The 57,671-nt window shown below is 45.8% G+C and carries 55 protein-coding genes and 2 tRNA genes (2 of these 57 cut by a window edge); 40 read left to right on the top strand and 17 right to left on the bottom strand.

The features are described from left to right. From rtcA to H8K55_RS03490, 6 genes are all read right to left on the bottom strand, one after another. Nucleotides 1-990: the 5' portion of an RNA 3'-terminal phosphate cyclase gene (gene rtcA, locus H8K55_RS03515; protein ID WP_186940623.1), read on the bottom strand. Its footprint begins 45 nt before the window's first position; 990 of the gene's 1,035 nt are visible here — the first part of the coding sequence; the start codon lies at nt 988-990; the stop codon falls past the left edge of the window. Then, entirely contained in the window at nt 987-2,453 is a 1,467-nt protein-coding gene (locus H8K55_RS03510) for a hypothetical protein (RefSeq protein WP_186940622.1), read from the bottom strand. Before H8K55_RS03510 ends, rtcA begins: the two co-directional genes overlap by 4 nt. A gap of 18 nt (nt 2,454-2,471) precedes the next feature. After that, the gene (locus H8K55_RS03505; RefSeq protein ID WP_186940621.1) at nt 2,472-3,701 is read right to left on the bottom strand and encodes an RtcB family protein; all 1,230 of its coding nucleotides are present in this window, start codon (nt 3,699-3,701) and stop codon (nt 2,472-2,474) included. A 111-nt stretch (nt 3,702-3,812) separates the two neighbouring features. Then, complete coding sequence (locus tag H8K55_RS03500) at nt 3,813-4,286, bottom strand: phosphatase domain-containing protein (RefSeq protein WP_186940620.1); 474 nt, start codon at nt 4,284-4,286, stop codon at nt 3,813-3,815. A 110-nt stretch (nt 4,287-4,396) separates the two neighbouring features. After that, on the bottom strand, nt 4,397-5,527 hold the full coding sequence (locus tag H8K55_RS03495; RefSeq protein WP_186940619.1) for a slipin family protein: 1,131 nt from the start codon (nt 5,525-5,527) through the stop codon (nt 4,397-4,399). Between the two features lie 271 nt (nt 5,528-5,798). Continuing rightward, nucleotides 5,799-5,864, bottom strand: a tRNA-Leu gene (locus H8K55_RS03490). Nucleotides 5,865-6,209: 345 nt separating this feature from the next. Here H8K55_RS03490 and rtcR point away from each other — a divergent pair. The 26 genes from rtcR to tatC all read left to right on the top strand — a co-directional run bounded on the left by rtcR (nt 6,210) and on the right by tatC (nt 26,968). Next, a complete protein-coding gene (gene rtcR, locus H8K55_RS03485; RefSeq protein WP_186940618.1) occupies nt 6,210-7,808 on the top strand; it encodes an RNA repair transcriptional activator RtcR in 1,599 nt (532 codons plus the stop codon). A 138-nt stretch (nt 7,809-7,946) separates the two neighbouring features. Next, the gene (locus H8K55_RS03480; protein ID WP_186940617.1) at nt 7,947-8,246 is read left to right on the top strand and encodes a helix-hairpin-helix domain-containing protein; all 300 of its coding nucleotides are present in this window, start codon (nt 7,947-7,949) and stop codon (nt 8,244-8,246) included. An 807-nt stretch (nt 8,247-9,053) separates the two neighbouring features. Beyond that, nucleotides 9,054-9,869, top strand: coding sequence for an ABC transporter ATP-binding protein (locus H8K55_RS03475; protein ID WP_186940616.1), 816 nt, complete (start codon nt 9,054-9,056; stop codon nt 9,867-9,869). Continuing rightward, the gene (mlaE, locus tag H8K55_RS03470; RefSeq protein ID WP_186940615.1) at nt 9,866-10,645 is read left to right on the top strand and encodes a lipid asymmetry maintenance ABC transporter permease subunit MlaE; all 780 of its coding nucleotides are present in this window, start codon (nt 9,866-9,868) and stop codon (nt 10,643-10,645) included. The genes H8K55_RS03475 and mlaE overlap by 4 nt, the downstream gene beginning before the upstream one ends. Before the next feature lie 76 nt (nt 10,646-10,721). Beyond that, nucleotides 10,722-11,195, top strand: a complete 474-nt coding sequence (gene mlaD / locus H8K55_RS03465; protein ID WP_186940614.1) for an outer membrane lipid asymmetry maintenance protein MlaD — start codon at nt 10,722-10,724, stop codon at nt 11,193-11,195. Continuing rightward, entirely contained in the window at nt 11,192-11,980 is a 789-nt protein-coding gene (locus tag H8K55_RS03460; RefSeq protein ID WP_230408467.1) for an MlaA family lipoprotein, read from the top strand. The genes mlaD and H8K55_RS03460 overlap by 4 nt, the downstream gene beginning before the upstream one ends. Before the next feature lie 218 nt (nt 11,981-12,198). Beyond that, nucleotides 12,199-12,825, top strand: a complete 627-nt coding sequence (locus H8K55_RS03455; RefSeq protein WP_186940613.1) for an MlaC/ttg2D family ABC transporter substrate-binding protein — start codon at nt 12,199-12,201, stop codon at nt 12,823-12,825. A 45-nt stretch (nt 12,826-12,870) separates the two neighbouring features. Next, on the top strand, nt 12,871-13,155 hold the full coding sequence (locus tag H8K55_RS03450; protein ID WP_186940612.1) for an STAS domain-containing protein: 285 nt from the start codon (nt 12,871-12,873) through the stop codon (nt 13,153-13,155). A gap of 261 nt (nt 13,156-13,416) precedes the next feature. Beyond that, complete coding sequence (locus H8K55_RS03445; protein ID WP_186940611.1) at nt 13,417-14,358, top strand: ABC transporter ATP-binding protein; 942 nt, start codon at nt 13,417-13,419, stop codon at nt 14,356-14,358. After that, nucleotides 14,355-15,107, top strand: coding sequence for an ABC transporter permease (locus tag H8K55_RS03440; RefSeq protein ID WP_186940610.1), 753 nt, complete (start codon nt 14,355-14,357; stop codon nt 15,105-15,107). The genes H8K55_RS03445 and H8K55_RS03440 overlap by 4 nt, the downstream gene beginning before the upstream one ends. Before the next feature lie 68 nt (nt 15,108-15,175). Next, entirely contained in the window at nt 15,176-15,409 is a 234-nt protein-coding gene (locus H8K55_RS21690; protein WP_186940609.1) for a BolA family protein, read from the top strand. A gap of 2 nt (nt 15,410-15,411) precedes the next feature. Next, nucleotides 15,412-16,662 carry a UDP-N-acetylglucosamine 1-carboxyvinyltransferase gene (gene murA, locus H8K55_RS03430; protein ID WP_186940608.1) on the top strand — a complete coding sequence of 417 codons (1,251 nt, stop codon included), beginning with the start codon at nt 15,412-15,414 and terminating at the stop codon, nt 16,660-16,662. A 153-nt stretch (nt 16,663-16,815) separates the two neighbouring features. Beyond that, nucleotides 16,816-17,469, top strand: coding sequence for an ATP phosphoribosyltransferase (gene hisG / locus H8K55_RS03425; RefSeq protein ID WP_186891071.1), 654 nt, complete (start codon nt 16,816-16,818; stop codon nt 17,467-17,469). Next, nucleotides 17,469-18,812: a histidinol dehydrogenase gene (hisD, locus tag H8K55_RS03420; protein ID WP_230408466.1), complete on the top strand. Its 1,344-nt coding sequence runs from the start codon at nt 17,469-17,471 to the stop codon at nt 18,810-18,812. Before hisG ends, hisD begins: the two co-directional genes overlap by 1 nt. Nucleotides 18,813-18,958: 146 nt before the next feature. After that, nucleotides 18,959-19,909: a DNA-methyltransferase gene (locus H8K55_RS03415; protein WP_186940607.1), complete on the top strand. Its 951-nt coding sequence runs from the start codon at nt 18,959-18,961 to the stop codon at nt 19,907-19,909. 71 nt (nt 19,910-19,980) lie between these two features. After that, nucleotides 19,981-21,075 (top strand): histidinol-phosphate transaminase, encoded by a 1,095-nt coding sequence (gene hisC, locus H8K55_RS03410; protein WP_186940606.1) that lies wholly within the window; start codon nt 19,981-19,983, stop codon nt 21,073-21,075. A gap of 78 nt (nt 21,076-21,153) precedes the next feature. Then, a complete protein-coding gene (gene hisB / locus H8K55_RS03405; protein ID WP_186891067.1) occupies nt 21,154-21,744 on the top strand; it encodes an imidazoleglycerol-phosphate dehydratase HisB in 591 nt (196 codons plus the stop codon). 77 nt (nt 21,745-21,821) lie between these two features. Then, complete coding sequence (hisH, locus tag H8K55_RS03400; RefSeq protein ID WP_186940605.1) at nt 21,822-22,460, top strand: imidazole glycerol phosphate synthase subunit HisH; 639 nt, start codon at nt 21,822-21,824, stop codon at nt 22,458-22,460. 207 nt (nt 22,461-22,667) lie between these two features. Continuing rightward, nucleotides 22,668-23,459: a 1-(5-phosphoribosyl)-5-[(5-phosphoribosylamino)methylideneamino]imidazole-4-carboxamide isomerase gene (gene hisA / locus H8K55_RS03395; RefSeq protein WP_186940604.1), complete on the top strand. Its 792-nt coding sequence runs from the start codon at nt 22,668-22,670 to the stop codon at nt 23,457-23,459. Further along, on the top strand, nt 23,456-24,220 hold the full coding sequence (hisF, locus tag H8K55_RS03390) for an imidazole glycerol phosphate synthase subunit HisF (RefSeq protein WP_186921823.1): 765 nt from the start codon (nt 23,456-23,458) through the stop codon (nt 24,218-24,220). Before hisA ends, hisF begins: the two co-directional genes overlap by 4 nt. Next, nucleotides 24,217-24,615 (top strand): phosphoribosyl-AMP cyclohydrolase, encoded by a 399-nt coding sequence (gene hisI, locus H8K55_RS03385; protein ID WP_186940603.1) that lies wholly within the window; start codon nt 24,217-24,219, stop codon nt 24,613-24,615. Before hisF ends, hisI begins: the two co-directional genes overlap by 4 nt. A gap of 14 nt (nt 24,616-24,629) precedes the next feature. Next, entirely contained in the window at nt 24,630-24,977 is a 348-nt protein-coding gene (locus H8K55_RS03380) for a phosphoribosyl-ATP diphosphatase (RefSeq protein WP_186940602.1), read from the top strand. Between the two features lie 45 nt (nt 24,978-25,022). Further along, nucleotides 25,023-25,379 carry a histidine triad nucleotide-binding protein gene (locus H8K55_RS03375; RefSeq protein WP_186940601.1) on the top strand — a complete coding sequence of 119 codons (357 nt, stop codon included), beginning with the start codon at nt 25,023-25,025 and terminating at the stop codon, nt 25,377-25,379. 48 nt (nt 25,380-25,427) lie between these two features. Then, a complete protein-coding gene (gene tatA / locus H8K55_RS03370; RefSeq protein WP_186940600.1) occupies nt 25,428-25,637 on the top strand; it encodes a Sec-independent protein translocase subunit TatA in 210 nt (69 codons plus the stop codon). A gap of 26 nt (nt 25,638-25,663) precedes the next feature. Further along, nucleotides 25,664-26,167 (top strand): Sec-independent protein translocase protein TatB, encoded by a 504-nt coding sequence (tatB, locus tag H8K55_RS03365; protein WP_186940599.1) that lies wholly within the window; start codon nt 25,664-25,666, stop codon nt 26,165-26,167. A 42-nt stretch (nt 26,168-26,209) separates the two neighbouring features. Continuing rightward, a complete protein-coding gene (gene tatC / locus H8K55_RS03360; protein WP_230408465.1) occupies nt 26,210-26,968 on the top strand; it encodes a twin-arginine translocase subunit TatC in 759 nt (252 codons plus the stop codon). A 5-nt stretch (nt 26,969-26,973) separates the two neighbouring features. Here tatC and H8K55_RS03355 read toward each other — a convergent pair whose 3' ends face one another. Beyond that, entirely contained in the window at nt 26,974-27,651 is a 678-nt protein-coding gene (locus tag H8K55_RS03355; protein WP_186940598.1) for a DUF2461 domain-containing protein, read from the bottom strand. Nucleotide 27,652: 1 nt separating this feature from the next. Next, nucleotides 27,653-28,819 (bottom strand): S1C family serine protease, encoded by a 1,167-nt coding sequence (locus tag H8K55_RS03350; RefSeq protein WP_186940597.1) that lies wholly within the window; start codon nt 28,817-28,819, stop codon nt 27,653-27,655. A 9-nt stretch (nt 28,820-28,828) separates the two neighbouring features. On the opposite strand from H8K55_RS03350, the gene H8K55_RS03345 reads away from it, so the two are divergent. Further along, nucleotides 28,829-29,596, top strand: a complete 768-nt coding sequence (locus tag H8K55_RS03345; RefSeq protein WP_186940596.1) for a Nif3-like dinuclear metal center hexameric protein — start codon at nt 28,829-28,831, stop codon at nt 29,594-29,596. 237 nt (nt 29,597-29,833) lie between these two features. Here the strand turns inward: H8K55_RS03345 and mscL are convergent, their stop codons facing one another. Then, nucleotides 29,834-30,265, bottom strand: coding sequence for a large conductance mechanosensitive channel protein MscL (gene mscL, locus H8K55_RS03340; RefSeq protein ID WP_186940595.1), 432 nt, complete (start codon nt 30,263-30,265; stop codon nt 29,834-29,836). 374 nt (nt 30,266-30,639) lie between these two features. On the opposite strand from mscL, the gene petA reads away from it, so the two are divergent. The 6 genes from petA to H8K55_RS03310 all read left to right on the top strand — a co-directional run bounded on the left by petA (nt 30,640) and on the right by H8K55_RS03310 (nt 34,883). Continuing rightward, nucleotides 30,640-31,254, top strand: a complete 615-nt coding sequence (gene petA, locus H8K55_RS03335; RefSeq protein ID WP_186940594.1) for a ubiquinol-cytochrome c reductase iron-sulfur subunit — start codon at nt 30,640-30,642, stop codon at nt 31,252-31,254. Continuing rightward, nucleotides 31,254-32,666 carry a cytochrome b gene (locus tag H8K55_RS03330; protein WP_186940660.1) on the top strand — a complete coding sequence of 471 codons (1,413 nt, stop codon included), beginning with the start codon at nt 31,254-31,256 and terminating at the stop codon, nt 32,664-32,666. The genes petA and H8K55_RS03330 overlap by 1 nt, the downstream gene beginning before the upstream one ends. A 25-nt stretch (nt 32,667-32,691) precedes the next feature. After that, nucleotides 32,692-33,456, top strand: coding sequence for a cytochrome c1 (locus tag H8K55_RS03325; RefSeq protein WP_186940593.1), 765 nt, complete (start codon nt 32,692-32,694; stop codon nt 33,454-33,456). Between the two features lie 103 nt (nt 33,457-33,559). Next, complete coding sequence (locus H8K55_RS03320; protein ID WP_186921835.1) at nt 33,560-34,171, top strand: glutathione S-transferase N-terminal domain-containing protein; 612 nt, start codon at nt 33,560-33,562, stop codon at nt 34,169-34,171. 84 nt (nt 34,172-34,255) lie between these two features. Further along, complete coding sequence (locus H8K55_RS03315; protein ID WP_186940592.1) at nt 34,256-34,738, top strand: ClpXP protease specificity-enhancing factor; 483 nt, start codon at nt 34,256-34,258, stop codon at nt 34,736-34,738. Nucleotides 34,739-34,807: 69 nt separating this feature from the next. Continuing rightward, nucleotides 34,808-34,883 (top strand) — tRNA-Thr (locus H8K55_RS03310). Nucleotides 34,884-35,162: 279 nt separating this feature from the next. Here H8K55_RS03310 and H8K55_RS03305 read toward each other — a convergent pair. The 4 genes from H8K55_RS03305 to grxD form a co-directional block, all read right to left on the bottom strand. Beyond that, nucleotides 35,163-36,950, bottom strand: a complete 1,788-nt coding sequence (locus tag H8K55_RS03305) for an FAD-binding oxidoreductase (RefSeq protein WP_186940591.1) — start codon at nt 36,948-36,950, stop codon at nt 35,163-35,165. 154 nt (nt 36,951-37,104) lie between these two features. Next, entirely contained in the window at nt 37,105-40,353 is a 3,249-nt protein-coding gene (locus H8K55_RS03300; RefSeq protein ID WP_186940590.1) for a cyclic nucleotide-binding domain-containing protein, read from the bottom strand. Nucleotides 40,354-40,689: 336 nt separating this feature from the next. Further along, a complete protein-coding gene (locus tag H8K55_RS03295; RefSeq protein ID WP_186940589.1) occupies nt 40,690-41,310 on the bottom strand; it encodes a UbiX family flavin prenyltransferase in 621 nt (206 codons plus the stop codon). Nucleotides 41,311-41,335: 25 nt separating this feature from the next. After that, nucleotides 41,336-41,647 carry a Grx4 family monothiol glutaredoxin gene (grxD, locus tag H8K55_RS03290; RefSeq protein ID WP_186940588.1) on the bottom strand — a complete coding sequence of 104 codons (312 nt, stop codon included), beginning with the start codon at nt 41,645-41,647 and terminating at the stop codon, nt 41,336-41,338. A gap of 262 nt (nt 41,648-41,909) precedes the next feature. On the opposite strand from grxD, the gene H8K55_RS03285 reads away from it, so the two are divergent. After that, nucleotides 41,910-42,344, top strand: coding sequence for a DUF2141 domain-containing protein (locus H8K55_RS03285; RefSeq protein ID WP_186940587.1), 435 nt, complete (start codon nt 41,910-41,912; stop codon nt 42,342-42,344). Nucleotides 42,345-42,367: 23 nt separating this feature from the next. Further along, the gene (locus H8K55_RS03280) at nt 42,368-43,870 is read left to right on the top strand and encodes a carotenoid oxygenase family protein (RefSeq protein WP_186940586.1); all 1,503 of its coding nucleotides are present in this window, start codon (nt 42,368-42,370) and stop codon (nt 43,868-43,870) included. A gap of 171 nt (nt 43,871-44,041) precedes the next feature. Here H8K55_RS03280 and H8K55_RS03275 read toward each other — a convergent pair whose 3' ends face one another. The 4 genes from H8K55_RS03275 to H8K55_RS03260 form a co-directional block, all read right to left on the bottom strand. Further along, entirely contained in the window at nt 44,042-46,399 is a 2,358-nt protein-coding gene (locus tag H8K55_RS03275; RefSeq protein ID WP_186940585.1) for a Tex family protein, read from the bottom strand. Between the two features lie 219 nt (nt 46,400-46,618). After that, on the bottom strand, nt 46,619-47,038 hold the full coding sequence (locus H8K55_RS03270) for a GNAT family N-acetyltransferase (protein ID WP_186940584.1): 420 nt from the start codon (nt 47,036-47,038) through the stop codon (nt 46,619-46,621). Nucleotide 47,039: 1 nt separating this feature from the next. Further along, the gene (gene prmC / locus H8K55_RS03265; protein ID WP_186940583.1) at nt 47,040-47,945 is read right to left on the bottom strand and encodes a peptide chain release factor N(5)-glutamine methyltransferase; all 906 of its coding nucleotides are present in this window, start codon (nt 47,943-47,945) and stop codon (nt 47,040-47,042) included. Next, the gene (locus H8K55_RS03260) at nt 47,945-48,445 is read right to left on the bottom strand and encodes a disulfide bond formation protein B (protein WP_186940582.1); all 501 of its coding nucleotides are present in this window, start codon (nt 48,443-48,445) and stop codon (nt 47,945-47,947) included. Before H8K55_RS03260 ends, prmC begins: the two co-directional genes overlap by 1 nt. Before the next feature lie 352 nt (nt 48,446-48,797). On the opposite strand from H8K55_RS03260, the gene H8K55_RS03255 reads away from it, so the two are divergent. The 5 genes from H8K55_RS03255 to H8K55_RS03235 form a co-directional block, all read left to right on the top strand. Continuing rightward, entirely contained in the window at nt 48,798-50,876 is a 2,079-nt protein-coding gene (locus H8K55_RS03255; RefSeq protein WP_186940581.1) for a molybdopterin-containing oxidoreductase family protein, read from the top strand. Nucleotides 50,877-51,245: 369 nt separating this feature from the next. Continuing rightward, the gene (locus tag H8K55_RS03250) at nt 51,246-52,964 is read left to right on the top strand and encodes a long-chain-fatty-acid--CoA ligase (RefSeq protein ID WP_186940580.1); all 1,719 of its coding nucleotides are present in this window, start codon (nt 51,246-51,248) and stop codon (nt 52,962-52,964) included. Nucleotides 52,965-53,187: 223 nt separating this feature from the next. Next, nucleotides 53,188-55,770, top strand: a complete 2,583-nt coding sequence (locus tag H8K55_RS03245; RefSeq protein WP_186940579.1) for a CHASE domain-containing protein — start codon at nt 53,188-53,190, stop codon at nt 55,768-55,770. Between the two features lie 30 nt (nt 55,771-55,800). After that, nucleotides 55,801-56,106 (top strand): hypothetical protein, encoded by a 306-nt coding sequence (locus H8K55_RS03240; RefSeq protein WP_186940578.1) that lies wholly within the window; start codon nt 55,801-55,803, stop codon nt 56,104-56,106. A gap of 462 nt (nt 56,107-56,568) precedes the next feature. Continuing rightward, nucleotides 56,569-57,671: the start of a TonB-dependent receptor gene (locus H8K55_RS03235; RefSeq protein WP_186940577.1), read on the top strand. Its footprint extends 1,840 nt past the window's final position; only the first 1,103 of its 2,943 coding nucleotides appear in the window; the start codon lies at nt 56,569-56,571; its stop codon lies off the right edge, out of view.

The following is a 57,671-nucleotide window of genomic DNA, read 5'->3' as shown; positions in this document are numbered from 1 at the left end:
GTGTGCGTTTAATTTTTCTATCTTAAATACGACATTCAAAAACGCTTGAATAATTGCACAATTGGTTTTGAAATGTTCGCTGATAATATTGGTCGTGAATTTTCCACCAACCAAAGCCAGTGGCAGCACGAGTTGATCGGCAATGTGTTCACCCACCGCAGCGTCGCTAGCTAAGTAATGCTTCATTTCAGTACAAGCTTGTTGCGCCACGAATTCACTGGATTTAGATTTGTCGCCATAACTGGTGACGATCTCTGTGTGTTCGGTATTTTGCACATTTAAAACCAGTGCATTACCAACGCCATGTGAGTTACGTAAACCCTGATGTACTACATCTTCGGCATTCCAATTCAAATAGCGTCTGACTTCTGCTAATTGTTTGTCCGCGACACTTTGATCTAGATTAGCGATTAAGCATAAACCATGCTGGCTGATACGCTCACCACGACTTTGTAAGTCCAGCGCAGCTTGCGTGTGCCAAGGCTTAAGCTCTGCACGCAATTTTCCTCCGCCGCCAGGATAGAATCCATGTTTGAGCAATTCCAACTGTGCATGCACACCCATCTTCTGAATCGCTGGCAAAAAACTAAATTCTAAAAACTCAAATGAGGGTGACATCGGCACATGCGTACCGCCTTCAATAGTCACTGTGCTTTCTGCGTCGGCAAATAGTAAAGGCCATAAAATGGTTTGCAATACCAGAGCACAGCTACCTGCAGTACCAATCGCAAAAGCATACTCGCCCGCTTTAACTGGACCAGGTTTAAAACTAAGCTGCGTACTCCCCAGCGCATCTCCTTCCACCGTCGCGCCGGAAATCGCCTGCGCCGCACGAACGCAAGTCAAATGCTGACGCATCAAACCAGGCTTACTGCGCTTGGCGCGGATGTTTTTTAGTTGTACTGCTTGCTGGGTGATGATGGACAAAGCCAGCGCGGTACGCAGTATTTGTCCACCACCTTCACCTTGTGAGGCGTCTATTTGTATCATGTTTTAAATCTATTTTCTGTTGTCTTAAATAAGAAGCGAATTTCGTTTCCTATATCTCCGAGTGCATTGAGTTCATTGTCATTCAACCATGTTCTAATTTCTTGAAACTTCTCGTTGCTGATGGTTTGGTATAGTTGACTCCTAGACCAAGTCCGTAAGAAACTGTGCAATTCATTTTTAACTTTGTTCTTTGTGTCGAAATCTGCACACGATAGGAGCGCTGCATATTCGATGCCTTGCCAACCGAGTACAGTATTGGCATACCGAAGAAGTTCAGTGAAAAATATTGACTCATTTTTTCTTACTTCCGCCAAAGAGCGTAGTAGAGCCGTATCAAACAAACTTGATTCACGAAATGAAATTTGAAAACAGGTTTTCAGCATTTGAATGTCTTGATCGCGAATACAATGGTTTAGGTAGTGATTGATATTTTTTTTGTCGAGCTTGCAGAGTGTCTCAAGCGCTCGCCTTCTTACGCTGATATGCGAGAAATTCAAGACTGATAGACATAATTCGATTCCATCGGCTTTGTTTAATTCTCGCAATCCTTCAAGTGCAAAGAGCATTCTGGATATCGACAGCTTTCCCGTTAATGCATCATGGTATTCATCATATAAAAATTGCGGCACTTCTTTTGCCCAAAGCCGTCCCATCCAACGAATTCCATAGGATTTATCCCATATGGCTGTTTTGATGCAATCTACTTCATCTAATAACCCATTTCGTCTTAACTGTAAAAGCACCTCACGCCGCAACTGCATTAGTTTGATCTTTTGTAGTTGCGGTATAAAGGACAATAATTCGGACGCAGTCAATTTGCTTACTTCGCTACACATCGCATGTTTGATTGAGATATCTTTGCACTTTACTGCAAAGCTAATTTTTTCATACACATTCCAATTGAAGAATTGATTACATAGCTGCCAGCACAAAGCACCGATTTTGTGATTGCTATGTTCAATTGCTTGTAAAAGCATTATTTGATTGGCCGGATCAAATAGTCGTTGCTTTAAGGCCGCGATAATTACATCTGCAGTTGTTCTGCTTTGCCTTTGCAAATTCATTAGTGCTGGTAAAGCGACGAGTAATTCTTCGATGCTAACTTCGGTTAACCAAGCTAAAACAGTCTTTGTCGCAATTGCTCGATTTTTTTTAACATAGTCATTGAGCCTTGTAATCACTGCGTTAAATGATTGCTTATGGTCCTGTGCAACCAAAACCAACAAAGCAAACTCCCTTGCGTAGCCACTTCGATTGAATAGCTGCTTTTCGGCATCAGTCGGTGAAAGGTTTTGCATGTTTTCTTCTGTGACTATGCCGTTGTTGCGCCATGCTTCGAAATGATGAGCATAAGCAGAATCATCCAATGAGCAGGAATAAGTATCAAATCCTAACTCTTCAATGACTTCGATAGAAGTCAATTTGGCTTCCATTTTTCGTTTGATACTGTCTAACCAATTCATTGGACTCTCTCTAAAAATTTAACCCTTCACACATACCACTTGCTTTAAGACATACATCACTTCCACCAAATCCTTCTGTGCTCGCATAACCGCGTCGATATCTTTGTAAGCCATAGGAATTTCGTCGATCACTTCTGCATCTTTACGGCATTCCACACCTTCTGTGGCACGTTGTTGATCTTCTACCGTAAACAATTTTTTTGCCTTAGTACGACTCATCACGCGACCTGCGCCGTGACTGCAGGATTGGAAGCTTTCTTCATTTCCTAATCCGCGCACGATGTAACTTCTTGCGCCCATTGATCCTGGAATAATTCCCAGCTCTCCTTTTTTCGCCGACACTGCACCCTTACGCGTGACATACACTTCTTCTCCAAAGTGCGTTTCTTTTTGTACATAGTTGTGGTGACAGTTCACCGCTTCTAGGTGAGTTTCGAAAGGCTTGGTAATGATCTTACGTATGGCATCAATGACGTGTTGCATCATGATCTCGCGATTGGTCTTGGCGAATTTTTGTCCCCATCCTACCGCTTTCACGTAATCTCCAAAATATTTGCTGCCTTCTTCAAAGTAAGCCAAGTCTTGATCCGGGATATTGCACAAATGCTGCTGCATATCTTTTTTCGCCAACTCGATAAACATGGTTCCTATCGCATTACCTACACCACGTGAACCTGAATGCAACATGATCCACACGGCATCTTTTTCATCCAGGCAAATTTCGATGAAGTGATTACCGGTTCCTAAAGTTCCCAAATGTTTGTACTGATTGGTGTTCTTCAATTTGGGATAATCGGCGGTAATTTCCTTGAAAGTGCCTTCCAATGATTTCCAAGCTTCATCTACTAATGTTGGCGGTTTATCTCCCCAGGAACCCTTATCACGACCTCCCCGATTTGGTGTTCGTCCATGCGGTACAGCTTTTTCAATCGCGGCACGTAGCGGACCAAGATTATCTGGCAAATCTTTGGCGTTCAACGTGGTTTTGCAAGCGATCATTCCACAACCGATATCGACCCCAACTGCAGCGGGGATAATCGCTTTATGCGTAGGAATTACACTACCAATGGTGGAGCCTTTCCCCAAATGCACGTCCGGCATCACCGCTAAATGTTTGAAAATAAATGGCATTTTCGCGGTATTGATCAATTGCTGTTTAGCATCGTCTTCAACGGGTACACCTTCAGTCCACATTTTGATTGGCGCGGCGTTAGCTACTTCTAATAATTCGTAATTTTGTTTGTTCATGATTTAATTCTTTGTTCGTCTTTATTCTTGTAGGCTGGGCTAATAAGCCCAGCAATTGCTTGATGTTTCTTCGAGATGTTGGGCTTTACTTCGTTCAGTCCAACCTACGCCTTAAAAGTTTCCTAGCGCGACTTGAAAACAACTGATGCCTTCTTGCCGCCACATTTGCACCACTCTGTCGCGGTCATCAAAAACGGCGACGAGGCGGTTTCTATCTTCGTCCAGCATATTGGCTAACCAAATTAATTTAAGTTCATCATCTGGTGTAAAGTCACCGGCGATGCGCATTGATAAAGCTGTTTGTAATTCATCGGCATTAAAGTTGGCGTGTTTCATTAACCAATTTTCTGTCATTTCCCGAACTTCATCACTGCGTCCGGAGAAAATCCAAATGTCTGCGCCGCTATTACGTAATATTTCCATAGTCTGGATGACGCTGGTATTAGGTACATCAAATTCGCATTCGATATGAAATTGATGCCAATCTTCGCAGCTCGGTTTTTCTTTTTGTACCCAATGGCGTCGATGGTCAATTATGGCCATTGTTCCATCGAGGTCGAAAATATAAAGTGGTTTATTGTTCATAGTTTTAACTTGATTTTGTAGGGCGGGTGCAACCCGCGCCGCCTAAAGGTCGGTCTCGATCGCACTTCGTTCTGGCGGCGCGGGTTGCACCCGCCCTACAATTTTTGTTCTCACACATTAATCTTCACCAAGCCATTCAAGACCTGATCCAAGCCACCGAACACGGAGATTTTATCTATGCGTTCTGCGACTTTTTCTAAAGTCTCTAACTCTTTTAAGCGCAAGGCGGTTGGGTTGTTTTCCATGACTCTTGCGGTGTTCAACATTGATCGAGTCGCGTTGGTTTCTTCTCGTCTGCGGATGACGTTGGCTTGCGCGGCTTTTTCTGCTTCTACCACTTGCGCCAATAAGAGCTTCATATCACCTGGTAACACGATGTCTTTCACGCCCACGCTCAAAACTTTTACGCCGAAGCCTTGCAACTTCTCTTGTAAGTGTTGATCTACCACAGCATCGATGATTTGTTTGTTTTCCAACAGTTCATCAAGGCTACGGGTTCCTACCGCGGCACGCAAGGCGAATTGTAATTCGCGATAGATGTGCTCGGCTGGTTTGGCTAAGCGGTTATAGGCTAATTCTGCGTCCTCGAATTGCCAGTTGGCGTTCAAGTTAATGCGCAGACTTACTTTGTCGCGAGTCAAAATTTCTTGGCCAGCCACTTCCAACGATTGCAAGCGAGTATCCACTAGTTCACTTTGAATCTCGCGGTTGAATCGCCAGTAAGCCGTTTTGCCAGCGCCTAATACTTGCACTAATTTTCCATCGACCTTCAATAAAGCGATGTGCGATTCTGGTACTTGGACTGGCAAAATATTCTGTAAACCTGCAATGGTTTTTCCACGTAAAGCAGGTTGCGCTAAATAGCTCATCAATTTATGAGAGACGGTGTACTGTTCAGCGATATCGATGACTTCAAAAGTTTGTTCTGCACCGAATTTCCAAAACAATTTGCGAGTGCCTGGCGCCATAATTTCTACCAAACTTTGATTCTCATAGCGCAGTACAACGGCTTCATCTGCTACATCGATCACGTGAAAATTGTCGGCAACGACTTCTGGTTCGTGACGGCGTAATGATTCTGCGATGCTGTGTTCAAAGCGCACATTATCCATATCGAATATTTGTGCGGTAAATTCTGTAAAAAATTGGAAGTAGCGGTGTTCGCCAGGTCCAACGATAGCTTCAAATGCTTTGTCTTTGTAGATGATCGCACGTTCATTTTTTTGTACTTTGATTTTCATTTTTATTGTCCTTGTTCTACTTCTATTTTTTAAAAGCAGGGTGTTTTGCGCGTCGCGGAAGTTCTTGTTGTCATAGGCGTGGGTAAGTAGTGTCGCGCTCATCCAGATAAATGCTTACTCCTTATCACTGATGATGACGATTGCTACTGACCACCTGCCTAGAGTTCAAAAACCTCGGCGAAGCGCAAAGAAGATTTCTGTTTGCTTGCAAATGTCATCTTCCCACCCTGTACTACTTTTCTTGCTTACGAAACACTTTTTGAGAGTGTGTTGGAACGGGATTCGAACCCGCTACAGACTGATCCTTGGTCAGTTGCTCTACCAGAATGAGCTATCCATTGTGGTGACGATGTCAGGAATCGAACCTGAGGGCATTCCCCAGAATCATCGCCAATACCTTAATTTCCCTCGTTGCGGCATACTTGGTTTCTATCAATGTTGGAGAGACTCCTGATTGAGATCCATGTACCGGAAGGGCTTTTTGAACCCTTACCTGTTGCAGGCGAATTCGCTTAAGACATCTTCTCTATTGCGATAAGCGTGCCAGTTTGTAACTGGCGCACAAGAATTCTTATAAGTAATTGATTTTTAATGAATAAATTTTTACTGAGAAGTTTTTGCTTAAGATTCGACTTTGCGAGATACTATGTATTAAGATAAATTTATATATCGGTTTATAAAAATGGATAAGATTGTTTTTGGCTTTTTAGGCACGACCCTGGATGCAGGGTTTAATGCGGGCAGATGGGAGCGTTGGCGTCCAACGGTATCTTTGTGCCAGCAAGAAGACGTGTTGATCCACAGGCTCGTGTTATTTCACGGCGGCGGTAAAGGCGATTTGTTGAAATTAGTCACTGCTGATATCAAGCGTGTTTCGCCCGAGACTGTTGTTGAACCTGTGTTGATGCAGATTGAAGATCCTTGGGATTTTGTCGAGGTTTATTCGGCCTTGCACGACTTTGTACGGCGCTACGATTTCGATACCAGTGCGTATGAGTATCTGGTGCATATCACGACTGGTACGCACGTGGCGCAGATTTGCTTGTTCTTATTAACAGAGGCGCGTTATTTTCCTGCAAAGTTATTGCAAACTTCTCCGCCGCGTCGAGGCGGATTTCCCGAAACCGGACAAGTGGCGGTGGTTGATCTCGATCTCTCGCAATACAATCAACTCGCTACGCGTTTTGAAGAAGAACGGCAAGAAGATCTATCGTTTTTGAAGTTTGGCATTGCTACAAAAAATGCGAGCTTCAATCGCACTATAGAAGAAATCGAACAGGTCGCCTTGCGTTCGCAAACACCGATTTTATTGACGGGACCGACTGGCGCTGGCAAATCATTTCTAGCGCGCCGTATCTATGAATTAAAAAAAGCTAAGCATCAATTGCAGGGTGATTTTATCGACGTCAATTGCGCAACCTTGCGCGGCGATGGTGCGATGTCGGCTTTGTTTGGACACGTCAAAGGTTCGTTCACTGGTGCGCTGCAGGCGAGAGCTGGCTATCTGAAAGCGGCGGATAATGGTTTATTGTTTTTGGATGAAATCGGCGAGCTGGGATTAGATGAGCAAGCGATGTTACTTAAAGCGATAGAGGAAAAGCGCTTCTTTCCCATGGGTGGCGATAAAGAAGTTGAAAGTCATTTTCAACTGATCGCTGGCACCCATAGAGATCTGGCGCAAGATGTGCGTAGCGGACGTTTTCGTGAAGATTTATTCGCCCGTATTAACACCTGGCTTTATACGTTGCCAGGTTTAAAAGACAGACGTGAGGACATAGAGCCGAATCTCGATTTTGAATTGGATAGAATTGCCAATCAACTCGGAAAGAAGATACGTTTTAATTCGGATGCCAAGAAAATTTATCTGCAGTACGCGATGGCAGGTACGACTGTATGGGCTGGCAATTTCCGTGACCTGTCTGCTAGTTTATTGCGCATGGCAACCTTGGCAGATGGTGGGCGTATCGACCTTGCCGCAGTAGAGAAAGAAATCCAACGGCTGCAGCAACGCAACCAGCACGCAATCTTAAATATTGGCAATGAGGTTGAAAAATTGGATCATCCAGATTGGCTAGCATTGAAGGAAAGCATAGATCCTTTCGATCAGGCGCAACTCGCTTATGTGATTCAAGTTTGTCGATCTGCGCATAATCTGTCGGATGCGGGACGAAGTTTATTTGAATATAGCCGCAAAGAAAAAAAGATGTCGAATGATGCGGATCGTTTGCGTAAATATCTGGCAAAATTTGACCTGAGTTTTGCGCAGATTAAAACTTGGTAAGCCGCGGATTTAACTCACTTAATTTCTATGTTTTAATGTCTGGGTGTGTTTAGTTTAAGTAAGCTGAGATGTAGTGATGCGCGTGTTAAGCGAATGAGTTAAGAAACATACATTAATGGAAGTGCTTTTAGTCTCTCTATGAATCCTAATAAAGTTATCAGAGAAAATGTCCGTCAATTGACAGACTTGCCTAACATCGGTAAAGCTAGCGCAGCCGATTTGGTTTTATTAGGTATCACTTACCCGCAGCAATTAATCGGCCGCGATCCTTTTCAGATGTATCAGGAGCTCTGTGTAATCACACAGCAAAGGCACGATCCCTGTGTGATTGATGTATTTATCGCCATCACGCGATTTATGGCGGGTGAGCCGCCAAGAGTTTGGTGGGACTTCACCGAAGAGCGCAAAAAAATTCTGAGTCAAGCAAGGGTCTGTTGACATATATTTTAGTCAAGCGTTTCACTCAAAACGCAGGATGACAAGGCGCATCTCGCCGCTGCGGCTGGCCGCCCCAGCAAGAGATGCAACGCTGTTCATCGTGCGTTTTGAGTGAAACCCTCCGGGAATGGCTCAAATGGGCACATGGCGTTGTTGCAATCTGCTTATAGTGCTCGCACTACCGCGCAGCTTGCGGTGTAGTCAGGGTTTCGTGCAGCATGCTGCACGCTGACGCAACGAAGATCCCTTGTAAGGGATCTTTCCCAAAGCGATAGCCTAGCCCTGTGCCCATTTGCGCGCATTCGCTTGCCTAAAATATATGTCAACAGACCCTAGTCTGAGTGAATAAATACGGCCTTAAGAGTAAATAAGCGCGGTCTAAACCCAGTTCGCTATGCTCACTGATATTGAATTTGCAAATATGGTATTGCCTGGCAATACCATTGGAATCGCTATTTGGTCGGAAAAAAATAATTCCGGTTTTGCTTAAAACTTCGCTCAAACTTTGCGGTCTTATGCTGCTGAAGATGAATTAAATACTGTATTCATTGCTAGAAATATTGATCATAAATTGAGTAATAATTGATTGAGAATGAAAATAGATGACTCTGCGTTCATTTATTTGTCATGAAATTGTGCAATGTTGCAGAATTTAAGTCCGTAATTTTTATTTTTGCGAAATTTAATGTTGCTTATGCTAAATAAGTCGAGCGTTTATTATTTCGTTACATTTTTCATAGCATTGTGAAACAACTCGAATTCTCGATCTGGTTTACAATCTTGCCTTTATTATAGAAATCAATCGTCGTGCCCAATCTAGTTGAAATTCGTGATTTGCAGTTTGGCTATGGCAACCGGAATATTTTGTCCGGTTTGAACATGGATTTTCCACGCGGTAAAGTGATTGCCGTGATGGGCGGTTCCGGTTCGGGTAAGACCACTATCCTGCGTTTGATCGGTGGACAAATCGCTCCGCAGCAAGGCCATGTCTCGGTTAATGGTCAAATCGTTCATCATTTAAAAACTCCCGGTCTGTATGCCTTACGTCGCAAGATGGGCATGCTATTTCAACACGGTGCTTTATTTACCGATTTGAGCGTGTTTGATAATGTGGCTTTTCCATTGCGTGAACATGCTAAATTGCCAGAAGCGATGGTGCAAGATTTGGTGATGATGAAGCTCAATGCCGTCGGTTTGCGCAATGCAGCTCAATTGAAACCATCTGAAATTTCTGGCGGCATGGCACGTCGGGTTGCCCTCGCACGCACGGTTGCCCTTGATCCGCAACTCATTATGTATGACGAACCATTTGCTGGCTTGGATCCTATCTCCATGGGTGTGACGGCGACCTTGATTCGCAACTTAAATAACGCTCTCGGTTCTACTAGTATTCTCGTCTCGCACGATGTGCATGAAACTTTCATTATTGCGGATTATGTTTATTTCCTGTCGCAAGGAAAAATCGTTGCGCAAGGGACGCCGAAGGAGATGATGGAATCGACCGATCCTTACGTAAAACAGTTCGTGCATGCCGAGAGTGATGGTCCTGTGCCTTTCCACTATCCGGGTAAAACCATGGCGGAAGAAATTGGTCTAAAGCCTGCGGCTGGAGAACGAGCATGATCGTGAATTTAATCAGTCGACTAGGACAATTCACGCGCGAAACCATACAAGATCTTGGACATGCCAGCCGTAGTTTTGTCAGTATCGTTATCAACTCGCCTAGCTTGTGGCGACGGCCACAATTGATTGCTGATCAAGTGCATTTCATCGGCAATTATTCGTTGGTGATTATCGCGATTTCTGGTTTGTTTGTTGGTTTTGTTTTAGGTTATCAAGGCTATTACACACTGAACCGTTATGGTTCGGAAGAGGCCTTAGGATTATTGGTTGCCTTGTCCTTGGTGCGTGAACTTGGCCCTGTGGTGACAGCTCTATTATTTGCTGGTCGTGCAGGCACTTCGCTGACTGCGGAGATTGGTTTGATGAAAGCAGGAGAGCAATTGGCAGCCATGGAAATGATGGCGGTCAATCCATTGCAACGTGTGGTGGCACCACGATTTATTGCTGGTGTGATCGCCTTGCCTATTTTGACTTTGATTTTTAATGCCATGGGCATCATCGGTGGCTATTTGGTTGGCGTGTCTTTGATTGGTGTTGATAGTGGTTCATTCTGGTCGCAAATGCAGGCAGGGGTCGATATCTGGAAAGATCTCGGTAACGGCGTGATCAAGAGTGTTGTGTTTGGTTTTGCTGTGACATTTGTCGCCTTATATCAAGGCTATGAAGCAACGCCAACACCCGAAGGCGTAGCACGCGCTACCACGCGTACGGTCGTTATTTCATCTTTATTGGTTTTATGGCTGGACTTCTTGTTAACCGCCTGGATGTTCCAATAAGACTTTATTCAATTCGAATTTTTACAATCGCGTCTGTGTTCAATGACTCAGGCGGATTTCAGTAAGAGGTAAAACTATGCAAAAAAAATCTATCGACTTTTGGGTTGGCGTGTTCGTCTTGCTAGGGGCGGTTTCTTTATTGTTTCTGGCCTTGAAGGCAGGCAATATGAGTAGCTTATCGTTTGAGCAGACCTATGACGTGACGACTAAGTTTGACAATATCGGTGGCCTCAAGCCGAACGCGGCGGTGAAGAGCGCGGGTGTGGTGGTTGGTCGTGTCAGTGCTATTCAATTTGATGACAAGAGTTTTCAGGCAACAGTCGTGTTGAAATTGGAAAAGCGTTATAGCTTCCCTAAGGATAGTTCTGCCAAAATTTTGACAGCAGGTTTGTTGGGTGAACAATACATTGGCCTAGAAGCTGGTGGTGACGTGAAAAACTTAGCCGCGGGCGACAAGATCACGATGACGCAATCTGCCGTCGTATTAGAAAATTTGATCAGCCAATTTCTGTTTAGTAAAGCGGCTGATGGTAAGGAAGAGAAAAAATGAGTACGCGCTTATTTAACATCATGGCATGGAGAACGCTAGGGCTGCGCCTCTTGATTTTGTGCGCGCTGGGCATGAGTATGACTGCTTGTTCAACGGTCACCAAAGTCAAAACCAAGGCCTTGGCCACTTTGGAAAAAGTCAGCGAAACCACAGGCATAGGTAATAATCCTGACGATCCTTTAGAGGGTTTTAATCGTTCCATGTTTAGCTTTAATGAAACCTTGGATGCCTCAGTGTTGAAGCCTACGGCACAGGCGTATCAGGCTGTGACTCCTAGTTTTGTGCAAACCGGTGTCAGTAATTTTTTCAGTAATATTGGCGATGCCTGGACCGCAGTGAATAATGTATTGCAAGGAAACTTTGGTGATGGTGTGAATGATATTTTGCGCTTTGGCATCAATACGACGATGGGTTTGGGTGGTTTAATTGATGTTGCAAGCGCTGGCGGCATGCCCAAGCATCGAGCTGACTTTGGACAGACTTTAGGCGTGTGGGGAGTACCCGCAGGGCCTTATGTTGTGTTGCCGATACTTGGGGCGTCTACCTTACGAGACACGATTGCGACGCCGGTCGATTTCAAGGGGGATTTATTGTATTCACAAGGATCTGTGGCGGTGAAAAATTCTACAACGGTATTGAAGGTGATTGATAAGCGTGCGTCAGCTCTGGATGCGGCAAATTTGATCGAGGAGGCCGCGTTGGATAAATACGTGTTCATCCGTGGAGCTTATTTGCAGCGACGTGAAAGTCAGATTAGTGCGGGTAAGAAAGAAGAGCAGGAATAGTTTGAAATGGATTGTTAATGTTTGTTATTGACCTAGAGTGAGCTATTGAATTTTGCGTTGGGTCAACCAAATGGTGTGTGGCAAGGTTAACGTAGAAATATGATGTATTGATTTGTTGCTAAAATTAGTTTTCAACTATAGTTAACGGCTCATTAGAAATATTTATTTCCAAGTAGGCATAAAGCGTCACAAATGAGAGATACAAGAGAGAGAAAATTATGAAAAAAATTGGTCAAATTTTGGTTAGTTTGTGTTTAGGTTTTAGCTTGTTGGCTGGCGCACAAACACAAGAAGCACCGGATGTTTTGGTTAAGCGTCTGAGCACAGAAATCATCGATGCGGCAAAAAACGATAAAGATATTCAAGCTGGTAATCGTCAACGTATCAATGATTTGGTGGAAAACAAAGTCCTGCCCTACATCAACTTTGAGCGTATGACTTCGTTGGCGGTGAGCAAAAGCTGGCGTACAGCGACTCCAGAGCAGCAGAAGCAATTGATCACAGAATTTCGTACTTTGTTGATCCATACCTATTCAGGTGCGATCACGCAGATTCGTGATCAGCGCGTAGAATTTAAGCCTTTCCGTGGCGCAGCTGATGATACAGAAGTCGAAGTGAAAAGTTTGGTAATTCAAACCCGTGGTGAGCCTTTGCAATTAAGCTACCGCCTTGAGAAAACTTCTGCTGGTTGGAAGATTTTTGACATCAACGTACTTGGTGCATGGTTGGTGGAAACTTACAAAGGTAGCTTTGCGGCTGAAATCAGCAAGACTGGTGTTGATGGTTTAATTAAAACACTGGTTGAAAAGAATAAGAAGTTAGCATCTGCTTCTGCAAAGAAATAATTGTTCAATATCATTCAATAAGCCCTAGCTAATCTGGAGTCCAGCATGATCTTGTCAGATCAAGAATTAAATTTGCACAATGCCGTAATCGTTTCGGAGGTGGGACTGCAAGCCATTCATGCTGGTACGGATCAGTTTGATATGTCACCACTGCAGACGGTTGATTCGTCGGCAGTGGCGGTTATGCTGGCTTGGCAACGTCAGGCACAGGCGCTTAATCGACGTGTGCAGTTTATTGGTGTTCCTGCTAGCTTGTTAAGCTTAATTTCTCTTTACGGTTTGACAGAATTTTTTCATCTGATCCCCGCCAACACACCTGAGCGACATTGATCCTCAGCGAATCTGTATCAATTTGTCTATACAAGCGGCGCAATAAAGCGCAACCCGTAATCAGGCAAAATCCCCTATAATCCTAGGTTTTCACGGCAATTGCCGCGATCTTGTTTTGTTTTTTTGACCTACGTGTTCGTCGAAAAATCAGACAAAAGCCTAGATTATTTTTAACGAATTTATTTTGACGAATTTACATTTACGAATTTAGTCTTAATAAATTCTTAGTTCACAATCAATGCGCATAAGCGCGAATGCCACATGGCCGCCATACAAATTAGTAACGTACAGAAATCCTATCAGTCTGCCGGCAAACCGCTACAGGCTTTAGGTGGTGTATCGCTTTCCATTGAAGAGGGCGAGTTTTTTGGCTTACTTGGACCGAATGGTGCCGGTAAGACCACGCTTATCTCAATTATTGCGGGTTTAAATCGTGCCGACTCTGGACAAGTTTTAGTGCAAAGCCATGATGTAGTGCGCGATTATCGTGCTGCGCGTAGCAAGCTGGGCGTAGTGCCACAAGAACTAGTGTTTGATCCTTTCTTTACGGTGCGCGAGACTTTACGTTTGCAATCCGGTTATTTTGGCATCAAGAATAATGATGCCTGGATCGACGAGATCATGGAAAATCTCGATCTGACGAATAAAGCTGACGCCAATATGCGCGCTTTGTCGGGTGGTATGAAACGCCGGGTTTTAGTTGCACAGGCCTTGGTGCATAAACCGCCAGTCATCATTTTGGATGAGCCGACGGCGGGTGTCGATGTTGAATTACGTCAGACTCTCTGGAAGTTTATTGCACGCCTAAATCGTGAAGGACATACCATTGTTTTAACCACGCATTATTTGGAAGAAGCACAGGCCTTGTGTAATCGGGTTGCAATGTTAAAGGCAGGCAAAGTTGTCGCACTTGATACCATGCCTGCCCTGATTAAACGTATTTCTGGTTCACAAATGAAAGTGCAATTGGCGCAAAGCTCATTGTCAGCCCCCTTACCATCTTCATTGCATAATCTGATTATTCCCGCAGATACACAAGCTGAAGCGAATAGCTTTGCATTGCGGATTACGAATTATGCTGAAGTTGAGCCAATACTGGCGAATTTACGTCAAGCGGGTTGTGTGATTGAAGACCTGCACTTACAACAAGCCGATTTGGAAGATGTGTTCTTACAAATTATGGGTGGAGGAAATCCGCAATGATAGGTTTTCGCACCTTATTGTATAAAGAGGTTTTACGCTTCTGGAAAGTCGCGACGCAGACGATTACCGCGCCTATCATGACGGCGATGATGTATCTGCTGATTTTTGGTCAGGCTTTGGAAGGTCATGTCAAAGTACATGGCGTCACTTACATGGCGTTTTTGATTCCCGGTCTGGTGATGATGAGCGTCTTGCAGAACGCATTTGCGAATGCCTCTTCGTCTTTGATTCAATCCAAAATTACCGGCAATCTGGTGTTCATTATGTTGCCACCGCTCTCGCATTGGGAAATGTTTTTTGCCTATGTGTTAGCGGCCGTAGTACGTGGTTTAGCAGTCGGTTTAGGCGTGTTTGTGGTGACGGCCTGGTTTGCGCATTTGAGTTTTAGTGCGCCTTTGTGGATAGCCTTGTTCGCTTTGATGAGCGCCTTTGTACTTGGCACTATGGGTTTGATCGTTGGTATCTGGGCAGAGAAGTTTGATCAGCTCGCAGGCTTTCAAAATTTCGTGATTGTGCCCGCGACCTTTTTGTCAGGCGTGTTTTATTCGATTAATTCACTGCCGCCAATCTGGCAAACGATTTCGCATTTCAATCCCTTCTTCTATATGATCGATGGTTTCCGTTATGGATTCACCGGACAATCGGATGTTGATCCTGTGCGCAGTTTGGTGATTGTTACTATCTTCTTATTTGCACTGACTGCCGTTGCAATGCAAATGCTGCGCACAGGTTATAAGTTACGTCACTGACCTGTAGCGCTAAAGGTGGCATTCAATCCTTAAGAATTAATTTAGAAAATATTTTAGAAAGAATTATCGTGTTTCCTACACCAGAACAAATTAAAAACTACATCGCTTCCGGCTTGGAATGTACACATCTGGAAGTCGAAGGCGATGGGCAGCATTTCACCGCCGTGATCGTCTCGCCAGCTTTCATAGGCAAGCGTTTGATTCAACGTCATCAACTCGTATACGCCGCTTTGGGCGACCGCATGCGTGAAGAAATTCATGCTTTGTCGATGAAAACTTTAACTCCGGAAGAATTTCAATAAGCATGGATAAGTTACTGATCACAGGCGACAATCGCCTAAATGGCGACGTCATAATTTCTGGCGCAAAGAACGCTGCTTTACCGATTTTGTGTGCAGGTTTGTTAAGCGCTGGCGATGTTGTCTTGCACAATGTGCCGCACTTGCAAGACGTCGCAACAATGTTGAAATTGCTCAAGCAAATGGGTTTGCAAGTGACCGAAGAAAACGGTGTCGTCACTTTAAATGGCGCGGCGATTGATAAGTTGGAAGCCCCTTACGATATGGTGAAAACCATGCGTGCATCGATCTTGGTGCTTGGCCCTTTGCTGGCACGATTTGGTGAAGCAAAAGTTTCCTTGCCTGGCGGTTGCGCAATTGGATCACGTCCTGTCGATCAGCACATCAAAGGCTTGCAAGCGATGGGTGCTGAAATCAATATTGAAGCGGGCTATATTCACGCCAAAGCGAAGCGTCTGCGCGGTGCCCGTATCGTGACCGATATGATCACGGTGACAGGTACAGAAAATCTGTTGATGGCAGCGACCTTGGCGGATGGTGAAACCGTATTGGAAAATGCGGCGCGCGAACCTGAAGTCACGGACTTGGCGAACTTGTTGGTGGCGATGGGTGCAAAAATCACCGGCATCGGTACCGACCGCCTAGTGATTCAAGGTGTGGAAGCCTTACACGGCGCGACGCACACCGTGATCGCAGATCGTATTGAAACGGCGACTTTCTTGTGCGCAGTAGCAGCGACGGGTGGTGACCTGACTGTTAAAAGTACGCGCAGTGATATTCTGGATGTAGCTTTGGATAAATTGCGCGAAGCTGGCGTGATTATTACGACCGGTCCTGATTGGATACGCGCGCAGATGAGCGGACGTCCAAAAGCAGTTGGTTTCCGTACTACCGAATATCCAGGTTTTCCAACCGATATGCAAGCGCAATTCATGGCTTTAGCTTGCCTCGCGAATGGCACTGCGCGCGTGACCGAAACGATTTTCGAAAATCGTTTCATGCACGTGCAAGAGATGAATCGCCTCGGTGCGCATATTGAGATCGACGGACACACTGCCATCGTAAATGGTGTAGAAAAATTGGTCGGTGCGCCAGTGATGGCAACTGACTTACGTGCTTCCGCGTCTTTGGTGATTGCTGGTTTGGCGGCGCACGGTGAAACCTTGATTGACCGCATTTACCACTTGGATCGTGGCTATGACCGCATGGAAGTCAAACTATCTGCGGTAGGTGCGCAAATTCAACGCGTTAAATAAAGAAACCGCTACAAATTCAATTCTAGGGCGCATTGCGTCGTTGCTTGTCCTCACAATACCGGAGTATTGTTGCGGGAAGCGTCTAGCACTGCATCCCTATAATTGAATTTTTAGAGGTTTCTTGGAGCAAGCTAAATAGAAAAGTAAATCGATATGAGTTCTCAGCAACTGACTTTGGCTTTGTCCAAAGGACGCATTTTTGAAGAAACCTTACCGCTGTTGGAAGCGGCCGGTATTCACGTCACGGAAGATCCTGAAAAATCACGTAAGTTGATTTTGGCGACAAATGATCCTGATGTGCGCGTGATCATTGTGCGCGCTTCTGACGTGCCAACCTATGTGCAATATGGCGCCGCGGATTTTGGCGTAGCGGGTAAAGATGTGCTGTTTGAACATGGCGGCGCAGGTTTGTATCAACCTATCGATTTGGGTATCGCAAAATGCCGTATGTCGGTAGCGGTGTCGGTTGGATTTGATTATGCAACTGCAGTGCGTCAGGGCGCACGTTTGCGGGTAGCGACTAAATACACAGAAACAGCACGTCAGCACTTCGCCAGTAAAGGCGTACATATCGATTTGATTAAACTGTACGGTTCTATGGAATTAGCTCCCTTGGTTGGCTTGTCAGATGTGATCGTTGATCTGGTCAGCACTGGCAATACTTTGCGCGCCAATCATTTGGTCGAGGTAGAAGAAATTATGGAAATTTCTTCACGCCTGGTAGTGAATCAAGCGGCCTTAAAACTCAAACGTGAACGTTTGCAACCTATCCTCCAAGCATTTGAACGTGCGTCGGAGGGCAAGTAATGGCTTCCACCATGTCGTTCGCTACGGCACTGACCCGTTTAGATTCTACGCAAGCAGGGTTCGCACAAACCTTACGCCAATTGTTAGCGTTTGAAGCGAGTGAAGACGCGGCGATTGATCAAAGTGTTGTACAAATTTTGCAGGCGGTGAAAACGCGTGGTGATGCGGCGGTGCTGGAATACACGCAGCGCTTTGATCGCTTAGCGTCCGTCAGCGCTATGCAAGCGCTGGAAATTCCACAAGCCGATTTACATGCCGCGCTCGCTAGTATTTCTAGTGAACGTCGCAGCGCTTTAGAAGCTGCGGCACAACGTGTGCGTGCGTACCACGAAGTACAAAAGCGTGAATGCGGTTCTACTGGTTTTTCTTATACCGAAGCGGATGGAACTGTACTTGGACAAAAAGTCACGCCTTTAGATCGCGTTGGTATTTATGTGCCGGGCGGTAAGGCCGCTTATCCTTCTTCCGTATTGATGAATGCGATTCCCGCTAAAGTCGCTGGCGTGCGTGAAATCATTATGGTAGTACCGACGCCAGATGGTGTGCGTAATCCCTTAGTCTTAGCCGCTGCCGCCATCGCTGGTGTTGATCGCGTATTTACTATCGGCGGAGCGCAAGCCGTTGCAGCTTTGGCTTACGGCACTGACTACATTCCACAAGTCGATAAAATTGTTGGCCCTGGCAACGCTTATGTTGCCAATGCCAAGCGCCGGGTGTTCGGCACTGTTGGTATCGATATGATCGCCGGCCCATCCGAAATTTTAGTCTTATGTGACGGCACGACAGACCCTGATTGGGTTGCGATGGATTTGTTTTCGCAAGCCGAACATGATGAACTCGCACAGTCGATATTATTGTGTCCTGATGCAGCCTACATCGATGCCGTCCACGCAAGCATCGATAAGCTGATTACAACGATGCCACGGGCGGAAATTATTCGTACCTCACTCAAAGATCGCGGTGCCTTGATCAAGGTGCGTGATATGCAAGAAGCCTGTGATATTGCGAATGATATTGCGGCAGAACATTTAGAAATTTCTGCAGAAAATCCTCAGCAGTGGGCGGATCAAATCCGTCACGCGGGTGCGATGTTTCTCGGGCGTTTTTCTTCTGAATCTTTAGGTGATTATTGCGCAGGACCAAATCACGTATTGCCGACTTCACGTACTGCACGTTTTTCCTCACCTTTGGGTGTGTATGATTTTCAAAAGCGTTCATCGATGATACAAGTCAGTGAACAAGGCGCGCAGACATTAGGCAAGATCGCAGCGGAACTTGCGTATGGCGAAGGTTTGCCAGCGCATGCACGTAGTGCTGAATTGCGTTTTAAAACTCAAACATAAGCCCATGAAAAGCATAAAACCCCTCAACGCCGAGACGCGGAGACGCAGAGTGACGCAGAGTTTTTTCTCCGCTTTTCCTCTGCGCCTCTGCGCCTCGGCGTTGAGGGGTGTTGAATTAAAATTGAGTAGGCTAGGAGTCGATTATTTTGAGTGATTCTGAGTGCCTATTTAATCGAGTGTTTAACGAAGATGCCATCACCGGTTTGCAACGCATACCCGATGGCAGTATCGATTTGATTTTGACTGATCCGCCCTATGGCTTGGGTAAGGATTACGGCAATGATTCTGATAAACAAGAAGCTGCAGATTATTTGGCATGGACTGAGCGTTGGATAGATGCGGCGCTGCCAAAACTCAAGCCGACTGGATCGCTGTACATTTTCTTGACTTGGCGTTATTCGCCGGAAATCTTTGTGATGCTCAAGCAGCGCATGACCATGATTAATGAAATCATCTGGGATAGACGTGTGCCATCCATGGGCGGCAGTACCCGCAGCTTCTCGTCTGTCCATGACACGATAGGTTTATTCGTGAAATCGAAAAACTATTATTTCGATTTGGATGCGGTACGTATTCCTTACGATGCCGCGACCAAGAAAGCACGTTCACGTTCTATCTTTGTCGGTGCTAAATGGTTAGAACTAGGTTACAACCCGAAAGACTTATGGAGTGTTTCGCGTCTGCATAAAGAAGATGCAGAGCGTGTTGAACATCCTACGCAAAAACCTTTAGAAATTATTCAACGTATGGTGCTCGCATCCTGCCCTGAAAACGGTGTGGTACTTGACCCGTTTTTGGGTAGTGGTACAACTGCGATTGCAGCACGACGTTGCGGCCGGCAATTTGTTGGCTTTGAATTAAATCCAGAATACTGCGCCATTATCGAGGCGCGTCTTCAATCGGCAGAGGCAGAGTTACAAGTTCTGAATAATCAACCGACCGAACCAGTGCGGGCTAAACCTGTGCTGAAGAAAGCAAGTAAAGTTAGTAAAGTGGATAAGCGCACCAGTAAAACTACACCTGTGCTTACTAAGGCGAAAGCCGAAGGTGTGAAAACTACTGTTCGTAAGAAGAGTGTCGTCGCACTTGAAACTTGATTCCGGTTTGAACGAATATCCCAAAATTATTCAAGAATTATTCATTGATTTTTAAAACGAGCAAAAGCCTCATGTCTTTAGTAGAAAATATTATCCGCGCCGACGTGCGCGCCTTGTCGGCATATCACGTGCCGGATGCAACGGGTTTTCTGAAACTCGATGCCATGGAAAATCCCTATACGCTAACGCCAGAACTGCAACAAGCGCTGGCCAAGCGTTTATCGGAAACAGATCTGAATCGTTATCCTGTGCCAAGTTACGCAGGCATCAAAACAGCGCTCAGCACGCATTTTGGCGTACCTGAGGGCTACGATCTGGTGTTGGGCAATGGATCAGACGAATTGATTGGAATGATCAGCATCGCCTGCGCCAAACCGGGTGCAAAAGTGCTGGCGCCTTTGCCAGGTTTTGTGATGTACGCCATGTCAGCAAAATTTGCGGGTATGGAGTTTATCGGTGTGCCGCTCAAGACCGATTTCACTTTGGATAAAGCAGCGATGTTGACGGCGATTGCAGAACACAAACCTGCTGTCACTTATTTGGCGTATCCGAATAATCCTACTGGTACTTTATTTGACGCGGCGGATATGGAAGAGATTATCCGTGCTGTTGGTGACACAGGCTTGGTGATTATTGACGAGGCCTATCAGCCATTTGCGCAAACGAGCTTTATGTCACGCTTGCCAGAATTCGCCAATCTGATTGTGATGCGTACGGTGTCGAAATTAGGTTTGGCCGGAATTCGTTTAGGTTATATGTCTGCATCGGCAGAATTGTTGGAAGAATTCGATAAAGTCCGACCACCATATAACATCAATGTGTTAACCGAAGCGGCGATTATTTGCCTGCTTGAACACGCTGAAGTTTTCGAAGCGCAAGCCGCGCAATTACGTGTTCAGCGCAGTGAGTTGTCTAGTCAACTTGCGGCCTTGCCAGGAGTGGAAGTTTTCCCTTCTTCTGCGAATTTTTTGCTAATACGCGTGTCAAATTCAGCGAAAAGTGAGACTTATGGCAATGAAGTGTTCACAAAATTACTGGAACAAAAAATTTTGGTGAAAAATGTGGGTAAAATGCATGATCTTTTGCAGAACTGCCTACGCATTACTGTTAGCACGCCAGAAGAAAATGCCGTATTTTTAAATGCTTTTGCACAGGCTTTAAAGTAAATTTTTTATTAAATTTTTTCTTTCGAATTTCATTCAACATTATCGCTAACTAGCTAACCACGATTAGCTAAATTCATCATGCAACGTACAGCGCAAGTTACACGTAACACTAACGAAACCAAAATTCGTGTCGCCATCAATCTCGACGGCACTGGCAAACAATCATTGAAAACCGGTGTGCCATTTTTAGATCACATGCTGGATCAAATTGCCCGTCATGGTTTGATTGATTTGGATATTGAAGCCGACGGTGATTTACATATCGATGCGCATCACACGGTGGAAGATGTCGGCATTACTTTAGGTCAGGCATTCGCGATTGCGATCGGCGACAAAAAAGGCATACGCCGTTATGGTCATGCCTATGTGCCACTCGATGAAGCTTTGTCACGTGTAGTGATTGATTTCTCCGGCCGCCCTGGCCTGGAATACCATGTTGATTTCAAACGTTCCATGATAGGTTCATTTGATGTCGATTTGACCCATGAATTTTTTCAGGGTTTCGTCAATCATGCTTTAGTCTCTCTGCATATTGATAATTTGCGCGGCGAGAATGCGCATCATCAATGTGAAACCATTTTTAAAGCCTTTGGCCGTGCCTTGCGTATGGCAGCTGAATTAGATCAGCGCGCCTTGGGCACCATTCCATCCACTAAAGGTAGTCTATAAAAGAGCGTAAGTGCTATAGCGATAATTAAGTCGCTGTAGCGCCTACAACACTTCACTATGTCTACTCTCTCACTGTTATGAATAAGATAGTTGTTGTCGATTACGGCATGGGCAACGTGCGCTCGGTCGCACAGGCTTTTCGTGCTGTAGCGCCTGAAGCGCAGATTGTCATCTCAGGTGACATTGCCGATATCCGATCCGCGGATCGACTTGTTTTACCAGGCCAGGGCGCCATGCCCGATTGCATGCGTTGTTTGTTGGAATCTGGTTTGCACGAAGCGATTTTGCAAGCGGCCCGTGAAAAACCTTTATTTGGTGTCTGCGTCGGTGAACAGATGTTATTTGATGTCAGCGCCGAAGGTAATACGCCTTGTTTAGGTTTGCTGCCGGGCAAGGTCGTGCGTTTTGACCTAAACGGACAATTGCAAGAAGATGGTTCCCGTTATAAAGTGCCACAAATGGGCTGGAATCGTGTGCATCAAAGTAAAGCCCATCCGCTCTGGAATGGTATTCCTGACGACAGTTATTTTTATTTTGTGCATAGCTACTATGTTCAGCCAGAACAGGCGCAAGATGTGGTCGGTACCACTGAATATGGTCAGGTATTTACCTCAGCTGTAGCGCGTGAGAATATTTTTGCAACGCAATTTCATCCAGAAAAAAGCGCTGCTGCTGGATTGCAATTGTATAAAAACTTCGTACACTGGAATCCTTAGACTTTGAATTATTTATGACTTACGCAAAACAGACGCTAGCGTCGTTGCTGTCGCCTCGCCGTACAATTGTACTGTCTTCGGCGACGCGTCTAGCTAGCGCAATTTTTCGTAAGCCCTATTATTGAACGTACTGTCAAACTTATTGTCTGTTTTACTGTCTGTTGTTTTACCTCAATTTTTTATTTTTAATTACCCTATAAATTCATCATGCTGCTCATTCCTGCTATCGACCTGAAAGATGGTCACTGCGTACGTCTTAAACAAGGCGATATGGATCAAGCCACTGTATTCTCTGAAGAACCCGCCGATATGGCGCGCCACTGGCTAGAACAAGGCGCGCGTCGCTTGCATCTGGTGGATCTGAACGGCGCCTTCGCTGGCAAGCCAAAAAATGAAGCGGCGATTAAAGCGATTATCAAAACCGTGCGCGAGTATGCGGAAGAAACCGATACCGAAGAAGTGCCCGTGCAACTGGGTGGCGGTATTCGTGATCTTGATACGATCGAGCGCTATTTGAATGCCGGTATTTCTTACATCATTATCGGTACAGCTGCGGTCAAAAGTCCGGGTTTTTTGGCAGATGCTTGCAGTGCTTTTCCAGGGCAAATCATTGTGGGTATCGATGCCAAAGATGGCAAAGTCGCCACAGATGGTTGGAGCAAAATGTCCGGTCATGATGTGATCGATCTGGCACAAAAATTTGAAGGTTATGGCGTAGAAGCGATTATTTACACTGACATCGGTCGCGATGGCATGATGGGTGGTGTGAACATTGACGCGACAGTGAAATTGGCGCGGGCCGTGACGGTACCTGTGATCGCTTCAGGCGGCGTGCATGTATTAGCCGATGTCGAAGCTTTATGCGCCGTGCAAGATGAAGGCGTAGAAGGCGTGATTTGCGGCCGTTCTATTTACGAAGGCACTTTAGATTTATTCAGCGCACAAGAGCGTGCTGACGAACTCAGCGGTGATCTCATCTATGAAGAAGACGAAGAATGACATTAGCAAAACGGATTATTCCTTGTCTGGATGTGAATGCCGGGCGGGTAGTCAAAGGGGTTAATTTCTTAGAGTTGCGCGATGCCGGTGATCCGGTGGAGGTTGCGCGTCGTTATGATTTGCAAGGTGCGGATGAAATTACTTTCTTGGATATCACCGCATCTTCCGATGACAGAGATTTGATTTTGCCTGTGATAGAGGCGGTCGCTTCACAAGTGTTTATTCCCTTAACCGTTGGTGGTGGTGTGCGCACTGTGGCCGATGTGCGTCGCTTGTTGAATGCAGGCGCAGATAAAGTTGGTATGAATACTTCTGCCGTCACGAATCCGCAATTGGTCGCAGATGCAGCGCATAAATACGGTTCGCAATGTATCGTGGTGGCGATTGATGCCAAAGCCGTTGCGCCAGGCAAGTGGGAGGTCTATACCCACGGTGGCCGCAATGCGACAGGTCTCGATGCGGTCGAATGGGCACGCAAAATGGCGGAATTAGGTGCAGGTGAAATTCTCCTCACCAGCATGGATAAAGACGGTACCCGTTCGGGTTTTGATCTGGCCTTAACCCGCGCAGTGTCGGATGCGATTGATATTCCGGTAATCGCTTCGGGTGGCGTAGGTGGTTTGCAAGATCTCGCTGATGGCATCAAACTCGGCGGTGCCGATGCAGTATTAGCAGCAAGTATTTTTCATTTTGGACAGCACACAGTGCAGGAAGCAAAACAGTTTATGGCAGCACAACATATACCAATGAGGTTAGCATGAGTTTTCGTTGGTTAAATAAAGTGAAGTGGGATGAAGTCGGCTTGGTTCCTGTCATTGCCCAAGAAGTTGGCAGCAATGATGTGGTCATGTTCGCTTGGATGAATCGTGAAGCCTTGAGTCGTACGGTAGAAACCGGCGAGGCGGTGTACTGGAGTCGCTCGCGTAAGAAGTTGTGGCATAAAGGTGAAGAATCCGGTCACGTGCAAAAAGTGAAAGAGATCCGTCTAGATTGCGACGAAGATGTGATTCTTCTGAAAATTGAACAAGTTGAGGGCATTGCTTGTCATACCGGACGCCATTCTTGTTTCTTCCAAAAGTTTGAAGGCAATGTGGACGAAGGTGAATGGGTGACTGTCGATCCTGTTCTCAAAGACCCTGAAGCCATTTACAAATGAGTGTCGGACAGACTATGAATCAAGAATCAATATTGCATCAATTGGCTGCCGTGATAGAAAGTCGTAAAGCGATTAATGGTGGCAATCCTGACACTTCTTACGTCGCCAAATTGTTTCACAAAGGCGATGATGCGATTTTGAAAAAAATTGGTGAAGAGGCGACAGAAACCGTGATGGCCGCAAAAGATGCGCGTGTTTCGGGCGATACATCAGATTTGCTCTATGAATGCGCCGACCTCTGGTTTCATTCGCTTGTCATGTTAGCACAGTATAATTTGCATCCGCAGCAAGTTCTCGACGAACTGGCTAGGCGTGAAGGCATTTCTGGTATAGAAGAAAAAGCTTCTCGCGTAGATAATTAATCATTGTCGTCTACGGCATTTTGTAACAAATTTTGAGTGGACTGTATGGATAACTGTATTTTTTGTAAAATCGTCGCCAAGCAAATTCCGGCAACTGTTTTGTATGAAGATGATGAATTGATGGCATTTAATGACATTAATCCGGCAGCGCCTGTGCATTTTCTAATTATTCCCAAAAAGCATTTGTCGAGTTTGGCCGACGCAAAAGCCGAAGATGCCGTATTGTTGGGTAAAATGCTGGAATTAGCACCTAAATTGGCGGCGCAGCAAGGCTGTGCCTATGTGGAACATGCCGATGGATCAAAAACCGGCGGATTTAAAACTGTGGTGAACACAGGTCCTAATGGTGGTCAGATCGTTTATCACTTGCACATGCATGTGATCGGCGGCGTCAAGTTGTAAACTATTTTATTGATCGATTTTTTGGGCTTAGCCCTAGAAGGAAACATGATGGGTTCATTCAGTATTTGGCATTGGTTGATTGTATTGGTTGTGGTGGTCTTGGTATTCGGTACTAAGAAGCTAGGCAATGTTGGCAGCGATCTCGGTAAGGCAGTGAAAGGCTTTAAAGATGGCGTCAAAGGTGAAGAAGAAAAATCACCAAAAGCCGAAGAACAAAAAACCATTGATGTCGAGGCAAAGGATAAGTCGACGCACTAATCTTCGGATAGTGTTAGAACAGATTTATGATAGACCTCGGACTGACCAAACTCGCCTTAATTGGCGCAGTGGCTTTGATTGTGATTGGCCCCAAAGATTTACCCAAAGTGGCGCGCATGGCAGGCACCTTGTTTGGTCGCGCGCAGCGCTATATCAGCCAAGTGAAATCAGAAGTCAGTCGTGAAATCGAAATGGAAGAATTGCGCAAGATGCAGAAAGAAGTTGAATCTGCCGCGCAAAATTTCGAGCAAGATGTGAACAAAGAGTTTTCCGAGGCTCAGCAGGAATTGAATGACTTGGTGCAACCTGCATCGCATACTAATTATTCTGTTTACGATTTTGATCCAGTTCCATCGACAGAGGCGATGCTAGCGAAGGCGAAGAACTTCCGTCGCCGAAAAGTCGCGAAGACGTCGAACATCCCCCATTGGTACAAGAACCGTCATGGACATCGCAGCCAAGTCATGTCTGGTGCGGCACGTATGGCTAAACATCGTGTGAATGCGCGTTCGACATCGAGTTTTTTCTGATGCGCTTATCTACACCTCTAATTATTCAAAAGAAAGCATGCCATGAGTAACGATAATTTCATGGGGATGCAAGAGAGCTTCATTTCTCATTTGGTCGAATTACGTGATCGTCTGGTGAAAGCTTGTGCTGGCATCGCGATTGTGTGTGCTGCGCTATTTGCTTGGCCGGGGCCTTCGGCAATTTATGATTTTCTTGCGCAGCCTATGGTTGCGGCTTTACCCGCTGGTGCCAAGATGATTGCGACCGGGGTGATTTCGCCATTTTTAGTGCCGATGAAAGTAACTTTGTTGTTGGCGTTTTTGCTGGCTTTACCGTGGGTGCTATATCAAGCTTGGGCGTTTATTGCGCCGGGCTTGTACGCACATGAAAAGCGCTTGGTTGCGCCTTTAGTGATTTCCTCCTCGGTCTTGTTTGCTGCTGGTGTCGCGTTTTGTTATTTTTTTGTTTTTGGGCGCGTATTTAAGTTTATCTCTGAGTTTGCACCGACCTCGATTACCGTTGCACCAGACATCGAAAACTACCTCGATTTTGTGATGTCCATGTGCCTGGCTTTTGGATTGACTTTTGAAGTGCCTATCGTTGTGATTGTTTTAGTGCGTACCGGAATTTTGACGGTAGAGAAATTGAAAGCAATTCGTTCTTATGTGATCGTCGGCGCTTTTGTCATCGCAGCGGTAGTTACGCCACCTGATGTCGTCAGTCAACTGGCGTTGGCAGTGCCAATGTGGATGTTGTTCGAATTAGGTTTGTTTGTTGCACCTATCTTCGTCAAAGCCACCCAAGCGCCACCTGAGCTGTAAATTGATTAGCTAAAGCTGGCGGAACGTAGCCAGCTTACCAAAGGTAAGGCAGTCTTAAATCCGCTGACGAGCTTCTTGTGTACATCTTCGTATAGCAAATCATCCAACTGACATTCAGTCCACACCATCATGCTTTTCAGTTTTAAGTATTCGATCAGTGCATGGTCTGGATCGTAGCCTTTAGGTGGGCGGATTAATTTTCCGTCTTCCTGCAATTCGCCGAAGCATTCTTTTAAAGCCTTGTTCTTAATGACTTTTTTGAAGCCTGCTTCGTCTTCGATTAAGTGTTGACGAATATTTTTCAGGCGATCAGCTGGTGGCATGTATTCCCCCACCGCAAAAAATAGACGATTGTCTTCGCTAATCTGGAAGTAGTAAGCTGGGCCACCGCCTTCACTCGGTTTCTTGCGTCCACTTGGCAATATTGATGCAGAAAAATAAGTTTTATACGGTGATTTATCTTTGCCGAAACGCACGTCACGATTAATGCGAAAGAGCGCTTTCTTCGGATCGCATAGTGCAATTGCCGGATCACTCTTACTCAGGTCTTGAATTAAGCGCGTCACCATTTGTAAGAACTCAGCGCGCAAAATGTCATAGCGTGGTTTATTCATGACAAACCAGGCGCGGTTATTATTTTCCGATAATTCAAACAGAAAACGGCTGAGTTCAGCGATATGCATCTTATTCCTCTGGCTTAAACGGCGGACGTTTACCGACCACGATGTCGAGTTGAATTTCATTCGATTGGCGCACGACCTTCAACTTGGCCTTGGAATTTGGCTTAAGTTGTGCAATCTGATTCATCATTTCACGACTGTTCAAAAAAGGTTTGCCGTTGATCGCGACACAAATGTCACCGGGCTTCACACCAGCCTGATCCGCAGGGCCACCGCGCACCACAGCAGCGACGATAGAGCCTTTGGTTTGCTTGATATTGAAACTTTCTGCCATTTCTTCTGTGATGTCTTCAGGACTGACGCCAAGATAGCCGCGCACGACCTGACCATCCGTGATAATCGCTTCCATCACCATTTTGATGGTGGATACGGGAATCGCAAATCCTATGCCTAAGGAACCGCCATTTTGCGAATAAATGGCAGAATTAATTCCAAGCAAATTACCATTCGTATCGACCAAAGCACCGCCTGAATTCCCAGGATTCACTGCTGCATCAGTTTGAATAAAATTTTCATAGGTATTGATGCCGACGCTATTGCGACCTAAGGCGGAGATGATACCCATGGTGACGGTTTGGCCAACGCCGAATGGATTGCCAATCGCCAGCACGACGTCACCGACATTCGCTTCATCAGAATGACCAAGGGTAATCGCCGGCAAATCTTTGAGATCAATTTGCAAGACGGCCAGATCGGTGTCTGGATCAGTGCCGATGACTTTTGCAGTGGCTTGTCGGCCGTCAGCCAACGCAACTTCAATCGCACCTGCACCTTGAATCACATGATTGTTCGTCAGAATATGACCTTGCGGGCTCATGATGACGCCGGAACCACTACTCGATGGACGTTCCGATTTTGGTCGCGCTTGTTCTCCGAAAAAGCGTTTAAAAAATGGATCGCTTAATAAAGGATTGGCATTATTTGAACTACGTGAAGCACTGATATTTACAACCGAAGACATCGCGCGCTTGGCGGCGAAGTTGTATGAGTTGGGTGAGCTATGTTTATTGCTCGGTGCTTCGATCAAGGTTGCCGAAGAGCTTAGGCTCAGATTCTTATTGATCCCAAAGCCTTGCTGTATCCAATTTGGCTTTAAGCTGGTTACAATAAACCACAGTGCCAAACCAACGGTGACGGTTTGAGCGAATAAGATCCATAGTTTACGCATCATGAGGAGTGTATGTTGAGAAAGTCAGTCGAGAGAAATACGCTTACGCAATTTTTATCTAATGAATTGCAAGTCGCACGATTCCGTGATTATTGCCCAAATGGGCTTCAGGTGGAAGGGCGGAATGAAATTAGACGCATCATCAGTGGGGTGACAGCTTGTCAGGCTTTGTTGGATGAGGCCGTGCGATTGGACGCGGGTGCGATTTTAGTGCATCACGGTTACTTCTGGCGCGGTGAAGATATGCGCGTGGTCGGACAGAAATATCAACGCTTGAAGACTTTGTTAGATCATGAAATTTCTTTATTCGCTTATCACTTGCCTTTGGATTCGCATGTGAGTCTTGGGAATAATGCGCAATTAGCCAAGTTATTTGGATTCGAAGTCACAGGACGATTTGGTGACGATGATTTGGGATGGTTGGGTACTTGCTCTGCCGCAGATGTATCTACGGTCGGACAGCTAGCAACACACATTTCCTCAATTCTGGGGCGGCAAGCACTAGTGATTGGTAATCCTGATCAGCCTTTAAATAGCGTGGCCTGGTGCTCTGGCGCAGCGCAAAATATGCTGGGAGCCGCGATTGAGGCGGGTGCCAGTGTGTATATCAGTGGCGAAATTTCTGAGCCGACTGTGCATCTGGCGAGGGAGACGGGAGTTGCTTTTCTTGCCTGTGGTCATCACGCTAGTGAACGTTATGGAGTGCAAGCGCTGGGAGAGTTGATTGCTCAGACATTTGGGGTAGAACATCAATTTGTGGATATTGATAATCCTGTTTGAGTGGTTTTCTGGCTTGTCGCAAAATGAACACGTCATAGGTGCAATGCCGTTCAGTTGAGTTCAAACCATTTAGGCGTCATCCCTGCGTAGGCAGGGATCCAGCGTCTTTAGGTTTTTACGCCACTGGATTCCCGCCTTCGCGGGAATGACGAGGCATAAGACAAGTGCTTAACTGAACTGCATGCCACCCTGAGGTGGCATTTTGTTTGAGCGAGAGTGGCGAGAGTATCGCTATGTTTATTTTTTCAGAGCATCGCGAATTTCGCGTAACAAGGTGATGTCTTCAGGTGTTGGTGCAGGCGCTGCTGGTGCCGCCGCGGCCGCCGCTGCATCTTTCTTCTTCATCATATTCACCAAGCGTACCATTTGAAAAATGATAAAAGCCAAAATAATAAAGTTCAGAGAAATCGTCAAAAAATTACCGTATGCGAGTACGGCTCCGGCTTTTTTTGCTTCGACCAAAGTTAAATTGCTAGCTTGGCCGTTTAATGCCAAATAATAATTTGCAAAGTCCAGACCACCAAAAATTTTGCCGACGACAGGCATAACAATATCGCCAACTAAAGAATCCACAATTTTGCCAAATGCAGCACCAATGATCACACCCACCGCCAAATCGATGACGTTACCTTGTGCGGCAAAGCTCTTAAATTCTTGCATCATGCCCATAAGATTCTCCTAAGTAATATATTCAAAAATATTCAAAATCGATTATCGAGGGCTTGCCTCGAAGAAATGTGGTAAATCGACAATATGATAATCTGCAAAACTCGGTAAGTCTGCCGGATTATTGTCAATTAATGTAAATCAATCCGGATTTTGTTGTTAATTCAAGCGAAATTAGCCTCAAAAATCTCAGAATTCATGTAATTCCTACTGCAATCGAACTTATTTTGAGTCAAAAGACCTGTAAATTGTCCTGTAAAGCATCTTTTTCTTTAAATCACCTCTCGGCTCCTTTATAATTTAAGGTTGTAAGAAGTGTAGGGTCTTTAGACTCTGGTGCTTCGTCAAGTTTTGATTTTTGATAGATTGGGGTTTGTATGAGTATCGAAAAGCAGGTCGATTCAGGCCGTCGCGGTCTACTCGTTGCAACATGTGCGGCAGGTGGCGCAGCAGGTTTGGCAACGGCAGGTGCGCTAGTGAGTACTTTTCAACCATCCGAGCGCGCAAAAGCGGCGGGTGCACCGGTTGAAGTGGATATTTCCTCTTTGAACCCAGGTGAGATGAAAACGACAGAGTGGCGCGGTAAGCCAGTCTGGATTTTGAAGCGTACGCCAGAAATGATGGAAAGTCTGAAAAAGACAGAAGATAAAGTCGCAGATCCAAAATCTGAGAAGCCATACACGATGGCGATGCCAGAGTATTGCGACAAGCAAACACGTTCACGTAAAGAGCACAGTGATATTTTGGTCACAGTGGGTATTTGCTCCCATTTGGGTTGCTCACCAAGCTCCAAATTCGCAGCTGGCGCACAGCCTTCTTTGCCTGACGATTGGGCTGGTGGCTTCTTGTGCCCATGCCACGGTTCTACTTTTGATTTGGCTGGTCGTGTTTATAAAAACAAACCTGCTCCACAAAATCTGGATGTGCCACCTCACATGTTTTTATCAGATACCAAAATCATCATCGGTAAAGATGAGAAAGGCGAGGCTTAATCATGGCATTTGTTGAGAAAAAACTCCCGGATGATGCGCCAGCATTAGACAAAGCATTGAATTGGGTTGACTCCCGCTTTCCACTGACGAAATTGTGGAATGATCAATGGGGCAAATACTACGCGCCTAAGAATTTTAACTTCTGGTACATCTTCGGCTCTTTGGCGATGTTGGTATTGGTGATCCAGATTGTCACTGGTATTTTCCTTGTGATGCATTACAAACCAGACGCAAAGTTAGCGTTTGAGTCGGTTGAATACATCATGCGTGAAGTGCCTTCTGGTTGGTTAGTGCGTTATATGCACTCCACTGGTGCGTCTGCTTTCTTTATCATCGTGTATTTACACATGACCCGCGGTTTGCTCTATGGTTCTTATCGTAAACCACGTGAATTGATCTGGTTGTTCGGTTTTGCAATCTTCTTGTGCTTGATGGCCGAAGCTTTCTTCGGTTACCTCTTGCCATGGGGTCAAATGTCCTACTGGGGCGCACAGGTTATTGTGAACTTGTTCGGTGCAATTCCATTCATCGGTCCTGATTTGTCTTTGTGGATTCGTGGTGACTATGTGGTGTCTGATGCGACATTGAATCGCTTCTTCTCTTTCCACGTGATCGCAATTCCATTGGTCTTGCTGGGCTTGGTCGTTGCGCATTTGATCGCTTTGCATGAAGTCGGATCAAACAACCCTGATGGTATTGAAATTAAAGAAAACTTAGATGCAGATGGTCACCCAGTTGACGGCGTGCCTTCTCATCCTTATTACACTTTCCACGATATTTTTGGCGTGACTGTGTTCTTGACGATTTTCACTGCAATTGTGTTCTTTGCACCTGAAATGGGTGGCTACTTCTTGGAGTACAACAACTTCATTCCAGCTGATTCATTGAAGACGCCTCCGCACATTGCACCGACTTGGTATTTCACGCCGTTTTACTCTATCTTGCGTGCAACGACTTCTGAGTTCTTGTATGTGGTACAGGCAGGTGTAGCTGCTTATGTTGCCTTGATTTGGTTGAAGTCTAAATTGCCTTTCATGGTTAAGGCCGCTATCGCTGGCGCCGCTTTGTTGGCGATCATTGGTATGATGCCTTTCGGCTTGGATGCAAAATTCTGGGGTGTGGTTTTGTTTGGTGGCTCTGTGGTGATCTTGGCGTTCTTGCCTTGGCTCGACGTATCTCCAGTCAAGTCTATTCGTTACCGCCCTGATTGGCACAAATATGTGTACATCGTATTTGGTATCTCATTTGTGATCTTGGGCTACCTCGGCGTACAAGCACCATCCCCAATCGGTGAACGCGTATCCCAAGTTTGCGCATTGATCTACTATAGCTTCTTCTTGTTGATGCCATGGTGGAGTGCAATGGGTACATTCAAACCAGTGCCAAAACGCGTTACATTTGCTGCGCATTGATCAGATTAAGCGAGGAATAATTAGCATGAAATTACTTAAAAAACTGATCGTTACTTTGGCATTTGCACCAGCTTTGGCGTTAGCGAATAGTGGTGGTTACCCATTGGATCGTGCGCCTGAGCGTACAACTGATTTAGCTGCTTTGCAAAATGGCGCTAAGCTGTTCGTGAACTACTGCTTGAATTGCCATTCTGCGGCTTCTATGCGTTACAACCGCTTGCGCGATATCGGCTTGACGGAAGATCAAATCAAGAGCAATTTGTTGTTCACCGGTGAAAAAGTTGGTGAGTTGATGAAAACCAGCTTGAGCGCGAAAGATGCTAAAGAATGGTTTGGCGCGGTTCCACCAGATTTGTCTGTTATCGCGCGTGCGAAAGCATCTAGCGAAGGTACTGGCGCTGACTGGTTGTACACCTATTTACGTACTTACTACAAAGACGATAGCCGTCCAACAGGCTGGAACAATATGCTGTTCCCGAATGTTGGTATGCCACATGCTTTGTGGGAACTGCAAGGCGTGCGCGCTGCGAAATTTGAAGAAGTAAAAGATGCGCACGATGCGTCTAAAACTGAACACAAGTTTGCCGGTTTCGAAACTCTGACACCAGGCAAATTGAGCGCAGTTGAGTACGATAATGCGGTAGGCGACCTGGTTGCTTATTTACAGTGGATGGGTGAACCAGCACAAAATAGCCGCAAACGTTTAGGCGTTTGGGTTGTTTTGTTCATGGGCTTGCTGGCAACACTGGCTTGGCGCTTGAATGCCTCCTACTGGAAAGAAGTGAAGTAAGAGTAAATTAGTCGTCCACTGACTCCGTTGGTGGATGTGTCATCCCAGGGTGAGGTACGCTTAAATTGCGCCTCGCCCTAATCGTTTTTAAGGAACTATAAAAATGATGGTTCTCTACTCAGGTACAACCTGCCCATTTTCACAACGTTGCCGCTTAGTCTTGTTCGAAAAAGGCATGGACTTTGAAATTCGTGACGTCGATTTGTTTAATAAACCAGAAGATATCTCAACCATGAATCCTTATGGTCAGGTACCAATTTTGGTTGAACGTGAATTGATTTTGTATGAATCCAATATCATCAACGAGTACATCGATGAGCGTTTCCCGCATCCGCAATTGATGCCAGCAGATCCTTTGCAACGTGCCCGTGCTCGCCTGATGCTGTTCAATTTTGAAAAAGAATTATTCGTACATGTCCATACTCTGGAAAATGAAAAGAACAGCTCTTCTTCTAAAGTATTGGATAAAGCTCGCGCGGAAATTCGTGATCGCTTGACGCAATTAGCGCCTTTGTTTGTGAAGAACAAATACATGTTAGGTGAAGAATTTTCTATGCTCGACGTCGCAGTGGCACCATTGCTGTGGCGCCTCGATCACTACGGTATTGATTTGTCCAAAACAGCGGCGCCTTTGTTGAAATATGCAGAACGTATTTTCTCTCGTCCTGCTTATATTGAAGCATTGACGCCATCTGAAAAAGTAATGCGTCGTTAATTGAACGTATAGTCTGGTTTGGTTGCTGATTTGCGACCAGACCGGACGTTCGCAAGAATTTTCATTAGAAAGTATTGTCAGCTCATGTCAGGCATCTCAACAAAACCTTATTTATTGCGCGCTATTTATGAATGGTGTACGGATAATGGTTTCACTCCTTATTTGTCGGTGAAGGTCAGCGGCGCAGTACAAGTTCCTATGGAATTTGTACGCAAAGGCGAGATCGTGCTTAATGTCGCCTTTAGTGCAACCAGCGGTTTAAAGATGGATAACGAAGCGGTGACTTTCAAGGCGCGCTTTGGCGGCGTGTCGCGCGATATTTATGTGCCAGTCGCGAATGTGCAGGCGATTTTTGCCAGTGAAAATGGCCAGGGCATGGTATTTGATGAAGTAGAAATTGACGAAGCCCCAGCGCCTGAAGTATTGGTGGAGCCAGCGAAACCAGTTTTAGGATTAGCTTCGGTCTCAGTGCGCGAAGATGATTCTGCGCTTGACTCGGGTAAAACAGATAATCCAGAAAAAAATCAAAAAAAATCAGAAAAACCTTCCCTAAAAGTCATAAAGTAGTCTATAATTTTGTTCTTCAAGATTCGTTGCAAAACAAATGAAATTGCAAAAAGTCTTGAAACGATTTTCGCCGGTTTAGCTCACTTGGTAGAGCAGTTGACTTGTAATCATCAGGTAGCCAGTTCGATTCCGGCAACCGGCACCAAAAAAACAAAAGCCTTATGTGTTCGCACATAAGGCTTTTGTCTTTGTGCGATACCTTTTGTGCGATACAAAAATCTTGATTCTCTATGTAATTGCTTGGTCTTTCATACTACGAGATGCTCTGCACAAACGTAGCGAGCGGTCGAAGTTTGAGTTGAGAAGCGCAGCTGAGCTAAAGTACGGTGAATATCGCAGACGCAAAATTTGGGTGCGCAGTAGCTTGTGCTGAGGCCTCACTATTTCATACAGCCTCAAGCACATGGAACTGTCTCGTCGTACTTTATATTTCCAGCACCACTTTAGCGCTCATCGGCTTACCTATACAGCAGAGGACATAGCCATCTGCGATATCGGCTTCGGATAGTGCCTGCTGACCTTCCATATCCACTTTACCTTCTAGTTTCCTCACCTTACAGGTGCCGCAATGACCTGCGCGACAGCTGCTTTCTATAGGGATATGGTCGGCCTCTGCTATATCAAGTAGATATTCGTTGCTGGCACACTTCAGAGTTTTGCCGCTTTTGCTAAAGGTGACCAGGCTGTCTGACGCCTCAGATTTTTGTGTTGTCGTGATATGGGAAGTCGGAGCTGTGAGTTGGATTTCTTTTGTCGGCGCAGTTGTTGGCATCGCTATTGGTATCGACATGTCGGTTACTAGACTAGCTTGGCGACTGCTTAGTGGTGTTCCAAAACTTTCTTGATGGTAGTGTTGCGGGGGATGCCCTTCTGATTCTAGCTTGTTGCGTAAGATATCCATAAATCCTCCTGGGCCACAGACAAACACCTCACGTTCACGGAAATCGGTAACAAGGGCTTTTATGGTATCCATACTAAAACCACCCACCGGACCCTGCCAGATTTGACCAGGTGCGACAGTTTTAGGCATGATGATCAACTGTAGACGGGGTTCTAGTCTACTTGCCAGAAAACGTAACTCCTGTTCAAAAATGGCATCGGCTGGAGTGCGTATATAGGTGATGAAAACGATGTCGGCAGTTGACTGTGTGTCGGCTAGCCAGCGTAACATAGACATGACGGGAGTAATGCCGCTGCCTGCAGAAATCAATAAGAGTTTTTCATTGGGGGTATCGAATAGATTGAATTCACCGTGAGGCCCTGAAATAGAGATTTCCATACCCACTTGTAGGTGAGCATGCAGCCAATTGGACACTAGGCCATCGTTGACCCGTTTGACTGTAATTTGTAGCAAATGTGGGCGTGATGGCGACGAAGAAATGGTGTAGCTACGACGTACGGTCTTGCCTTCTATCGATAATTCCAAACTCAGGAATTGACCAGGTTTATAGAGATGTAATTTACCGGGCTGCGCAACGAATGAAAAAGTTTTGACATCATGGGTTTCTGGCGTGACTGCCACACAACGTACTCGTAATTTACCGCGTTGCCAAGCGTATTCTTCGTGTACGGTAAGTCCAGCTGCAGGCCAGATTTCGCATATCTTCGGGTGTGCGACGAATTTATTGGGAAACTCATTAGATAATTGATTGGATGTTGCTTGCGCATCGGATATGGATGGATTTTGCTGCGTCTGTTTTGCGCCTAATGGGCTGATACCGATCGTGTCTTGGCTGGGGGGCGTAGTTTTTATCGCATCGTGCTGATCTTGATGAACGTGACTCTGTTTGGCTAATAGTTGCTGTATTTCCTGAATGGCGTGTAATCGTGCTGCCGGGACTTTTTTAAAACCTAGGCTCAATATGTTTGGACTGGTGCTGATCGTCGTCGTGAATTTGGCTAGATCAGCTAATAATTGTAGCCCTTGTTTTTTGCCGAGCGCATGTAAGCAATCTTGTAAGAGTGCTTCAACACTGGTGAGTTGCCGTTGTAAATCTTTGTTCTGATAAGCTTGCCAAAAATCCGGGTAATGATGTTGGAATTCTTTGAGTGCGTTTGTCAGATGGAGTGCAGCATGCTTATCTGGATGATCGAGCAATTGATTGAGACGCTGTAAGTCGGTGACGCTGAGTTGATCTTCAACGTCATTAATGTAAATGAAAATAACAAACAAGAGCCGCGCTATTCGCTGATCAATGTTCTTTTGATTCATCACTATCCTTTCACCATCTTTTTGATTTAAAAAATAGTAGTTTGTATAGGTTTTCAGTACGGTGGATTAATCTAGCTAGGCCGTTCCTGTGTTGTGTAAATCCACTATTTATTAGAGATAATTCTTCAATACTGAAGTTGAAAATATGCTGACATTAATGTTGAACATAGTTGGCAACGATTTTTAATATGCCCAATGAAATGAGTGGATCTTGACGCATCAGACTATGCAGTCGCTCACCATTAATGGTCACGATGCGTGCATGGGCAGAGCTAATGCGGACAGAAACCGAGCGTGGGCGCGATGTGATTACACCTAGCTCACCGACAATAGATCCCGTGTCAATTTGATTGAGTATGCTGTGTTTATCCCCATTGTTATTCTCATTCTCTCCCTCTAGCAACGCTTGTGCAGTACCTGATTGCAGCAAATAGGCATCTCGTGATACTTCACCCGCACGGCATAAATAGCTAGATTGCCGATATAGTCGCACTTCTGCAGCTTGCGCCAATTGCGCTATGGTATGCAGATCCAGACTCTGAAAAATTCCTGCGGCAGATAACCACAGAAGTTTGCTAATCGTATCGAATTGTTCTAGTTCATAATCTGTCTTATTGTCTCGCCATTCCAGAAAAATGACCGGCCCGCTTTGACCTTGAGTGACAAATCCTAGAGCGCTACCATTGCTGATAACTTGAGCTTCGTTGCTCAACAAATTGCCATTGATGGAAATCCATGCAAAAGGATCCAGGCGCTTGAGCCAGACTTGACCGGCTTCTTTGTAGAGACAAACATGATGCGGGCAGATGGCCGGATGGTGAATCACAAAATCATTATTGTTGGCGCGACCTATGCTCACATACTCTTTGTAAAATTCACGATATGTTTGATCATTTAAACTGAGTCGTAGACCAGCATTTTGTTGGCTATTTTGTTGCTTATTTTGTTGACTGGTCGGAGACGAGCGAGAGGTACCCAAAATCGTCTCACATACTTCTACCAATATAGAATTTTTCTCCGTCTGCACCTTAGTTTGCAGCGCATGGGCTTGTTGGCGCGCTTGTGTTAAATTGAGATAAGAAAGTCCGTTGAGCGCAACGGCAACAACCAGTGCGTCATCATCCACGAGCAGGTGAAATAGTACTTGCTCGACGGTGGGTGCCTTATCTAATAGCGTATGGAATTTAATCGGGGGCGGCAGTGAATTTCGTGTGGACTGGTTCCCTGATGCTTGTACGATTTCGCCACATAAAATGTGCACAATATGAGGATGTAGTGCTTCTGCATACGTTAAATGAGATTCGCTATTGATCTTGCAGTTCAGGTTTTTTTCCAGCTGTTCACCCATCAGATTTTCCATGCTGCTCGCTAACCAGTGCGATTCTTGCGTATCGCCCAAGGTGCGCAGAATAGAGCATAGACGCAAGCTGATGATATTGGCTCTGCGTAATAATACGGTATCTAACACGCGTTGAATGTCTTGCCATTGTGGATTGCCACGGGCGTGTGCATCGAGAGTGAAGCGATTGCTGCAATGCTCGGCTAATTTGTCGAGTTGATGACTTGCACGTTCAAAAATGATGCCACTTTGACCGCTGATTTCTGCCAATATGTGCGCTTGTTCGTCTGTGCTGATCTGATATATCTCGCTGGCATTTTTGATATTGAGGGCAAGGTCTTCCTGGGCAAGGATGTCCGTCAAAGGAATACCTTTTTCCATCTCATGGATGATGAGTGTCTCTATGGCCAGTTTGAAGTTATCGTGTCGTAGCCATTGCTCATAGCTGGGGAATTTTTGCGCGTTGTAAGTCGCGCTTTGTCGATCAATTCCTAGTTCTTCCAGCAAGCGGTGATGTTCATCGTCACCCACCCCTAGCTCTAAGCGCAATTCGCGCATGCGTTCAAAACTGTCCATTCCATCTGTACGCCCTGTTTTGATCGCATCGAACAAAATATTGCGGTAAGCCAGCAAGCGCTGTTCGTTGGAGAATTCCGGCAATGTCTTTGCAAGGACATAAATTTCATCTGGGCTTAATTGTTCAATATTAGGTGTCTCGACATAACGGGCGATATCGATTTTTAATTGACGCAATTGATTGAGCAAACTACTCGCCAGACTTTCGCGTCTATAATGCGTTGGGCTTCTTTGTATAGCACGTAAAAACCAGAGTACGGTAACGCAAATGATAAAGAAATCCAGGCAACGTATTGCCGGCGCAGGTAAGAGATTAATATTGGAACGTCCGCCGAATATATAAAACACGTTGATGGTAACGAAGGCGGAAAAGCTGAGACAGCGATTGATAATTTCTGGCTCAGTCAATGCTGATTTGCGTAGGTGTAAGAATTGTCGGTACAGGTATTCGAGGAATTTCCCCGTGCAAAGGCCGAGGATCACAAAGATCGACAGCACTAATGGCACCGCCAGAATTTTGGGGATGGCTATACTATGATCAACAATATAGAGACCAGGGGAGAGTAGTTGTCCTAGTAGATTATCTTCGTGCGTCCAAGCTCCACTAAAGTAGTAATCCCAATTGCCCGAATAGATATAAAAATAGGCGTAGAAGCCAATGACCAGTCCGAAAAAACAGTAATAGACATGGCGTATCAAAGGATCGTGTATGTTTTCCCAATAGGATCGCTCCAGATCAATATCGGGACAGTGACTGGTGCAACCTACACAAATACTACGTTCGCCCTGATCGGTACTGGTTCGGCACATGGATTGTGTAATCGCCTGTCTTTCCACGTGTGGTCGACTCTCTAGAAGGCCACGTGGTTCTGTATAAATTTTTTGTACGATCCCAACAGGGCAAACATAATTGCACCAAGTCTTACCGCCCCAAAGATAACCCACGCTGATAGCCGCTAGGATAATGGCGAGTAGCATGATTGCCAGCGCTGTACGATCTGCATTCACTAGCAAGATGCGCGCATTAAGTGCCAGAAACAATAAGCCAAATTGCAGCGCCCAAACATGTTTTTTTACCCAGCCATCTTTATTGACCAATGCAAGTTGACGTTCAATTTGGCCGCTACGTCGTATCAATACGGATTTTTTTCTTTGTATGCCCAAATAGCGGGGAATTTGCGATAAAAAAGAAAGTGGGCAGATGCGACGCCAGGCTTCATGTCCGGCCAGCATGAGAAACAAAGGTAGCAAAGGAATGAGCATGGTCCAGAAAATGCGATTGCCCATCGCATACGGCGTTTGCTGTAGGAACTGGCCTTGCACCGTGATTGCAGTCTGACGTATATGGAAAGGACTGCCTAGATTATCTGGACGGGTTAATTCTATGCTGTAAGGATCCCAGAGCAGGGAGGCGATCAGCACCAACCAGCCCAGCGCCAATACGCCACGCACGATACGCATCCGTTTCTCGGCTGTCTTTGCGAACATCGTCAGTGCCTCAGTAAAAAGAGAGCATTTATAGATATCTTCGCACACAAACTTGATGAAATCTATCGGGAACTGGAGCCTGTGGGGAAAACGCTGTGAATTCGACTTGGCGGCAACAAAGATGTTTGTGAAAGTGCTTGTATGGTTATAGAAATACCATGAAAAATGCAATTTCCACACATTCTAGTGATTGCTATAAAGACCATTGAATAACAATTGAATGGCAATTTACTATTCAGATTTTTCGAATGTTTTTATGTGGAAGCATTTTGTATTCGCTACCACTGCACTTACTAAAGTGTTTACTGTGTATTTACTTATGCACTTACTGGGCATTTACTGATTTAGACCCTGCCAGCGTGGCGCTAGTTGATGTTCAATTTGAAATAAATCCAGCACTCGTGCCAGGCTATGGTCGACCATCTCTTCTATAGAGGCGGGGTGGTGATAGAAATTGGGAAGTGGCGGGAAAACTATTCCGCCCATTTCAGTGACTGCAGTCATATTGCGCAGATGAGCAAGATTGAACGGCGTCTCTCTGACCAGCAGGACTAGACGACGGCGTTCTTTGAGGACAACATCGGCAGCACGGGTGATTAAGTTATCGGCGAAGCCATGTGCGATTGCTGCCAGTGTTTTCATGGAGCATGGCGCAATGATCATTCCATCAGATTGAAACGAGCCACTGGCGATACTGGCACCGACATCACGCACCGCGTGCACGACATCGGCCAAAGCTTCTATATCTTTGCGCTTGAGATCAAGCTCTTGATGAATATTTAATACGCCTGCATCTGAAATTAAGAGATGCGTTTGTATGCCAGGTAAAGACTGTAAATGCTGTAACAGACGTACGCCATAAATCGCACCAGTCGCGCCAGTGATGGCAACGATAATGCGTTTTGTCGCCGTTGGTGCCGCCGTGGGGGCAGTAGCTGGCGCTGTTGGCGTAGTCATGGTTGTGATTGGTCTGTAGAGGCGATTAGCCCTTGATCAAGGCCTGTAATTCGCCGCTTTCAAACATTTCATTCATGATGTCAGAACCACCGATGAATTCACCATTCACATACAGTTGTGGAATCGTTGGCCAGTTGGAATAGTCTTTGATGCCTTGGCGCACGACAGGATCTTCCAAGACATTAATTGTGACTATGTTCTCAGCACCACTGGCTTTTAATAATTGAATTGCACGACCAGAAAAACCGCATTGTGGAAATTGCGATGTGCCTTTCATGAAAAGCACTACTGGGTTAGTCGTCACGGTTTCTTTAATCCAGACTTGTACGTCGCTCATGATGTTTCTTTCAATAGTTAAAACGATGGCTGCCATTATAAAGGAAAAGCAAAAAGCTCTCCCACGGCAAATGAACTAGACAGGATGGACGTGTCTAAATGACAGCATCTTGAACAATTTCACGAACATTTGCGACCAATAGCGACCATTAGCGACAACCCATGACCGTTGGCACCCCCAACGGCAAGCTTAATCGCAAATTTTCCCTTCACTTAGGCTCGCTAATTAAGATACGAACTTCTTTGATTATCAGGAGGTTTTTATGTCTTTCATTACCAAGTTTACAGCCAGTGCGTTGATGTCAGTAGCCATGATTGCGAGTGCCAATAATAATGCGTTTGCAGCAGATCTACAGGTCGAAGTTAGTGGTATTACACAAGTCAAAGGCGAGATCTTGCTTGCCTTGTTTGATCAAAAAGGACGATGGTTACGAACTGCAGCTATGCGTACTAAAACAGCGGCGACGGGTGATAAAGTTGTGCTGACTTTTTCTGGGCTGGCGGAAGGCGAATACGCGATTTCCGCTTTCCAAGATCTGAATGGAAATGGCGACTTGGATCGTAATTTGATTGGTATTCCTAGCGAGCCGTATGGCTTTAGTAATGATGCTGTGGGCAATTTTGGGCCACCAAGTTTTGAGGATGCCAAAATCAAAATGGACGCACAGAATAAAAGTATACGCATACGTTTGAATTAATTCCCACGACTGAGGAGAGCATTATGCAACGTCGCCATTTTTTGCAATCAGTGGGTGTAGCTACGAGCGCCATATTGGCTCCTGCCTGGGCCGTGTCGGCTGACAATAATCCACTGAAGCCTGCGCCACTATTTCATGCCAATTCGAAGTTAACTTGTTTGCGCGGTTTTCAGGGGCAAGATGTTCAGTCTGAACATGCTTGGATAGAGGGGAAGTTACCATCCGATTTGCGTGGTAACTTTTATAGAAATGGTCCGGGTCTATTTGAACGTGGCGGGCAACGCTACCACCATTGGTTTGATGGCGATGGCATGGTACATGCATGGCGTTTTACCGATCAGGGTGTTGCACATCAGGCGCGCTTTGTACGCACCAAAAAATTTGTCGCCGAACAGCAGGCAGGTGAATTTTTAGTGCCAGCATTTGGTACGGCGATTAAAGCCAAAATTCCCATGCGCTCCGCAGACAGTATGAATGCCGCAAACACGAATGTGGTACAGATGGGAGGTCGTTTATTAGCGTTGTGGGAAGGTGGTTCGGCGCATGGACTCGATGCACAAAACTTACAAACACAAGGTGTGGTGACATGGGCACCTGAGCTTGCTGGCATGCCATTTTCAGCGCATCCGAAAGTTGAAGCGGATGGTACCTTGTGGAATTTCGGAACCATGATGGGCAAGCTGATTCTGTATCAATTCTCGCCTCAGGGGAAATTACTCAAACATCATGTGATGAATGGTCCGAATTCGGCCATGGTGCACGATTTTGTGGTTTCGCAAAAGCATTTGATTTTCTTGTTTTCACCGATTGCTTTGAATATCGACAAACTCAAAAGCGGTGTCAGCATGGTAGAGGCCATGGAGTGGCAAGCGCAAGAATCGACCAAGGTATTGATCGTCGAGAAGGCAGATTTTAGTAAGAGTCGATTGTTAGAATTACCTGCCTTGATGGTGTTCCATTTCGGGAATGCCTGGGAAGAAAATAATGTGATTCATCTGGATTTTGTGAAGAGTGCTGATATGGGTAATTTCCAAAATTGGATGCCTAAGATTATGCGTGGTGAAGACGTGAGTTCTGAACCTTCCACACCAGCTTTCTTAAGCATAGATTTGAGTCGACAGCGCATTAGCATGACCGAACGGAGCGAGAATTTAGAATTTCCGCGAGTTGATCCGCGCGTGGTCGGGCAGCGTAATCAATTTATTTACTATCCGGTTGCGATTAATAAAACCGAGAACAATGCTTTAAATGGTGTGATGCGTTTAGACCGTGAAAGTGGCAAAACCGATAGTTTTGATTTTGGTGATCGTTGTCGCTTGGAAGAGCATGTCGTCGTGCCAAAATCGGTTGCTAGCAAAGAAGGTGAAGCTTGGTTAGTTGGTGTTGGTTTCGATATTCAAAGGCAAACCAGTTTTGCCAGCGTATTTGATGCGCAAAATCTGGCAGCGGGACCAGTTGCACTTGCCCATTTACCGTATTGGTTGCCACATTGTTTTCATGGGAATTTCTATTCAAGCTCTGCATAAGCTACTGCGTGACCGAATTTTGAGTCTGCGCTTCTCGACTCAAACTTCGACCGCTCGCTACGCTTGTGCAGAGGTCTCTTGATGAAAGTGCTTGATGTTATTTTGTCGTGCATAAAATAAAAAAGGCGCGAATGATTTCGCGCCTTGAATACAATTTCTAGCCAGATCAGATCAACGCTTGAGTTTCGCGAACGCAGACGCCATGGCATTATTTGCCGGTGCGCTTTGCTGCGTATGTTGAGATTGATTGCGATGTTGATTCAAACGTTTCGCGTCGTCTCTATCCGCTCTTTGTTCTGGCTTGCTGCCAGCTTGTGGTGCGGAGTCGGTCAAGCGCATCGTGAGTGCAATTCGCTTACGTTTTTCATCAACTTCCAACACTTTTACCTTGACTACCTGACCAGCTTTGACAACCGTATGCGGGTCTTTCACAAAGGTGTTGGACAATGCAGAAATATGTACGAGGCCGTCTTGATGTACACCGATATCAACGAAAGCACCGAAGGCGGCCACGTTGGTGATCACGCCTTCTAAGATCATATCTGGACGCAAATCTCTGATCTCTTCCACGCCATCTTTGAAAGTCGCCGTAGTGAACTCTGGACGTGGATCGCGTCCTGGTTTGTCCAGCTCTTTTAAAATATCCGTGATCGTTGGTACACCGAATTTATCATCGGCATATTTCGCCGGATTGATGGATTTGAGTACGCTACTATCGCCAATAATTGTTTTTACATCCTTCTTAATATCTGCCAGAATTTTTTCTACCAGTGGGTAAGATTCAGGATGGACAGCGGATGCGTCGAGTGGATTGTCGCCGCCCATGATGCGTAAGAAACCTGCTGCTTGCTCAAAAGTTTTGTCGCCCAGACGTGGTACAGAACGTAATTCTAAACGTGAGGTAAACATACCCTTGGCATCGCGATAATTGACGATGCTTTGTGCGACACTGCTGGATAAACCGGACACGCGTGCCAATAATGGCGCAGAAGCTGTATTCACATCAACCCCAACCGCATTCACGCAATCTTCGACCACCGCATCGAGCGAGCGTGCTAATTGTGATTGACCGACATCATGTTGATATTGACCAACGCCAATCGACTTAGGATCAATTTTTACCAGCTCAGCCAGCGGATCTTGCAGACGACGTGCAATCGATACTGCACCGCGTATCGTGACATCCAGATCAGGTAATTCTTTAGACGCAAATTCAGAGGCGGAGTAGACAGACGCACCAGCTTCAGAAACAACGATTTTGGTGAGTTTTAATTCCGGTTTTAACTTAATTAAATCTTGTGCCAATTTGTCGGTTTCGCGCGATGCTGTGCCGTTACCGATGGAGATCAACGAGACATTGTGTTTGGCGGCTAGTTGCGCCAACACATGTAAAGAGCCATCCCAGTCATTGCGTGGCTGATGCGGGTAAATCGTTGCGTATTCAACGACCTTGCCAGTCGCATCCACGATCGCCACTTTGACGCCTGTGCGTAAGCCAGGATCGAGCCCCATGGTGGCGCGTGGTCCAGCTGGTGCAGCTAGTAATAGGGCTTTCAAATTGCGTGCAAACACATTGATCGCTTCAACTTCGGCAGTCTCGCGCAAGTTTGTCATCAATTCAGTCTCTAAGTGCATGAAGACTTTCACGCGCCAGGCCCAACGTACTGTGTCACTTAACCATTTATCGGCGGCGCGACCACGATTGCTGACGCCGAAATGCGCGGCGATGCGGCTTTCACATGGATTGAGTGGCGCATCCCATTTTGGTTTTTCTTCTTCCGTATCCAGACGCAAAGTCACGGTCAAAAATTCTTCACGTCGACCACGGAATATTGCCAATGCACGATGTGATGGGATTGTTCCCAGCGTTTCTGAGTACGCAAAATAATCACTGAACTTAGCACCGGCATCTTCTTTACCTGCGACTACTGCCGTTTCGACGATGCCATGATCCAATAAGTATTCACGAATGGCCTGCAAGAGTGTCGCATCCTCGGCAAAGCGTTCCATCAAAATTTGACGTGCACCGTCAAGTGCTGCTTTCACATCGACAACGCCGGGGTTCTCGCCATTCGCAGTGGAGAATGCAGGTTTTAAATAGGCTTCGGCAACGGTTTCAGGCATCAGATCAGGATCGGCCAATAAGGCATCGGCCAAAGGCTGGAGACCAGCCTCGACAGCGATTTGCGCTTTGGTGCGGCGTTTTTGTTTGTACGGTAAATAGAGATCTTCTAAGCGAGTTTTATCTTCTGCCAAGCTGATTGCGGTCAGCAATTCTGGCGTCATTTTGTTTTGTTCTTCAATAGACGCAATAATCGCCGCGCGACGGTCTTCCAGTTCGCGTAAATAACGCAAACGCTCCTCTAATAAACGCAATTGTGTGTCATCCAAACCACCCGTAACTTCTTTGCGATAACGAGAAATAAACGGAACAGTTGCACCTTCGTCTAAAAGGGTTACCGCAGCGGCGATTTGTGCAGGTTTAGCGGCGAGTTCTAGCGCCAGGCGTTGTTCAATAGAGGGCAGCATAAATAACAATCAATATTTCTGAAAAAGGTAGTGAGGTCGTGATCATACGCAATTTATGCGATTGCGCCAGTCTTGACAGACGCAAAAATCATAGGCCGGTATTGGTTAGAACGGATGGCGGGCGACAATTTATGTGATTGTTGTCAGTTTTTGTATAGCCCAGCTGAAAAAATGCAGGTCTAGTGAGTGCTTTTGTAGTGTATAGATGATCATAAAATATCATCTTGAATAGATATCTGCGACATTGATTTCCATCATCACCTCTGGTTTTCCTAATTGAGTGAAACCAAAACGCTGATACAAACCACGTGCATTTGAGCTTGCTAGCATGAAGCGACGCAGTCCCTGTAGCTCTGGATGCGCCATGATAAATTGCAATAGTTGTAGGCTATGTCCCTTGCCTTGATGTGCTGGCAGGATAAAAACATCCATTAAATACGCAAATGTGGCGAAGTCGCTGACTACCCGGGCAAAGCCGATCTGCGCATGTTCTTCATACACACCAAAGCACAGTGAATTCGTAATCGATTTCTCTACTAATTTCTTTGGTATGCCGAGTGCCCAGGCACTTTGTGTAGACAAAAAATGATGAATCAAGTCCACATCCAGACGATCTTTATCGACACTGATTTCTATCAAGCTATCTGTCTTTATTCTTTGTAATGTTATGGTTTAAGCGGCCACCGCTCACACGCAAAATACCCGCTAAATCAGGCCAGCTTTGTACTTCTGTAAAACCTGCTCGCCGCAATAAATCTTGCACCGCATCGGATTGATCGTAACCATGTTCTAGCAATAAATACCCGCCCTCTATTAAGTAATTAGGCGCGCCGTCAATGATGATGCGATAGGCACTCAAACCATCGGCATGGTCGGTTAAGGCATTGATAGGTTCGAAGCGTAGATCGCCTTGACTGAGATGCGGATCGTTTTGAACAATGTACGGCGGATTGCTGACGATAGTGTGAAAACTTTGCGGCGGGATGGCCTGATACCAATCGCTGCAGTAAAACTGAATTGGCGCTCGCTCGCTCGATGGTGCCGATGGTAGCGAAGGCATCGAAGGTAGCGACGGTAGCAAGCGCTCTGTATTACTCTGCGCAATGGCGAGTGCATCGATACTGATGTCGCAGGCACTCACTCGCAGCGTGGGAGCATGTACAGCAATGCTGATGGCGATGGCACCTGAGCCAGTTCCCATATCAAGTAAGCTGCCATCAGGTGGTGTGTATTGCAAGGCTAGTTCAACTAAGAGCTCAGTATCGGCACGCGGAATCAATACCGCAGGGCTGACTTTGAAATTGAGTCCATAAAACTCACGTTCTCCCAACAGATACGCAATCGGTTCACCCGCCAATCGTTTCGCAATCAATTCGTTCAGCGTTTGAATTTGCGACGTGCTTAACTCATCTTCACTACGTGTGATCAATTGCACCCTGCTTAAGCCCGCAACATGGGCAATGAGCATGCGGGTTTCTAAGGCATCGAGTGGTGATTTTTTTTGACAGGTGGCGATGCTATCGCCAAGGGAGAACCAAGTGCTCATCAAAACTTATTGGCAAAAATGCTTTGCTGTTTTGGTTTGTGTACCAGGAAAAAAATCGAGGCGACTGCAAACACCACAAACCAAAGACAAGCCCAGCCTGGTATCGATAATCCCAGTATCGGGTCATATGGCGTTTCACAAAGGCCATTCGCCTTGAACATCAGTGGGAATAATTTCGCCATGAAGAAATTATTCAGTGGTCCAGAAATAGGATCCGTACCGCAAGAAGTTAAAGGTTGAGAAATTACCCATAACTGATAACCCGCAGCGCCGCCGCCCGACAAACTAGAAAATAGGCTGAGTGACATCGCAGGTCGTTTAAATTTAGGGGCTAGCAGGCAAACCAAGCACGCGAGCGCGATCAGGGTAAATGCATAGCGTTGTAACACACACAATGGGCAAGGCAGCATGTCTAATACCAATTGCAGATAAAGCGCGAAGCCGAGTAAGCCCAGACAGGCAAGAATGATGGCGATCAGGAGTGCTTGTGTACGTTGCATGAGTTTATCCAGGAAAACTATCTTAATGAGGGCGTAAGCATACTAGATTTAGGCACCCTTACGCAAAATTGCCCGACCAACGGAATCAGCGGTCATTGTTTATCAAGTTGACTAGAACTTCAATGACCAGGAAGCCCCAATTGGACAGCCGTTCGTCGTTGTTTGTGAAAATTAGTGAAAGACCAGTTAAAGACTACAAAGAGTAAATAAAGTTTCCTAACAAGTTTCCAGCTTGCCCGCTGGCAGATACTGGGGAAGCGGTCTATCATCATGGTTTTGGTGTGGATTAACTGTTTTAACTGTTCCGCTACTTCCACTACCTTGTCCTTTGCCATAAATGAAAGATTTTTCCATGTCCAGTTCTATCGTTCGCGCCGTTTGTCCTCACGATTGCCCTGATACCTGTGCCTTATTGGTGACAGTGAAAGATGGCATCGCGACGGAAGTTAAAGGCGACCCAGACCATCCGACTACAGCCGGTGTGCTATGTACCAAGGTCGCACGCTATACCGAGCGGACTTATCATCCAGATCGTTTGTTATATCCGCAAAAGCGCGTTGGTAACAAAGGTGAAGGTAAGTTCGTCAGAATTTCGTGGGATGAAGCCATCGCCACGATTGCCACGCGCTTAAAAGAAATCGCTGCGCGCAATCCCTTAGCAATTATGCCGTACAGTTATGCTGGGACAATGGGGTTGGTGCAGGGCGAAAGTATGGCATCGCGTGTATTGAATCGACTTGGTGCTTCTTTTTTGGATAGAACGATCTGTGCATCGGCCGGTGGTGCTGGATATAAATACACTTTGGGTGACCGCATTGGCACCGATGTAGAACAAACCCAAAATGCCCGTTTGATTATTATTTGGGGCGGCAATCCTATTGCCTCCAATCTGCATTTTTGGACGCGCGTGCAAGAAGCGAAACGACATGGTGCGAAAATTATTGCGATTGATCCGTATCGCTCGTTGAGTGCGGAAAAGTGTCATCAACATATTGCGGTACGTGCCGGAACGGACTCAGCCTTAGCGCTGGGCATGATGCATGTACTGATTCAAGAAGACTTGCTCGATCACGACTATATTGCGCAATACACACTGGGATTTGAACAATTAAAACAACGCGTCGCAGAATGGACGCCAGAAAAAGTCGCGGAGATTTGCGGCATCACGGCAGCAGAAGTGATAGGACTGGCACGCGATTATGGCGAAGGTGCCAAGCGTGGTGAGCCAAGCTTAATCCGTATGAATTACGGCGTACAAAGGGCGCATGGCGGTGGTATGGCAGTGCGCAATATCAGTTGTTTGCCCGCTCTAGTTGGTGCGTGGCGACATGCCGCTGGCGGCGCTTTGTTGTCGTCTTCCGGTGGTTTTGTGAAAAATTCTGCAGCATTAGAACGACCAGATTTATTTCCGGCTGGGCAGCCTACGCGTATCATCAATATGAGCGATATCGGGAATAGCTTGTTGCATCCAGGCTCAGCAGAATTCGGCCCACAGATAGAAGCCGTGCTGGTCTATAACTCGAATCCAGTTGCGATTGCGCCTGATTCATCGGTAGTGGCACGTGGTTTTGCCCGCGATGATTTATTTACTGTTGTGCTCGAACATTTTCAAACCGATACTGCGGATTACGCCGATATTTTATTACCCGCCACCACTCAGTTAGAACACGTGGATGCGCATGCCGCGTATGGGCATCGCTATATGATGGCGAATAATGCTGCGATTGCGCCTATGGGCGAAGCAAAGTCGAATACCGAAGTTTTCCGTTTGTTGGCCAAAGCCTTAGATTTCACTGATCCTTGTTTTAGCGAGAGCGACGATCAAATTGCGGCGCAAGCTTTTAATTATCAACATCCACGTACCCAGCACACCAACTGGGAGCAACTGAAACAGCAGGGCTGGTCAAAACTACAAATGCCAGAGGCGGCATTTGCGCACGGTGGTTTCACTACGCCGTCTGGAAAGTGTGAGTTCTATAGTCAACAAATGTTAGAAGCTGGCTTGGATCCTTTACCTGCCTATGTGCCGCCGTATGAATCGGTGGTGAGCAATCCTGCATTGGCGGCACGTTATCCGCTATCGATGATTTCTCCGCCAGCACGTAATTTCTTGAACTCGACCTTCGTTAATGTACAGAGTTTGCGCGATACCGAAGGTGAACCTCATCTGGATATGCATCCAGACGATGCCGCCCAACGTCAGATTGTGGCAGGTGATATGGTGCGCATTTTTAACGACCGGGGCAGCTTTGTTGCGAAAGCACGCTTGACTGATAAAGCGCGTGCTGGCTTGGTCGTGGGCTTATCGATCTGGTGGAAAAAATTCGCTTCTGATCATAAAAATGCGAATGAAGTCACGAGCCAGCAATTGACGGATATGGGTGGTGGACCTACGTTTTATGATCTCTTGGTGCAAGTAGAAAAAGCCTGATTTTGATGATCTGTGCTGAGACGATTCTATGTTGCGGCGCAAAAAATCCTAGAAGCCTTACTCAGTTTTATCTGTTTTTGCGCGGCTAATTTGCACCAACAATGGTCAGAGCTCTATGCTTGGTGTATCGTGTTGGTGCAAGATGTTTTTAGAATTCAGCAGTGATGTTTTCACTATCTGACCTGATGAAGTAAAACATTTGATTTCTGCTAATCAGTAGCGTGCCTCCAGCTTAGTGCCGCATTCAAGAAGTTATTTTGAAGAATTCATGAAGCACCAAGCATGAGATTGACGCGCTACCGGAGTTCACTCAGTTCATAGCATTAACGGGCACGGTGCAACTACCTAATTAAAACAACGGAGACAACAATGACGACAGATACCAGCGCGGCAAACAATAAATTTTGGCTGAAATCCTATCCGGCAAGCGTGCCTGCAGAGATTGATGTAACTCGGTACAAATCCTTGGTGCATTTATTAGAAGAAGCATTTAAGTCGTATGCTGACCGTAACGCCTATGTGTGCATGGACAAATTTTTGACGTATCGTGAAGTCGATGTCATGTCCAAGAAAGTTGCAGCCTGGTTGCAAAGTCGCGGCTTAAAACCTGGCGCACGCGTAGCGGTGATGATGCCAAATGTCTTGCAATATCCAGTCGCCTTAGCCGCCATTTTGCGTGCAGGTTATATCGTTGTGAACGTGAATCCCTTATATACGCATCGTGAACTTGAACATCAGTTGAAAGATTCTGGTGCGGAAGCGATTTTCGTTTTGGAAAATTTTGCGATCACCTTAGAGCAGGCAATTGCGCAGACCGATATTAAGCATGTTGTGGTCTGCTCCATGGGCGATTTACTGGGCGGCTTGAAAGGGACAATCGTCAATTTCGTTGTGCGTCATGTGAAAAAACTGGTACCGGCTTTTTCTTTGCCAGGTTCTTTCCGTTTCAACGATATCGTGGCACAGGGCGCTGGTATGAAATTTCAACCAGTCGAGATGAAGCTAGATGATGTCGCTTTCTTGCAGTACACAGGTGGCACAACCGGTGTCTCAAAAGGCGCGGTATTAACGCATAAAAATGTCGTCGCCAATGTGTTGCAAAATGATGCTTGGTTAAAACCTAGTATGGACGTTCATCAAGACACCAAACAATTAATTTATGTTTGTGCTTTGCCGCTATACCATATTTTTGCGCTGACGATTTGCTGCATGGTCGGTACTCGCACTGGCGGTTTGAATTTGTTAATTCCTAACCCGCGTGATATTCCGGGCTTTGTCAAAGAACTCAAAAAATATAAGGTCAATATTTTCCCCGCGGTGAACACCTTATATAACGCACTGTTGAATAATCCTGAGTTTGCCAATACCGATTTTTCTGGTTATATGGTTTGTACTGGTGGCGGTATGGCAGTACAAAAATCGGTCGCTGATCGTTGGAAAGCGGTGACCGGATGCGCGATTGCCGAAGGCTATGGTTTATCCGAAACCTCACCAGTGGCAACCGCGAATTATGCGAATGCGACAGAGTTTAGTGGCAGTATTGGCCTGCCTATTCCATCGACTGAAATCGCGATTTTGGATGATGATGGGAATCCAGTGCCTTTGGGCGAAAGTGGTGAAATCGCGATCCGCGGTCCGCAAGTGATGCTTGGTTATTGGAATCGTCCAGATGAAACAGCGAAATCATTTACGGCAGATGGCTTCTTCAAATCTGGCGATATCGGTGTGATGGATGAGCGTGGATTTACGAAGATTGTCGATCGTAAGAAAGATATGATTTTGGTCTCAGGTTTTAATGTCTATCCGACTGAAATTGAAGGCGTGGTGGCTGGGCATCCGGGTGTGATGGAATGTGCTTGCGTCGGTGTACCGGATGAAAATTCTGGTGAAGCCGTGAAACTGTTTGTTGTGCGTAAAGATCCGTCCTTAACCAAAGAAGCTTTAATGGCATTCTGTAAGGAAGAATTCACAGCGTATAAAAAACCAAAGTACATAGAATTCCGCACCGAGTTGCCTAAGACTAATGTGGGTAAGATTCTGCGCCGTGCTTTGCGTGATGAGAAGCCAGCAGAAAAATCAGCAGCCTGAAGTTGACCCTTAAGCTACGTGTTACAAAAAACCCGATTTGATATCGGGTTTTTTTGTGCCCAAAATGAAAAAATGTTGAATTTACTACGTCATCAACTTGAATTGAGGCTATGTCGTCGGTGATTCACCACGATACATCAATCTTAGTTGGCTTCTTACATGTTTTCAATTAGAGTGAATATGAGATTCTTAATCGGCTAATAGTCACCTAGGGATAGTAATTGTGAAGGACTTACCTCCTAGCTTTGAAGCGATCCAGACCAGCGCTAGGCGCAAAGGCTATTCGCGTTCCTATGCCTATCGCCTGATCTTTTTATGCTCTGTGGTTTTGACCGCCGTTGCCTGGAATTATGCGGATCAACATTTGCATGATTTGGCACAGGAACGATTCGAAAGACGGGTCAATAGCACTCGAGATGCGGTGCTCACACGCATGCAGCAATACCAGCAATTTTTGAACGGCGGTGTTGGCCTGTTCGTCGGCAGCTCTCATGTTAGCCGACAAGAGTGGCATGACTTTGTAGAGAATGCAAACATTGAACAGAACTTCCCCGGCTTACAAAACATGGCGGTTGATTTTCCGATTCGGGCTCAGGATAAAGCTGCTCATATCGCCAGTGTGCGTGCCGAAGGTTTTCCCAATTACACCATTATTCCTGAGCAACCAGCACGTGAGGTCTATCACAGCTTAGTCTACGTAGAACCGTTTTCTGGGCGCAATCTGCGCGCATTTGGTTTCGATATGTACACTAATCCCATACGTCGAGAAGCGATGGATAGGGCGATTGACTTAGGCATGCCAAGCATGTCTGCTGCGGTCAAACTAGTACAAGAAAATACCCAAGATGCGCAGTACGGATTCATTTTTTGTTATCCGGTATTTCATCAGCGAGCTTCACTCAATAGTGCAGATGAGAGGCGTAAAAATTTGCGTGCATTGATTTGTGGTGCTTTTCGTATGAAAGACTTGATGCGGGGAATTTTTGGTACCGCGATTAGTGACGTCGATTTGGAAATTTTTGACAGCGGCGCCTCCAATCTAGATTCATCGTTATATAGCAGTGTAGGCGCTATGACGGTCGCTCATTCTGACTATAGGCGCGAGTTGACCACAGAAATCGGTGGGCATAAGTGGTTGTTGCGGGTAACTGCAAATCAGAATTTTTTGAAAGCAGCAGGTAAGACGCAAAGCATCTTGATTGCAATTGGCGGCATCCTGTTTAATCTGGGTTTGTTCTTTGCGCTCAGCACAGCTAAGCGTCGGGAAGAAGATGCCATAGTGCGTAATGAACACAATTCAAATCTATTTAAATCGGTGATGGATTGCACGACTTCCTTCATTCATGTGCGCAATACACAAGGACGCTATTTGTATGTGAACAAAGAGTACGAGTCGGTTTTTGAATGCCGCAATGAATTAGTTTGTGGTAAACACTACACTGAAGTATTACCTGAATATTTTTGGGCAACTGTACGAGAAAATGACAAAATCATATTGCAAAGTGGCGCCACTTTGCGCACGGAAACCATCGTCCACAAAGAAAGCGGCAGTAGAGTCTATTTGGTCATTAGATCACCTTTGTTTGATTCAGCCGGCAGAATTATTGGTACTTGTGGGGTTGGGATGGACATTAGTCCGATCAAACAACTTGAGCAAGAAAAAGAAGCTGCATTTGAATCCTTACGCTTGAGCGAAGAGCGTTGGGCTTTTGCGATCGAGGGCAGTGGCGATGGCGTGTGGGACTGGAATCTGATCACGAATAAAGTGAAATTGTCCGTACGCGGAAAAGAGATGCTTGGCTACGCAGATTCTGAAATCGATGATGAAGTCACTGAGTGGGAACATAGAATACATCCCGATGATAGGGAGAACGTCAGACGCGAAATGAATGCGCATCTGCACAGCGCATCAAAAGGATTTGCGGTGGAGTTACGACTACTCTGTAAAGACGGTAGTTATAAGTGGATCTATGATCGCGGATTGATTGTGAAACGCGATGAACAAGGCCGCGCTGTGCGTATGGTCGGTACCATGGTGGATATTTCTAAACGTAAAGAGATAGACAGAATTAAAGCAGAATTTATTTCCACTGTAAGCCATGAGTTAAGAACGCCAGTGACCTCAATACGCGGTGCGCTAGGATTGCTGGAAAATGGGGTGATGGGGCAACTGGAGCCGAAAGTCATGGAGTTGGTCAAAGTCGCCAATAGAAATAGTCAACGCTTGATCACTTTGGTTAACGACATTCTCGATATGGAGAAACTACTGTCCGGCAAAATGGCAATGAATATCAGTCGGGTTAGTTTGCGGGTCTTATTGCAACAGGCGATTGATGAAAATGCAGCGTATGCGGCGGGGTTTTCTGTAAAAATCAACTTGGTCGATTGCCTGGAAAGCGTGGATGGCGGGGATGAGGATTGTCACATTGATGCTGACCCTGATCGGGTCAAGCAAGTGTTGGCGAATCTGTTATCGAATGCCGCTAAATTTTCACATGCCGGTGATGTGGTCTTACTCAGTTTGCGTAAGCAAGAGAATCAAGTCGTCGTGTATGTGGAAGATCATGGCAGCGGCATACCGCTCGATTTTCAGCCGCGCATCTTTGAGGCATTTGCGCAAGCTGATTGCACCGATACGCGCCAACAGGGAAGCACCGGCCTGGGATTAAATATCAGTAAGAAATTGATAGAACAAATGGGCGGCGAGATAGGTTTCACGTCTGAGGTGGGGAAGGGTACTTGCTTCTGGTTCGCCTTGCCATTGCCACGCAATGACGCCCCGCAGGATGCTGATCTAACCCAATAAGCTGATGCTGGACGCCCTCAGGAGCAAGCCATGTCTATTACACCAGAAATGCTGCAACTTTTGATGCAAGAAGTCGAACGTGAAGATCCTATCGATTTCGCTGACCTTCCGTTCAAAGAAGACGAGCTGAGGGAGATCGTAGCGCTGCATCTTTGCGAAATGGCCGCGCGAATGGAAAGTTTCAGTGAGGAAGATAAACATCTGAGCTTACTGGCGGTGGCGGCTAAGTTGGTCTTAGAGAACTTGGTCTTGCACGTACAGCTATTGCGTGAACATCAAATTCCTTTGGGGCATGAGGTGGAGCAATTGCTACAAAAAATTCGCAAATCGCCGTAAAGGCGATTCATTTGTCGCGTCTTTACCAGTTGGGTTTGTGCATCCATCTGCAGATTTTTGGCATGATAAGTACCAAATTTGGATTGACCAAAAAACCTATTTTGGTGAACCAAAAAATACATTTGGTAAGGCCAATTGTTGTTTTTTTGCGCAAATCTTGAAAATAATTTCGCCGATTAAAAGCCCGTTATGGATCTATGATAAATGTTTCATATCGGAAATTGAATGAAAATTTTGACGAAGTTGGTCTAGTTAGAATGTAATTTAGATGACTTTTTACGTAATTTGAAATTGCAATGTTTTTCAGAAGCTTGCCTAAGAAACATTCTCATCACCTGATTTGCTTATTTGTCACCATGAATAGTTCTCGCCTTGCTGGCGAGATTACTTTTAGAATCGGATCAAACTTAGCCCGGAAAATAAGCTAAGTCACAATAAAACTCGAGACTAAAGGACGACATCATGCACAAGCGCATTTTGAGAAAAAATATACAGCGTCTGGCACTGAGCACATCAGTACTGGCATTAGCGATTAGCAGTGCTTATGCTCAGGATGCTAAATCTAAGGCCGATGAACAGCCGACCTTGGTCGTGATTACCGGACTTCGCGCCTCTCTCGAAAGTGCCTTGAATAAAAAGCGTGACGACAATGGCATCGTTGACGTCATCAAATCAGAAGACATGGGGAAATTCCCCGATACCAATTTGGCAGAATCTTTACAGCGTATTCCAGGTGTGGTGATTGACCGAGATGCTGGTGAAGGACGCAGTATTACGGTGCGTGGTCTAGGGCAAGATTTCACCCGCGTTCGTATTAACGGTATTGAAGGCTTGGCGACCACAGGCGGCACGGACAGTTCGGGCGGTGCCAATCGTTCGCGTGGTTTTGACTTCAATGTATTCCCTTCTGAATTATTTAATTCCCTGACTGTCCGTAAGAGCGCTTCAGCCGATGTGGATGAAGGTTCACTTGGCGCGACAGTTGATTTGCAAACTATGCGTCCGTTTGACCTACGCGGTTTTAATGCGACGGTGATGGCGAAAGGTCGCTACAACGATTTGTCGCAAAAAACGGATCCTCGGGTCGGCTTTTTAATTTCGAATACGAATGCCGATAATACTTTTGGTGCTTTATTGTCAGGCGCTTTTTCTAAACGCCGCGTGTATGAAGAGGGATTCAGTACGGTACGTTGGGATAATGGCCCATCATCTGGTGGTTGGTGTTCACCTGTCGGCGTGACACCGCTTAATCCCACAACCACCGCGACGACTTGCGGTCCGGCGGCGCAAGGCGTCGCGCGTTTGCCAAATACACCTGAGAATATTGATGCCTACAATCTCGCCAGTTCGGCGAATAATTTTGTCCCTCGCCTGCCACGTTATGGCCGCTTAACGCATGATCAAGATCGCCTGGGATTAACGGCATCGCTGCAATACAAGCCGCAACGTGGCACGGTTTTTTCTCTGGATTTACTGTATTCCAAATTGGACGCCACGCGCCAAGAAGATTTTCTTGAAGCGATTTCGTTTAGCCGTAGCGCTAGTCAGGGTGGTAAGCCGCAAAC

Source organism: Affinundibacterium flavidum (assembly GCF_014284175.1).
Lineage (GTDB): Bacteria > Pseudomonadota > Gammaproteobacteria > Burkholderiales > Burkholderiaceae_D > Undibacterium > Undibacterium flavidum.
This window is presented reverse-complemented; position numbering and strand designations above follow the sequence as displayed.

Bases quoted from the DNA above. Each gene is read 5' to 3' on its own strand.
- H8K55_RS03510 (WP_186940622.1), bottom strand. From the start codon at position 2,453: ATGAATTGGTTAGACAGTATCAAACGAAAAATGGAAGCCAAATTGACT.
- H8K55_RS03505 (WP_186940621.1), bottom strand. From the start codon at position 3,701: ATGAACAAACAAAATTACGAATTATTAGAAGTAGCTAACGCCGCGCCA.
- H8K55_RS03500 (WP_186940620.1), bottom strand. From the start codon at position 4,286: ATGAACAATAAACCACTTTATATTTTCGACCTCGATGGAACAATGGCC.
- H8K55_RS03495 (WP_186940619.1), bottom strand. From the start codon at position 5,527: ATGAAAATCAAAGTACAAAAAAATGAACGTGCGATCATCTACAAAGAC.
- rtcR (WP_186940618.1), top strand. From the start codon at position 6,210: ATGGATAAGATTGTTTTTGGCTTTTTAGGCACGACCCTGGATGCAGGG.
- H8K55_RS03480 (WP_186940617.1), top strand. From the start codon at position 7,947: ATGAATCCTAATAAAGTTATCAGAGAAAATGTCCGTCAATTGACAGAC.
- mlaE (WP_186940615.1), top strand. From the start codon at position 9,866: ATGATCGTGAATTTAATCAGTCGACTAGGACAATTCACGCGCGAAACC.
- mlaD (WP_186940614.1), top strand. From the start codon at position 10,722: ATGCAAAAAAAATCTATCGACTTTTGGGTTGGCGTGTTCGTCTTGCTA.
- H8K55_RS03460 (WP_230408467.1), top strand. From the start codon at position 11,192: ATGAGTACGCGCTTATTTAACATCATGGCATGGAGAACGCTAGGGCTG.
- H8K55_RS03455 (WP_186940613.1), top strand. From the start codon at position 12,199: ATGAAAAAAATTGGTCAAATTTTGGTTAGTTTGTGTTTAGGTTTTAGC.
- H8K55_RS03450 (WP_186940612.1), top strand. From the start codon at position 12,871: ATGATCTTGTCAGATCAAGAATTAAATTTGCACAATGCCGTAATCGTT.
- H8K55_RS03445 (WP_186940611.1), top strand. From the start codon at position 13,417: ATGGCCGCCATACAAATTAGTAACGTACAGAAATCCTATCAGTCTGCC.
- H8K55_RS03440 (WP_186940610.1), top strand. From the start codon at position 14,355: ATGATAGGTTTTCGCACCTTATTGTATAAAGAGGTTTTACGCTTCTGG.
- murA (WP_186940608.1), top strand. From the start codon at position 15,412: ATGGATAAGTTACTGATCACAGGCGACAATCGCCTAAATGGCGACGTC.
- hisG (WP_186891071.1), top strand. From the start codon at position 16,816: ATGAGTTCTCAGCAACTGACTTTGGCTTTGTCCAAAGGACGCATTTTT.
- hisD (WP_230408466.1), top strand. From the start codon at position 17,469: ATGGCTTCCACCATGTCGTTCGCTACGGCACTGACCCGTTTAGATTCT.
- hisC (WP_186940606.1), top strand. From the start codon at position 19,981: ATGTCTTTAGTAGAAAATATTATCCGCGCCGACGTGCGCGCCTTGTCG.
- hisB (WP_186891067.1), top strand. From the start codon at position 21,154: ATGCAACGTACAGCGCAAGTTACACGTAACACTAACGAAACCAAAATT.
- hisH (WP_186940605.1), top strand. From the start codon at position 21,822: ATGAATAAGATAGTTGTTGTCGATTACGGCATGGGCAACGTGCGCTCG.
- hisA (WP_186940604.1), top strand. From the start codon at position 22,668: ATGCTGCTCATTCCTGCTATCGACCTGAAAGATGGTCACTGCGTACGT.
- hisF (WP_186921823.1), top strand. From the start codon at position 23,456: ATGACATTAGCAAAACGGATTATTCCTTGTCTGGATGTGAATGCCGGG.
- hisI (WP_186940603.1), top strand. From the start codon at position 24,217: ATGAGTTTTCGTTGGTTAAATAAAGTGAAGTGGGATGAAGTCGGCTTG.
- H8K55_RS03380 (WP_186940602.1), top strand. From the start codon at position 24,630: ATGAATCAAGAATCAATATTGCATCAATTGGCTGCCGTGATAGAAAGT.
- H8K55_RS03375 (WP_186940601.1), top strand. From the start codon at position 25,023: ATGGATAACTGTATTTTTTGTAAAATCGTCGCCAAGCAAATTCCGGCA.
- tatA (WP_186940600.1), top strand. From the start codon at position 25,428: ATGGGTTCATTCAGTATTTGGCATTGGTTGATTGTATTGGTTGTGGTG.
- tatB (WP_186940599.1), top strand. From the start codon at position 25,664: ATGATAGACCTCGGACTGACCAAACTCGCCTTAATTGGCGCAGTGGCT.
- tatC (WP_230408465.1), top strand. From the start codon at position 26,210: ATGAGTAACGATAATTTCATGGGGATGCAAGAGAGCTTCATTTCTCAT.
- H8K55_RS03355 (WP_186940598.1), bottom strand. From the start codon at position 27,651: ATGCATATCGCTGAACTCAGCCGTTTTCTGTTTGAATTATCGGAAAAT.
- H8K55_RS03350 (WP_186940597.1), bottom strand. From the start codon at position 28,819: ATGATGCGTAAACTATGGATCTTATTCGCTCAAACCGTCACCGTTGGT.
- H8K55_RS03345 (WP_186940596.1), top strand. From the start codon at position 28,829: ATGTTGAGAAAGTCAGTCGAGAGAAATACGCTTACGCAATTTTTATCT.
- mscL (WP_186940595.1), bottom strand. From the start codon at position 30,265: ATGGGCATGATGCAAGAATTTAAGAGCTTTGCCGCACAAGGTAACGTC.
- petA (WP_186940594.1), top strand. From the start codon at position 30,640: ATGAGTATCGAAAAGCAGGTCGATTCAGGCCGTCGCGGTCTACTCGTT.
- H8K55_RS03325 (WP_186940593.1), top strand. From the start codon at position 32,692: ATGAAATTACTTAAAAAACTGATCGTTACTTTGGCATTTGCACCAGCT.
- H8K55_RS03320 (WP_186921835.1), top strand. From the start codon at position 33,560: ATGATGGTTCTCTACTCAGGTACAACCTGCCCATTTTCACAACGTTGC.
- H8K55_RS03315 (WP_186940592.1), top strand. From the start codon at position 34,256: ATGTCAGGCATCTCAACAAAACCTTATTTATTGCGCGCTATTTATGAA.
- H8K55_RS03305 (WP_186940591.1), bottom strand. From the start codon at position 36,950: ATGAATCAAAAGAACATTGATCAGCGAATAGCGCGGCTCTTGTTTGTT.
- H8K55_RS03300 (WP_186940590.1), bottom strand. From the start codon at position 40,353: ATGTTCGCAAAGACAGCCGAGAAACGGATGCGTATCGTGCGTGGCGTA.
- H8K55_RS03295 (WP_186940589.1), bottom strand. From the start codon at position 41,310: ATGACTACGCCAACAGCGCCAGCTACTGCCCCCACGGCGGCACCAACG.
- grxD (WP_186940588.1), bottom strand. From the start codon at position 41,647: ATGAGCGACGTACAAGTCTGGATTAAAGAAACCGTGACGACTAACCCA.
- H8K55_RS03285 (WP_186940587.1), top strand. From the start codon at position 41,910: ATGTCTTTCATTACCAAGTTTACAGCCAGTGCGTTGATGTCAGTAGCC.
- H8K55_RS03280 (WP_186940586.1), top strand. From the start codon at position 42,368: ATGCAACGTCGCCATTTTTTGCAATCAGTGGGTGTAGCTACGAGCGCC.
- H8K55_RS03275 (WP_186940585.1), bottom strand. From the start codon at position 46,399: ATGCTGCCCTCTATTGAACAACGCCTGGCGCTAGAACTCGCCGCTAAA.
- prmC (WP_186940583.1), bottom strand. From the start codon at position 47,945: ATGAGCACTTGGTTCTCCCTTGGCGATAGCATCGCCACCTGTCAAAAA.
- H8K55_RS03260 (WP_186940582.1), bottom strand. From the start codon at position 48,445: ATGCAACGTACACAAGCACTCCTGATCGCCATCATTCTTGCCTGTCTG.
- H8K55_RS03255 (WP_186940581.1), top strand. From the start codon at position 48,798: ATGTCCAGTTCTATCGTTCGCGCCGTTTGTCCTCACGATTGCCCTGAT.
- H8K55_RS03250 (WP_186940580.1), top strand. From the start codon at position 51,246: ATGACGACAGATACCAGCGCGGCAAACAATAAATTTTGGCTGAAATCC.
- H8K55_RS03240 (WP_186940578.1), top strand. From the start codon at position 55,801: ATGTCTATTACACCAGAAATGCTGCAACTTTTGATGCAAGAAGTCGAA.